Annotated in this window: 46 protein-coding genes; 19 read left to right on the top strand and 27 right to left on the bottom strand. The window is 72.4% G+C overall.

Translation table 11 applies throughout. The features are described from left to right. Both FHP29_RS21480 and FHP29_RS02505 read right to left on the bottom strand, forming a co-directional pair. Window positions 1–301: winged helix-turn-helix domain-containing protein (locus tag FHP29_RS21480; RefSeq protein ID WP_158296448.1), on the bottom strand; the 301-nt coding region annotated here is incomplete at its 3' end. Between the two features lie 17 nt (window positions 302–318). After that, window positions 319–741, bottom strand: a complete 423-nt coding sequence (locus FHP29_RS02505; protein WP_139621291.1) for a DUF3151 domain-containing protein — start codon at window positions 739–741, stop codon at window positions 319–321. 57 nt (window positions 742–798) lie between these two features. On the opposite strand from FHP29_RS02505, the gene FHP29_RS02510 reads away from it, so the two are divergent. Further along, on the top strand, window positions 799–2,280 hold the full coding sequence (locus FHP29_RS02510; protein ID WP_139621292.1) for a DHA2 family efflux MFS transporter permease subunit: 1,482 nt from the start codon (window positions 799–801) through the stop codon (window positions 2,278–2,280). Between the two features lie 9 nt (window positions 2,281–2,289). Here the strand turns inward: FHP29_RS02510 and ilvA are convergent, their stop codons facing one another. Both ilvA and fbaA read right to left on the bottom strand, forming a co-directional pair. Then, window positions 2,290–3,594: a threonine ammonia-lyase IlvA gene (gene ilvA, locus FHP29_RS02515; RefSeq protein ID WP_139621293.1), complete on the bottom strand. Its 1,305-nt coding sequence runs from the start codon at window positions 3,592–3,594 to the stop codon at window positions 2,290–2,292. Window positions 3,595–3,604: 10 nt separating this feature from the next. Then, window positions 3,605–4,636, bottom strand: a complete 1,032-nt coding sequence (gene fbaA / locus FHP29_RS02520) for a class II fructose-bisphosphate aldolase (RefSeq protein WP_139621294.1) — start codon at window positions 4,634–4,636, stop codon at window positions 3,605–3,607. Between the two features lie 240 nt (window positions 4,637–4,876). On the opposite strand from fbaA, the gene FHP29_RS02525 reads away from it, so the two are divergent. Next, on the top strand, window positions 4,877–5,806 hold the full coding sequence (locus FHP29_RS02525) for a hypothetical protein (RefSeq protein WP_139621295.1): 930 nt from the start codon (window positions 4,877–4,879) through the stop codon (window positions 5,804–5,806). Window positions 5,807–5,815: 9 nt separating this feature from the next. Here the strand turns inward: FHP29_RS02525 and FHP29_RS02530 are convergent, their stop codons facing one another. Then, the gene (locus FHP29_RS02530) at window positions 5,816–6,472 is read right to left on the bottom strand and encodes a TrmH family RNA methyltransferase (RefSeq protein WP_139621345.1); all 657 of its coding nucleotides are present in this window, start codon (window positions 6,470–6,472) and stop codon (window positions 5,816–5,818) included. Between the two features lie 91 nt (window positions 6,473–6,563). Between FHP29_RS02530 and FHP29_RS02535 the strand changes: the two genes are divergently transcribed. Together FHP29_RS02535 and FHP29_RS02540 are read left to right on the top strand one after the other, a co-directional pair. Beyond that, window positions 6,564–7,331, top strand: coding sequence for a DedA family protein (locus FHP29_RS02535; protein ID WP_240044257.1), 768 nt, complete (start codon window positions 6,564–6,566; stop codon window positions 7,329–7,331). A gap of 127 nt (window positions 7,332–7,458) precedes the next feature. Beyond that, the gene (locus tag FHP29_RS02540) at window positions 7,459–7,890 is read left to right on the top strand and encodes a VOC family protein (RefSeq protein ID WP_139621296.1); all 432 of its coding nucleotides are present in this window, start codon (window positions 7,459–7,461) and stop codon (window positions 7,888–7,890) included. 10 nt (window positions 7,891–7,900) lie between these two features. On the opposite strand, the gene pyrE is transcribed toward FHP29_RS02540, so the two are convergent. Next, the gene (pyrE, locus tag FHP29_RS02545) at window positions 7,901–8,446 is read right to left on the bottom strand and encodes an orotate phosphoribosyltransferase (RefSeq protein WP_205013818.1); all 546 of its coding nucleotides are present in this window, start codon (window positions 8,444–8,446) and stop codon (window positions 7,901–7,903) included. A gap of 27 nt (window positions 8,447–8,473) precedes the next feature. Here pyrE and FHP29_RS02550 point away from each other — a divergent pair, with 27 nt between their 5' ends. Further along, entirely contained in the window at window positions 8,474–9,646 is a 1,173-nt protein-coding gene (locus FHP29_RS02550; RefSeq protein ID WP_139621297.1) for a pyridoxal phosphate-dependent aminotransferase, read from the top strand. 19 nt (window positions 9,647–9,665) lie between these two features. Here FHP29_RS02550 and FHP29_RS02555 read toward each other — a convergent pair whose 3' ends face one another. Continuing rightward, window positions 9,666–10,712, bottom strand: coding sequence for a hypothetical protein (locus FHP29_RS02555; protein WP_139621298.1), 1,047 nt, complete (start codon window positions 10,710–10,712; stop codon window positions 9,666–9,668). 53 nt (window positions 10,713–10,765) lie between these two features. After that, entirely contained in the window at window positions 10,766–13,366 is a 2,601-nt protein-coding gene (clpB, locus tag FHP29_RS02560; protein ID WP_139621299.1) for an ATP-dependent chaperone ClpB, read from the bottom strand. 472 nt (window positions 13,367–13,838) lie between these two features. Here clpB and FHP29_RS02565 point away from each other — a divergent pair, with 472 nt between their 5' ends. Next, window positions 13,839–15,332, top strand: coding sequence for a helix-turn-helix domain-containing protein (locus FHP29_RS02565; protein ID WP_158296449.1), 1,494 nt, complete (start codon window positions 13,839–13,841; stop codon window positions 15,330–15,332). Between the two features lie 22 nt (window positions 15,333–15,354). Here the strand turns inward: FHP29_RS02565 and FHP29_RS02570 are convergent, their stop codons facing one another. The 9 genes from FHP29_RS02570 to FHP29_RS02610 all read right to left on the bottom strand — a co-directional run bounded on the left by FHP29_RS02570 (window position 15,355) and on the right by FHP29_RS02610 (window position 24,013). Next, complete coding sequence (locus FHP29_RS02570; RefSeq protein ID WP_205013820.1) at window positions 15,355–16,272, bottom strand: Abi-alpha family protein; 918 nt, start codon at window positions 16,270–16,272, stop codon at window positions 15,355–15,357. A 38-nt stretch (window positions 16,273–16,310) separates the two neighbouring features. After that, a complete protein-coding gene (locus FHP29_RS02575) occupies window positions 16,311–17,645 on the bottom strand; it encodes a DUF445 domain-containing protein (protein ID WP_240044258.1) in 1,335 nt (444 codons plus the stop codon). Between the two features lie 162 nt (window positions 17,646–17,807). Further along, window positions 17,808–18,239, bottom strand: coding sequence for a heat shock protein transcriptional repressor HspR (locus tag FHP29_RS02580; RefSeq protein WP_139621302.1), 432 nt, complete (start codon window positions 18,237–18,239; stop codon window positions 17,808–17,810). Beyond that, entirely contained in the window at window positions 18,239–19,429 is a 1,191-nt protein-coding gene (gene dnaJ / locus FHP29_RS02585; protein WP_139621303.1) for a molecular chaperone DnaJ, read from the bottom strand. Before dnaJ ends, FHP29_RS02580 begins: the two co-directional genes overlap by 1 nt. Before the next feature lie 48 nt (window positions 19,430–19,477). Next, complete coding sequence (grpE, locus tag FHP29_RS02590) at window positions 19,478–20,167, bottom strand: nucleotide exchange factor GrpE (protein WP_240044259.1); 690 nt, start codon at window positions 20,165–20,167, stop codon at window positions 19,478–19,480. Beyond that, window positions 20,164–22,023 (bottom strand): molecular chaperone DnaK, encoded by a 1,860-nt coding sequence (dnaK, locus tag FHP29_RS02595; RefSeq protein ID WP_139621304.1) that lies wholly within the window; start codon window positions 22,021–22,023, stop codon window positions 20,164–20,166. Before dnaK ends, grpE begins: the two co-directional genes overlap by 4 nt. Window positions 22,024–22,452: 429 nt before the next feature. Beyond that, the gene (locus tag FHP29_RS02600; RefSeq protein ID WP_139621305.1) at window positions 22,453–23,055 is read right to left on the bottom strand and encodes a hypothetical protein; all 603 of its coding nucleotides are present in this window, start codon (window positions 23,053–23,055) and stop codon (window positions 22,453–22,455) included. A gap of 29 nt (window positions 23,056–23,084) precedes the next feature. Beyond that, window positions 23,085–23,516: a nuclear transport factor 2 family protein gene (locus FHP29_RS02605; RefSeq protein ID WP_139621306.1), complete on the bottom strand. Its 432-nt coding sequence runs from the start codon at window positions 23,514–23,516 to the stop codon at window positions 23,085–23,087. A gap of 11 nt (window positions 23,517–23,527) precedes the next feature. Beyond that, window positions 23,528–24,013: a nitroreductase/quinone reductase family protein gene (locus FHP29_RS02610; RefSeq protein ID WP_139621307.1), complete on the bottom strand. Its 486-nt coding sequence runs from the start codon at window positions 24,011–24,013 to the stop codon at window positions 23,528–23,530. A 46-nt stretch (window positions 24,014–24,059) separates the two neighbouring features. Between FHP29_RS02610 and FHP29_RS02615 the strand changes: the two genes are divergently transcribed. Both FHP29_RS02615 and FHP29_RS02620 read left to right on the top strand, forming a co-directional pair. Beyond that, window positions 24,060–24,953 carry a TIGR03619 family F420-dependent LLM class oxidoreductase gene (locus FHP29_RS02615; RefSeq protein WP_139621308.1) on the top strand — a complete coding sequence of 298 codons (894 nt, stop codon included), beginning with the start codon at window positions 24,060–24,062 and terminating at the stop codon, window positions 24,951–24,953. Further along, on the top strand, window positions 24,953–26,122 hold the full coding sequence (locus FHP29_RS02620; RefSeq protein ID WP_139621309.1) for a hypothetical protein: 1,170 nt from the start codon (window positions 24,953–24,955) through the stop codon (window positions 26,120–26,122). Before FHP29_RS02615 ends, FHP29_RS02620 begins: the two co-directional genes overlap by 1 nt. A 94-nt stretch (window positions 26,123–26,216) precedes the next feature. On the opposite strand, the gene FHP29_RS02625 is transcribed toward FHP29_RS02620, so the two are convergent. Then, the gene (locus FHP29_RS02625; protein WP_139621310.1) at window positions 26,217–27,065 is read right to left on the bottom strand and encodes an aldo/keto reductase; all 849 of its coding nucleotides are present in this window, start codon (window positions 27,063–27,065) and stop codon (window positions 26,217–26,219) included. Between the two features lie 104 nt (window positions 27,066–27,169). Here FHP29_RS02625 and FHP29_RS02630 point away from each other — a divergent pair, with 104 nt between their 5' ends. After that, on the top strand, window positions 27,170–27,964 hold the full coding sequence (locus tag FHP29_RS02630; RefSeq protein ID WP_139621311.1) for an SDR family oxidoreductase: 795 nt from the start codon (window positions 27,170–27,172) through the stop codon (window positions 27,962–27,964). Further along, window positions 27,957–29,126: a sulfotransferase family protein gene (locus FHP29_RS02635; RefSeq protein WP_139621312.1), complete on the top strand. Its 1,170-nt coding sequence runs from the start codon at window positions 27,957–27,959 to the stop codon at window positions 29,124–29,126. The genes FHP29_RS02630 and FHP29_RS02635 overlap by 8 nt, the downstream gene beginning before the upstream one ends. A 144-nt stretch (window positions 29,127–29,270) precedes the next feature. Here the strand turns inward: FHP29_RS02635 and FHP29_RS02640 are convergent, their stop codons facing one another. Then, on the bottom strand, window positions 29,271–29,630 hold the full coding sequence (locus tag FHP29_RS02640; RefSeq protein WP_139621313.1) for a VOC family protein: 360 nt from the start codon (window positions 29,628–29,630) through the stop codon (window positions 29,271–29,273). Between the two features lie 132 nt (window positions 29,631–29,762). Here FHP29_RS02640 and FHP29_RS02645 point away from each other — a divergent pair, with 132 nt between their 5' ends. Next, the gene (locus FHP29_RS02645; RefSeq protein ID WP_139621314.1) at window positions 29,763–30,332 is read left to right on the top strand and encodes a hypothetical protein; all 570 of its coding nucleotides are present in this window, start codon (window positions 29,763–29,765) and stop codon (window positions 30,330–30,332) included. Here the strand turns inward: FHP29_RS02645 and FHP29_RS02650 are convergent. The 3 genes from FHP29_RS02650 to FHP29_RS21485 form a co-directional block, all read right to left on the bottom strand. Beyond that, window positions 30,283–31,686 (bottom strand): cytochrome P450, encoded by a 1,404-nt coding sequence (locus tag FHP29_RS02650; RefSeq protein WP_240044260.1) that lies wholly within the window; start codon window positions 31,684–31,686, stop codon window positions 30,283–30,285. The two genes, FHP29_RS02645 and FHP29_RS02650, sit on opposite strands and share 50 nt — an antisense overlap. A gap of 72 nt (window positions 31,687–31,758) precedes the next feature. After that, complete coding sequence (locus tag FHP29_RS23065; protein WP_158296450.1) at window positions 31,759–34,773, bottom strand: helix-turn-helix transcriptional regulator; 3,015 nt, start codon at window positions 34,771–34,773, stop codon at window positions 31,759–31,761. Between the two features lie 53 nt (window positions 34,774–34,826). Then, entirely contained in the window at window positions 34,827–34,979 is a 153-nt protein-coding gene (locus tag FHP29_RS21485) for a hypothetical protein (RefSeq protein ID WP_158296451.1), read from the bottom strand. A gap of 165 nt (window positions 34,980–35,144) precedes the next feature. On the opposite strand from FHP29_RS21485, the gene FHP29_RS02660 reads away from it, so the two are divergent. Together FHP29_RS02660 and FHP29_RS02665 are read left to right on the top strand one after the other, a co-directional pair. Further along, on the top strand, window positions 35,145–35,813 hold the full coding sequence (locus FHP29_RS02660) for a nitroreductase family protein (RefSeq protein WP_139621316.1): 669 nt from the start codon (window positions 35,145–35,147) through the stop codon (window positions 35,811–35,813). Then, window positions 35,813–37,777, top strand: a complete 1,965-nt coding sequence (locus FHP29_RS02665) for an ABC transporter ATP-binding protein (RefSeq protein WP_205013822.1) — start codon at window positions 35,813–35,815, stop codon at window positions 37,775–37,777. The genes FHP29_RS02660 and FHP29_RS02665 overlap by 1 nt, the downstream gene beginning before the upstream one ends. Window positions 37,778–37,821: 44 nt before the next feature. Here the strand turns inward: FHP29_RS02665 and FHP29_RS02670 are convergent, their stop codons facing one another. Then, window positions 37,822–39,003 carry a PucR family transcriptional regulator gene (locus FHP29_RS02670; RefSeq protein WP_139621318.1) on the bottom strand — a complete coding sequence of 394 codons (1,182 nt, stop codon included), beginning with the start codon at window positions 39,001–39,003 and terminating at the stop codon, window positions 37,822–37,824. A gap of 106 nt (window positions 39,004–39,109) precedes the next feature. On the opposite strand from FHP29_RS02670, the gene FHP29_RS02675 reads away from it, so the two are divergent. Together FHP29_RS02675 and phaZ are read left to right on the top strand one after the other, a co-directional pair. After that, a complete protein-coding gene (locus FHP29_RS02675) occupies window positions 39,110–40,798 on the top strand; it encodes a PHA/PHB synthase family protein (RefSeq protein ID WP_139621319.1) in 1,689 nt (562 codons plus the stop codon). Window positions 40,799–40,809: 11 nt separating this feature from the next. Further along, window positions 40,810–41,613, top strand: a complete 804-nt coding sequence (gene phaZ, locus FHP29_RS02680) for a poly(3-hydroxyalkanoate) depolymerase (RefSeq protein ID WP_205013824.1) — start codon at window positions 40,810–40,812, stop codon at window positions 41,611–41,613. Here phaZ and FHP29_RS02685 read toward each other — a convergent pair. Further along, window positions 41,604–41,801: a DUF1918 domain-containing protein gene (locus FHP29_RS02685; RefSeq protein ID WP_139621320.1), complete on the bottom strand. Its 198-nt coding sequence runs from the start codon at window positions 41,799–41,801 to the stop codon at window positions 41,604–41,606. The two genes, phaZ and FHP29_RS02685, sit on opposite strands and share 10 nt — an antisense overlap. 118 nt (window positions 41,802–41,919) lie before the next feature. On the opposite strand from FHP29_RS02685, the gene FHP29_RS02690 reads away from it, so the two are divergent. Both FHP29_RS02690 and FHP29_RS02695 read left to right on the top strand, forming a co-directional pair. Then, complete coding sequence (locus FHP29_RS02690) at window positions 41,920–42,453, top strand: DnaJ family domain-containing protein (protein WP_139621321.1); 534 nt, start codon at window positions 41,920–41,922, stop codon at window positions 42,451–42,453. A 74-nt stretch (window positions 42,454–42,527) separates the two neighbouring features. Then, complete coding sequence (locus tag FHP29_RS02695; RefSeq protein WP_139621322.1) at window positions 42,528–43,337, top strand: class I SAM-dependent methyltransferase; 810 nt, start codon at window positions 42,528–42,530, stop codon at window positions 43,335–43,337. Window positions 43,338–43,371: 34 nt separating this feature from the next. On the opposite strand, the gene FHP29_RS02700 is transcribed toward FHP29_RS02695, so the two are convergent. Further along, window positions 43,372–43,761: a hypothetical protein gene (locus FHP29_RS02700; RefSeq protein WP_139621323.1), complete on the bottom strand. Its 390-nt coding sequence runs from the start codon at window positions 43,759–43,761 to the stop codon at window positions 43,372–43,374. A gap of 103 nt (window positions 43,762–43,864) precedes the next feature. On the opposite strand from FHP29_RS02700, the gene FHP29_RS02705 reads away from it, so the two are divergent. Next, the gene (locus FHP29_RS02705) at window positions 43,865–44,953 is read left to right on the top strand and encodes an HpcH/HpaI aldolase/citrate lyase family protein (RefSeq protein WP_139621324.1); all 1,089 of its coding nucleotides are present in this window, start codon (window positions 43,865–43,867) and stop codon (window positions 44,951–44,953) included. A 4-nt stretch (window positions 44,954–44,957) separates the two neighbouring features. Beyond that, on the top strand, window positions 44,958–45,824 hold the full coding sequence (locus tag FHP29_RS02710; RefSeq protein WP_139621325.1) for an HpcH/HpaI aldolase/citrate lyase family protein: 867 nt from the start codon (window positions 44,958–44,960) through the stop codon (window positions 45,822–45,824). A 27-nt stretch (window positions 45,825–45,851) separates the two neighbouring features. Here the strand turns inward: FHP29_RS02710 and FHP29_RS02715 are convergent, their stop codons facing one another. Next, a complete protein-coding gene (locus FHP29_RS02715) occupies window positions 45,852–47,135 on the bottom strand; it encodes a cation:proton antiporter (RefSeq protein ID WP_240044261.1) in 1,284 nt (427 codons plus the stop codon). Further along, the coding region (locus FHP29_RS02720) for a circularly permuted type 2 ATP-grasp protein (RefSeq protein ID WP_192903945.1) at window positions 47,123–47,411 on the bottom strand (289 nt) is incomplete at its 5' end. The genes FHP29_RS02715 and FHP29_RS02720, both read right to left, overlap by 13 nt.

Genomic DNA, 47,411 nt, shown 5'->3' on the forward strand with positions numbered 1-47,411 from the left:
GCCGCGGGTGCTCCGGGGCGACGGCGTCCCTCGGCTCGCGGAGCCGGCCGCGCGCGACCCGGCCGACGATCCGGTACCGGGTCGCCGGGTCGAGCTGGCGCGCCTGCACCCACATCGGCTCGGCCCCCGGCTCCACGGTCTCCCGGACCAGGCCGGCCCGCTCCAAGCGGCGCAGGTGCTTGCGGATCGAGTCGGCCACGATCCCGGCGTCCGCGGCCAGCTGGTCGACCGTCTTGGGCGTGTCGACGGCGAGATAGACCCACCACACCCGCGGACCGAGCCGCGGCAGACCGCCGGCCACCGATGCGCTCGGTCCGCTCAGCCGAGCAGCTCGTCGTACGCCGTCGGGCTGGAGTCGCGCAGGAACGCCGAGCAGCGCTCCCACTCCTCGGTCTCCCCGATCGCGCGGGCGGCCAGGGCGAGCAGTGCGAGGGCCCGCAGGAAGCCGCGGTTGGGCTCGTGCTCCCACGGGACCGGCCCGTTGCCCTTCCAGCCGTTGCGGCGCAACAGGTCGAGCGAGCGGTGGTAGCCGACCCGGGAGTAGGCGTAGACCGTGACGTCATCGGCACCCTCGTCGCGGGCCTGCTCCGCGAAGGTCGCCCAGGCCAGCGGCGAGGCCGGCAGCCGGCGTACGACGGCGGCGGGCGGCTGGCCCTCGGCGAGAAGTGCCTCGGCCGGGTCGACGGGCAGGTGCGTGGGGGGCGGGCCGGCCATCAGGTCGGCACCGGGCGTGATGCTCATGGAGTCATTCTTGCCAGAACGGGAAGCGCTGTCGGCGTTCGGGTGTTGACTCGCCCTATGACACAGGGCGCATCCGCCTCGGCCACGGGCCAGGCTGCAGCGCAGGATCAGAGCAGTCCGTGGCCGGTCCTGTGGGCGCTGGTGATCGGCTTCTTCATGATCCTGGTGGATCTCACCATCGTGACCGTGGCGACGCCGACGATCATCGAGGACCTCGACGCGTCGGTGAACGAGGTCGTGTGGGTCACCAGCGCCTACATGCTGGCCTACGCCGTGCCGGTGCTGATCACCGGCCGGCTCGGCGACCGGTACGGCTCGAAGCGGCTCTACCTCGCGGGTCTCACCGTCTTCACCCTCGCCTCGCTGTGGTGCGGTCTGACCACGACCGTGGAGGCGCTGATCGTGGCGCGCATCTTCCAGGGCCTCGGAGCCTCGCTGATGACGCCCCAGACGATGGCGATCATCACCCGGATCTTCCCGCCGGCCCAGCGCGGCAGCGCCATGGCTGTCTGGGGTGCCACCGCCGGCGTCGCGATGGTCGTCGGGCCGATCCTCGGCGGAGTGCTCACCGACGGCCTGGGCTGGGAGTGGATCTTCTTCGTCAACATCCCCGTCGGGCTGGTCGCGTTCGTCATGGCCTGGCGCCGTGTGCCCGCGCTGCCGACCCACGCCCACAGCTTCGACTGGCTCGGTGTCGTGCTCTCGGGCGCGGCGATGTTCCTGCTCTGCTTCGGCATCCAGGAGGGCCACGAGAAGGACTGGGCCGGCTGGATCCTCGCCATGATCGCCGCCGGCATCGCCCTGCTGGTCGCCTTCGTCGTGTGGCAGCGGCTCAACTCTGCCGAGCCGCTGGTCCCGCTCAGCCTCTTCAAGGACCGCAACTTCTCCGTCTCCAACGCCGCCATCGCCTGCATGGGCTCGATCGGCGCCGCCTTCGGCTTCCCGCTGATGCTCTACGCCCAGGCCGTGCGCGGCGACTCCCCCACCGAGGCCGCGCTGCTGTTGGTGCCGATGGCCGTCATGTCGATCTTCCTGGCCCAGCCCGTCGGCAGGCTCACCGACCGGCTGCACCCCCGCCAGGTGATGGGCTTCGGGTTCGCCGCGAGCCTGGTCGGCTTCCTGATCCTGCTGTGGCGCCTCCAGCCGGGCGTCGCGGTGTGGGAGATCGCGGTGCCGATGGGCATCGTCGGCATCGGCAACGCCTTCATCTGGGCGCCCACCGCCGCGACCGCCAACCGCAACCTCCCCCTGCGGCTCGCCGGCGCGGGCTCCGGCGTCTACAACGCCACGCGCCAGGTCGGCTCGGTGCTCGGCGCGGCCGCCATCGCCGTCCTGATGGACAGCCGCCTGGCCCACTACCTGCCCGGCGCGGCCACGCACGGCGAGGCCGGCGCCGCGCAGATCCCCGACCCCCACGTGGCCGAGCTGTTCAGCAAGGCGATGCAGGACTCACTGTGGCTGCCCGCCGCGATGTACGCCGTCGGCCTGGTCGCCGTCATGTTCTACGAGAAGCCGCGGCACGAGGGGTTCGGGCACTGACGGGCGGTCTCAGGACAGCACGAACCCGAACAGCGGGCTGTCCGGCGGGACCTTCTCGACCCGCAGCCGCGACTCCTCCATCCGGGCCAGCAGGCCGATGAGATCGTCGGGTGACTGCATCTCGATGCCGACGAGGGCGGGGCCGGTCTCGCGGTTGTTGCGCTTGGTGTACTCGAAGAGCGTGATGTCGTCGTCCGGCCCGAGCACGTCGTCCAGGAAGCGGCGCAGGGCGCCCGGCTCCTGGGGGAACTCGACGAGGAAGTAGTGCTTGAGGCCCTCGTGGACGAGGGCCCGCTCGACGATGTCGGCGTAGCGGGAGACGTCGTTGTTGCCGCCGGAGACCACGACGACGACGCGGCTGCCGGGTGCGAGGCCGTCGAGTCCGCCGGAGCCGGCGGGCAGGCGCAGCGCCGCCGGGGCGAGGGCGCCGGCGGGCTCGGCGATGATGCCGTCGACCTGGTAGAGGTCGAGCATCTCGACGCAGATCAGTCCTTCCGGCACGGCGGCGAGCGAGAGGTCCACGCTTCCGCGCGCCGCGGCGACGGCACGGTAGGTGAGCTCGCCGACGCGGCGCACGGCCGCTCCGTCGACGAACGGGTCGACGGAGTCGAGCTCGACCGGGCCGCCGGCGTCCAGGGCCGCGGCGAGCGAGGCGGCGCCGGCGGGCTCGGCCGCGAGGATGCGGACGCCGGGGAGCCGCTCGGCGACGACCGTCAGCGCTCCCGCGAGCAGCCCGGCGCCGCCGACCGGGAGGACCAGCGCGTCGGGCTGCCAGCCCAGCTCCGCGCTCTGGGCGAGGATCTCGGCGGTCACGGTGCCCTGGCCGGCGACGATGCCGGGATGGTCGAAGGCCGGGACGGCGGTCGCGCCGGACGCGGCCGCGAACTCGGTGGCGGCGACCGCCGCGTCGTCGTACTGGTCGCCGGCGATCACGACCTCGACCTGGTCCCCGCCGAGGGCGGCGACCCGGTCGCGCTTCTGGCGCGGAGTGGTGCGCGGCAGGAAGATCGTGGCGTGGACGCCCGCGCGGGCGCAGGCGAAGGCGACCCCCTGCGCGTGGTTGCCGGCGCTGGCGCAGGTGACGCCGCGCGAGCGCTCCTCCTCCGAGAGCTCGGCCAGCACGGTGTAGGCGCCGCGCGCCTTGTAGGAGCGGACCGGGGTGAGGTCCTCGCGCTTGAGCCACACCTCGAGGCCGGTCAGGGCCGACAGGCGGGCCGCGCGCTGCAGCGGGGTCGGCGCGATGACCGGTCCGAGCAGGGCCGCCGCCCGGTCGACGTCCGCCGCGGTCGGGGGTCGCGGAGCCTCGGTGCCCACCGGCGACAGGTCAGCCGACGGTCTTGCCGGCCGAGCGCAGGTGCTCGGCGGCCTCGACGACGCGGGCGGCCATGCCGGCCTCGGCGGCCTTGCCCCACGAGCGCGGGTCGTAGGCCTTCTTGTCGCCGACCTCGCCGTCGACCTTGAGGACGCCGTCGTACTTGGTGAACATGTGCGTCGCGACCGGCCGGGTGAAGGCGTACTGGGTGTCGGTGTCGACGTTCATCTTCACCACGCCGAAGTCGACGGCCGCGGCGATCTCCTCCGCGGACGATCCCGAGCCGCCGTGGAAGACCAGGTCGAACGGCTTGGAGCCCTCGTCGAGGCCGAGCTCCTCGACGACCGCCGCCTGGGCGTCGCGCAGGATCTCGGGGCGGAGCTTGACGTTGCCCGGCTTGTAGACGCCGTGGACGTTGCCGAAGGTCAGCGCCGTCAGGTAGCGGCCCTTCTCGCCGATGCCGAGCGCGCGCACCGTCGCCAGGGCGTCCTCCGGCGTGGTGTAGAGCTTCTCGTCGATCGCGCCGACGATGCCGTCCTCCTCGCCGCCGACGACCCCGACCTCGATCTCGAGGACGATGTGCGCCGCCGCGGCCCTGGCGAGCAGCTCCTCCGCGATCTGCAGGTTCTCCTCGAGCGGCACGGCGGAGCCGTCCCACATGTGCGACTGGAACAGCGGCGCCTCGCCGCGCGCGACCCGCTCGGCGGAGATGTCGAGCAGCGGGCGGACGAACCCGTCGAGCTTGTCCTTGGGGCAGTGGTCGGTGTGCAGGGCGATGTTGACCGGGTAGTTCTTGGCGACCTCGGCGGCGTAGGCCGCGAAGGCGACCGAGCCGGTGACCATGTCCTTGACCGAGGGGCCGGAGAGGTACTCCGCGCCTCCCGTCGAGACCTGGATGATGCCGTCGGAGCCGGCGTCGGCGAAGCCCTTCAGCGCCGCGTTGAGCGTCTGCGAGGACGACACGTTGATGGCCGGGAACGCGAACGCGCCGGCCTTCGCGGCGTCGAGCATCTCGGCGTACTTCTCAGGGGTGGCGATGGGCATGCTGCTGACTCCTGCACGAGGTCCGGATACGTCCGCCTCAACCTACCGCGTCCGCGCACCGCACCAGCCGGAGCCGTAGGCGTGAGCCGGCCGTGAGCGGGCAGGTTCCCCCGCGCGACGTACGGGAAGGAACAGCCGATGGCCTTTGATGGCGATGCTGCGGGACAGGTGCCGACCACCGGTCGAGGAGGCCTGACCGGGCCGGCCCCCCGCAGCGCCCTGAGGACTCGCCTCGCGGGGTTGCTCGCCGCCGCGCTCGCGCTCGGCGTCCTGGCCGCGTGCTCCGACCCGGCCGAGCCGGCGGATCCTGATCCCGACAGGCCCAGCACCGCGCCCAGCAGCACGGCGACGGCTCCCGACGTACCCGCCGAGCAGGTGCGCACCGCCCTGGGATCGATCGATCCGTGCTCCCTGCTCGTCCCCGCGAGCCCGGGCGAGGCCGGTCCCGGCTACGCCGAAGGACCGCACACCTGCGCGGCCGACCTCGGCGACGTCCGCATGCGGGTGCGCGTGGGCGTGCCGTACGACACTGCCAGCCGCGCGGCCTCCGAGCAGCGCACGGTCGAGGGCCTCACCGCGTACGCGGACCCCGACCGCTGCCGCCTGGTCTTCGGCGCCGGGCCCGGCCACGGCATCGCCATCGAGGTCGACGAGCGCTGCGACGCCCTGCCGAGGGCCGCGGGCGTGGTCGGACGGGCGCTCGCCGACGTCGACCGGCACCTGCGCTCCCCCGGACCGGACGAGCACAGCGCATGCGCCCTGATGGCCGGAGCGGTGGACGACCCCGCGACCCTCGTCGACACGTCCGGGGGAAGCTCCCAAGGACTCGACCACTGCGAGATCACGACGGGCCCCGCGACGTCGCGGAACGAGTTGAGCCTCCAGTACGCCGAGGTCCGGTTCACCGACCTCGCCCGGCGCCTGGGCGGGAACCGGGTCCGGATCGCAGGTCGCGACGCGGTGCTGGTGCGAGGAGACGGGACCTGCTACCTCCACTCCTACCTCTGGCCGACCCGTGCCGAGGGCCGCGGCCGGGCGCACACGGAGGCGGTCCTCTCCGCCGGCACCTGTGCCGAGGCCCGCTCGGTGGCCCGGGAGGTCGTCGCGGCGTCCGCCACCGAGCCGGATCGCCCCCGACCCGTGGCCGACCTCCTCACCCGCGGCGGCTGACGCAACCGATCAGCCGCGCCACGCCGCGTCCGCACCGAGGTCGGCGTGCTGGCGGACCCAGGAGTGCATCGCGATCGCCGCGGCGGCGGAGGCGTTGATCGACCGCGTCGAGCCGAACTGGGCGATGGAGAAGGTGCCGTCGCAGGCCTCGCGGGCCGCCTCCGAGAGCCCGGGGCCCTCCTGGCCGAACAGGAAGCACACCCGCTCGGGGATCTGCATCGTCTCCAGGTGGGCCGAGCCGGGCAGGTTGTCGATCCCGAGCAGGGGGACCCCGCCCCCGTCGTACGCCGCGAGGTGGTCGTGCAGGTCGGTGACCGTCGGGTGATGGCGCACGTGCTGGTAGCGGTCGGTGACCATCGCGCCGCGGCGGTTCCAGCGGCGGTTGCCGACGATGTGCACCTCGGCGGCCAGGAAGGCGTTGGCCGAGCGGACGATGGTGCCGATGTTGAAGTCGTGCTGCCAGTTCTCGATGGCCACGTGGAATCCGTGGCGCCGCCGGTCGAGGTCGGCGACGATCGCCTCGACGGACCAGTAGCGGTAGCGGTCGACGACGTTGCGCCGGTCGCCGTCGCGCAGCAGGCTCTCGTCGTACACCTCACTGCCCGGGCCTTGCGGCCAGGGGCCCGGCCAGGGCCCGACCCCCACCTCCGGTGGACCGTGCGGCATCGGGTCGTACGGCGCGCGCTCCTCCTCGGGCTGGTCCACGGATCGCACCCTAACCGCCCCCGGCTTGGGTCTCGACAGGTAGCGTGATCGCGTGAACTCGCTGGTGGCGACCCCCGTCGTGGTGCCCATGCTGCTGGGCATCAAATGGCTGGATCCGGAGTGGCTGCAGCACGAGTACGGCAACACCTTCATCTGGATCGCGCTCGCGATCGTCTTCGTCGAGTGCGGACTGTTCTTCCCGTTCCTGCCCGGTGACACCCTGCTCTTCGCGCTCGGCCTGTTCATCGCGGGCAGCAACAAGACCGGGTACTCCGTCGTCGGCATCGAGAACGAGCCGATCGAGCTGATCATCGCGATCACGCTGCTCGTCGTCGCCGGCTTCGCCGGCAACGTCGCGGGCTACGAGATCGGCCGCAAGCTCGGTCCGCCGCTGTACGAGCGGGACGGCCGGATCCTGAAGAAGAAGTACTTCGACAACACCAGCGCGTTCTTCGACAAGCACGGCAACAAGGCCCTCGTCATCGGCCGGTTCGTGCCCTTCGTGCGCACCTACATCACGGTCGTGGCCGGCGTGACCCTCATGGACCGGCGCCGCTTCTTCACCTGGAGCGCGATCGGCGCCGTGCTGTGGGTCGTCTCGATCACCCTGCTCGGCTACTTCCTCGGCGCCGCGATCCCGGCGCTGGGCGAGAACATCGACTACGTCACCCTCGCCATCCTCATCTTCTCGGCCGTGCCGCTCGTCTGGGAGTGGTGGCGCCACAAGCGCCCCGGGGCCAAGGGACGCCGCCACGAGCCGACCCCGCAGCCGCGGGTCGACCACCGGTCGAGCGATCCGGTGGACTCACCGGTCGACTGACCCGACCGACCGACCGATCCGACCGATCCGGCGGTTCGGGGCACGAGTGTCGGTGGCGGGAGCGATGATTCGTGACGTGCTCGTCGGTCTTCTCCGACGTCCGCCCCTTCTCACACCGGGAGTCACCATGATCAACCTCAACCCCTACGTCAACTGGCGCGGCCAGGCCCGCGAGGCGATGGAGTTCTACCAGTCGGTCCTCGGCGGCGACCTGCGCGTGATGACCTTCGCCGACATGGGCGGCACGGCGATGGGCGTCGCCGAGGCCGAGGTCGACTGGGTCATGCACGCCGCCCTGTCCGTCTCCGACTCCGTGCTCCTCATGGGCGCCGACCACCCCTCCCACATCCCCGGCGAGCCGCAGACCCAGCAGGTCAGCATCAGCGGCCCGGCCGAGGACGAGACGACCCTGCGCTCGTGGTGGGACGGCCTGTCCGACGGCGCCACCGTCTTCCAGCCGCTGGAGAAGGCCCCCTGGGGCGACAGCTTCGGCATGCTCAAGGACAAGTACGGCGTCGACTGGCTCGTCAACATCGCCGGGGCTCCGGCCGCGGAGTAGTCCCGGTCGGTCAGGCGCTGGACGCCGCTCGCGCGGCGTCCAGCTCGGCCTTGGTGAGCACCGCCCGGACCTCGAGCGAGACGTCGGCGAGCGGGTTCTCGCCCGCCGGGCTGCGATCGATCGCGCACACGACCGTCTCGACCACCGCGCCACCCTCGCGCAGCGCGTTCGTGGCGTCGCGCACCGCTCCGCCGGTCGTGATGACGTCCTCGATGAGCACGACCCGCTTGCCGTCGTACGACGGGCCCTCGGCCAGCTTGGCGGTGCCGTACTGCTTGGCCGTCTTGCGGACGAACACGATCGGGATTCCGACGAGCTGGCTGACCGCGGTCGCGATCGGGATGCCGCCCATCTCCAGACCGCCGAGCAGGTCGGTCTCGGCCGGCAGCAGCTGGGCGACCTCACGGGCGACGCGCGCGAGGAGCTGCGGGTCGGCCTCGAAGAGGTACTTGTCGAAGTACTCGTTGCTCACCTGACCCGAGCGGAGCGTGAACTCTCCGGTGAGGCGGCAGGCGGCGTCGATGTCGGCGGCGAGGGCGGTGTCCGTGGTCGTCACGCTCGAAGGTTATCTATCGTCGTCCCCATGTCCCCTGCAGCCCGACGCGTCGCCGGCATGGGTGCGACCATCTTCGCCGAGATGTCCGCCCTCGCCGTCCGCACCGGCGCGGTCAACCTCGGCCAGGGATTCCCCGACACCGACGGACCGCCCGAGATCATCGACGCGGCCGTCGCGGCCCTGCGGGGCGGTGCCAACCAGTACGCGCCGGGGCCCGGCGTCCCCGCTCTGCGCCAGGCCATCGCCCGCCATCAGCAGCGGCGCTACGGCATCGACCTCGACCCCGACCGCGAGGTGGTCGTCACCACCGGCTGCACCGAGGCGATCGCCGGGGCCCTCCTCGGGCTGGTCGACCCGGGCGACGAGGTCGTGGTGCTCGAGCCGTACTACGACTCCTACACCGCGATGATCGACTTCGCCGGCGGCGTACGACGCCCGGTCACCCTGCGAGCGCCGGAGTTCCGTCTCGACCCGGCCGAGCTCGAGGCCGCCGTCTCTCCGCGGACGAAGCTGATCCTGCTCAACACCCCGCACAACCCGACCGGCCGGGTGCTCGACGCCGCCGAGCTCGCCGCGGTGGCCCGGGTCGCGATCGAGCACGACCTGATCGTCGTGACCGACGAGGTCTACGAGCACCTCACCTTCGACGGGCGCCGACACGTCCCGATCTCCACGCTGCCCGGGATGGCCGAGCGCACCTTGACCCTGTCCAGCGCCGGCAAGTCGTGGTCGGTGACCGGGTGGAAGGTCGGTTGGGCCACCGGTCCGGCGGAGCTGGTCGCCGCCGTCACAGCGGCCAAGCAGTGGCTGACCTTCACGTCCGGATCGCCGCTGCAGCCGGCCGTCGCCGCCGCGCTCGACACCGGCGACGGGTTCCCCACCGCCGTGGCCCGCGACCTCCAGGCGCAGCGCGACCAGCTCGTCGCGGGGCTGCGGGCCGCCGGGCTGACCACCTATCTGCCGGAGGGGACCTACTTCGCCACCACCGACGTCAGTGGGCTCGGCTGGGCCAGCGGCGGCGACTTCTGTCGCGCCCTGCCCGAGCGGGCCGGAGTCGTGGCGATCCCGTCGGAGGTCTTCTACGACGACCCGGACGCGCCGGGCAGCGGCCGCCATCTCGTCCGCTGGGCGTTCTGCAAGCGACCGGACGTCATCGCCGAGGCGGTCCGCCGGCTCGGCGACGCCGACCTGCGCGCCTGAGCCGCCCCCCGAGGGGCGGTCAGCGGCCGGCGTACCAGCGCCCCACCTCGGGGCGCAGCAGCAGGCTGGTCGTGCCGGCGAGCGCGACCACGATCAGGACCAGCGGCCAGGCGCCGATCGCCAGGAAGAGCGACAGGACCGCGCCGCTCCCGGCGCCGATGGCGAGCACGATCCGGGCCCAGTTCTGGCCGACGAAGGCGAGCGCGGCCAGGACGATGCCGCCGAGCGCGCAGGCCGCGACGCCGGCGACGATGAGGTAGATGCCGGCGACGAGGTCCCGCTCGGTGACCTGGGATGTGTCCAGCCACGCCGGCTGGTCCTTCATGACGTCGGCGAACAGCTGCTCGCTGTGGGCGTTGGCCCAAGCGGCGAACGCGGCCACGAGGAGCACCACCACGACCGCCACCACGCAGGTGATCGCGCAGGCGGCGACCAGCGCCGGCGGCCGGGCCCCGACCGCGGGACGGTCCGGGGCGCGCGGCGCCACGGGGGACGGTACGACGGGACGCGGGCCGGGCGGCATCTGCTGCTGCGACGCCGGCGGCGCGGGGAGGGCCGGCCGCTCGGAGGGTGCCGGGGGCGCCGGCGGCCGCAGCGCGGCGAGGCGCGCCGCGCGACGCTCCTCGTAGCGCTGGACCCAGGGCCGGCCGGCGTACCAATCGCGCGTGGGCTGGAGCCAGAGCAGCACGATCCCGGCGAGCACCATCGGCGCGAGGAGACCTCCGGCCGCGAGCCCCCCGACGAAGAGCAGCGGCGCGAGCAGGGTCAACGCGATCCGCGCGCTCGTCGAGCGCTGGAAGACCTGCACACCGAGGATGGCCGACGCCGTCGCCGCGCCGGCGCCGAGCAGACACAGGACCCGGATCATCGAGGCGAGTCCGTCGACGCTCATCCCGAGGTCCGAGGTCATCGGGTCGGCGAGGACCTGCTGCAGCTCCTCCTGCACCTCGAGGGTGTGCAGCGTCGAGATCCGCTGCCACGCGGCGAGGACGACGAACACCGATCCGCCGATGATCAGCCCCCCGGCCAGGGTCGCCTGTCCCGGTCGGGGCTGCTGCTCGCTCATGGCCCCATTCCACCAGACGCACCATCCGTCACACCGGACGGGCAGTTCTACGCTCAGCCCGCGGCGAGCACCAGCCCGTCCTCACCCCGGTCGACGGTGACCGAGCCGCCGTCGGCGACCTCGCCACCGATCAGCATCCGGGCGAGGGGATCGCCGATGGCGGTCTGGATCAGCCGGCGCAGCGGGCGGGCGCCGTAGGCCGGGTCGTAGCCGATGTCGGCGAGCCAGGCGCGGGCCTCGGAGGTGACCGAGAGCGAGATCCGCCGGGCGGCGAGCCGGGACTCCAGTGAGCGCAGCTGGAGCTCGACGATCTGCGCCAGGTCCTCGCGGGTGAGCGCGTCGAAGGTGACGATCTCGTCGAGCCGGTTGAGGAACTCCGGCTTGAACGACTGCCGCACCATCCCCAGCACCGACTCCTTCTGGACCTCCGGCGACAGCGACGGGTCGACCAGGAACTGCGAGCCGAGGTTGGAGGTGAGGATGAGGATCGTGTTGCGGAAGTCGACCGTGCGGCCCTGGCCGTCGGTCAGCCGGCCGTCGTCGAGCACCTGCAGCAGGATGTCGAACACCTCGGGGTGCGCCTTCTCGACCTCGTCGAGCAGGACGACGGAGTAGGGGCGGCGGCGGACCGCCTCGGTCAGCTGACCGCCCTCGTCGTAGCCGACGTAGCCCGGAGGGGCTCCGACGAGACGCGCGACCGAGTGCTTCTCGGAGTATTCGCTCATGTCGATGCGCACGATCGCCCGGTCGTCGTCGAAGAGGAAGTCGGCCAGCGACTTGGCGAGCTCGGTCTTGCCGACACCGGTCGGCCCGAGGAAGAGGAACGAGCCGGTCGGGCGGTGGGGGTCGGAGATCCCGGCCCGCGCCCGGCGTACGGCGTCGCTGACGGCGCGCACCGCTTCGGACTGCCCGATCAGGCGGGAGCCGATGACCTGCTCCATGTCGAGCAGCTTGGCGGTCTCGCCCTGCAGCAGCCGGCCGGTCGGGATGCCGGTCCACGCCTCGACGACCTCGGCGACCTGGGTCGCACCGACCTCCTCGCCGACCAGCTTCTCGCCGGCCGACTCCTCGGCACCGTCCTCGGCGGCCTCGACGGCCTTGATCTGCTGCTCGAGCGCGGGGATCTGGCCGTAGAGGATCTCGCTGGCGCCGGCCAGGTTGCCCTCGCGGGTCAGCTTGTCGGCCTCGATGCGCAGCTGGTCGAGCTGGCGGCGCAGCTCGCCCTCGCCCTCGAGGGAGGCCTTCTCCTGCTCCCACCGGGCCTCGAGGCCGCGCAGCTCCTCCTCCTTGTCGGCGAGGTCGGCGCGCAGGGCCTCCAGCCGCTCGACGGAGGCGTCGTCGGACTCCTTGGCGAGCGCGAACTCCTCCATCTTCAGCCGGTCGACCTGGCGGCGGAGCTGGTCGATCTCCTCCGGGGAGGACTCGATCTCCATCCGCAGGCGCGACGCGGCCTCGTCGACGAGGTCGATCGCCTTGTCGGGCAGCTGCCGGCCGGTGATGTAGCGGTCGGAGAGGGTCGCGGCGGCGACCAGCGCGGCGTCGGTGATCCGCACGCCGTGGTGCGCCTCGTACTTCTCCTGGATGCCGCGCAGGATCTGGATGGTGTCCTCGACCGAGGGCTCGCCGACGAAGACCTGCTGGAAGCGCCGCTCGAGCGCGGGGTCCTTCTCGATCGACTCGCGGTACTCGTCGAGCGTGGTCGCGCCGATCATGTGCAGCTCGCCGCGGGCCAGCATCGGCTTGAGCATGTTGCCGGCGTCCATCTGGCTGTCGCCGCCGGCGCCCGCCCCGACGACGGTGTGCAGCTCGTCGATGAAGGTGATGATCTGGCCCTCGGACTGCTTGATCTCGTCGAGGACGGCCTTGAGCCGCTCCTCGAACTCGCCGCGGTACTTCGCGCCCGCGACCATGCCCATCAGGTCGAGCGAGAGGACCCGCTTGCCCTTGAGGGAGTCGGGCACGTCGCCGGCGACGACGCGCTGGGCGAGGCCCTCGACGACGGCGGTCTTGCCGACGCCGGGCTCGCCGATGAGGACCGGGTTGTTCTTGGTACGACGGCTCAGCACCTGGATCACGCGTCGGATCTCCTGGTCGCGGCCGATCACCGGGTCGAGCTTGCCCTCCTCGGCGGCGGCGGTGAGGTCGACGGAGTACTTCTCGAGCGCCTCGTACGTCGCCTCCGCGTCCTGCGACGTCACCCGGCGGTTGCCGCGCACGGCGGTGACCGACTCGCGCAGCGCGTCGGCGCCGAGGCCGGCCTCGGCGAGCACCTGCTGGGCCGACGACTCGACGGTGGCGAGGGCGATGAGCAGGTGCTCGGTCGCGACGTAGTCGTCCTTCATGGACTGCGCGAGGTCCAGGGCGGAGGCCAGGACGCGGGTCAGCGCGGCCGACCCCGCGGGCTGCTGGACGGTGGCGCCGCTGGCGCGCGGCAGCGCGTCGCGGGCGGCCGAGGCGGCGTGGACGAGACCGGGCACGCCGACGCCGGCCTTGGCGACCAGCTGGGCGGCCGCGCCGTCCTGCTGCAGCAGCAGGGCGACGAGCAGGTGGATCGGCTCGACGGTGGTGTTGCCCGCCGTGGTCGCGGCGAGCTGGGCGGCCTCGATCGCCTCGCGACTGCGCGTGGTGAACTTGTCGGCCCCGAACTGGCTCATGGAGCGGCTCCTCGAGAGTTGGCTGGGTTCATCTTGGCCGGATCCCCCGGCCCTCACCAGGGCAACAGCACGAAAGTTGAGTCTGTTCCGCTCAACTTCGACAATTTCCACGGGCGAGCATCACTCCGCAGAGGCCCTCAAACCCGCGAGCGAAGCGCGCGGGGTCTGATCGAGGAACCGCGAGCGAAGCGAGCCTGGTTCCTCGAAACGAAGGGGCAGCGCGAGCGAAGCGAGCACGACGCCTCTTCCCGTCGCGCAGCGACGGGGTCGCCGCAGCGACGGAGACGATCGGTCGGCCCGGGCCGCCCTCCTGGTCCCCGGAGCAGGACACGACCCCACATCGTGCTGGCCTCGGGGCCGACCGCGTCAGGGGAACAAGATGGCACGACCGGTGTCCTCGAAAGCGATTGTTTCGGACCCGATCCGTGCTGAAACAGTGTCCGCCGCCCGCTCTCGCGGGCACGATGGGTCCGTGGCTCGGCACACCGATGAGATCGACGACTCCACGCCCCTGGCCGGGTCGCGGATCGACGTCGGCGCGCGGATCGGGTGGCTGCTGCGCACCAGCCGGGTCGCGGCCGGGGTGCCGCTGCGCGAGCTCGCCGCGCGGGCCGGGGACGGCGACCGGCTCTCCGCGGCCACCCTGTCGCGGGTGGAGACCACCGGCCGGCGCAGCGGCACCGTGGTCGCGGCGTACGAGCAGGCGCTCGGCCTGCCCCACGCGCACCTGCGGGCGCCGATCGACGTGCTGTGCCGGACGTTCTCCTATGCGCCCGCCGACACCGACCCCTATGTCCCCGAGCCGACGCTGGCCGGCTTCACGCGCGCGGTGGACGCGGTCCAGGCGGAGAGCCCGAGCGCCCAGGACTGGCTCTGCTTCGCCGAATACCACGTGCTCACGCCGTTCGGCCTGCCGGCGGACACCATCCGCCCCCTCGTCGTACGCCTCGTCGGAGAGGTCGGCCGCGCCGCCGGGCTGGCCTACCAGTTGCGCTACGAGGCGCTGAGCAAGCTGCGCTGCAGCCCGTACGCCGACGTGGTCGCCGAGGTGATCGTGGAGGAGGTCTCCCGACCCGGCATGCAGCGGCCCGCCGACCTGCTCAGCGCGATCACGGAGCTCCCGACGCCCGAGCTCATCGCCTGGTGCGGGGAGCTGCTCGCCCACGAGTCGTGGGTCGTCGCGCGCGCCGGCTGCCTCGGCATCCAGAACATGCGCAGCGTCGGGGGTCTGCGTCGCGCGGACTGGCTGCCCCTCGTGCCCGTCTACGCCGCGGCGTGCGACGCGGCCGCGGGCGACCCGCTGCGCGAGCCGATCCTGAGCGCGACCCTGGCCGGCTGCCCGCCGGAGTTCCGCACGGCGGTGCGCGCACTCCTCCACACCGAGCTGCCCGAGCCGCGGCGTGCGAGTGCGTGGAGCCGCAACCGGCGCAACCGGCACTACACCCACGCCGCCGAGCTCGCGGCGGAGATCACCGGGACCAGCGCCGGGGAGACGATGCTGACGCGGCTGCTCTTCGAGGTCCTCTACGACTTCCGGGCCACCTATGTGGTGACGTCGTCCTTCCTGCTCGTCGCCTCCCCCTTCGCCGACGGCGTGCGCGAGGTCATCTGTCGCTCCGCCCTGCACGGACCCGACAAGATCACCCGGCACGGCGCGGCGTTCGCGTTCGCCAACCTGATGATCCCGTTCGAGACGGCCGATCCGGCGCCCTGGCTGGCCTCCGCCGATCCGGTCCTGCGCGGCGCGGGACTCGACATCTGCGCCTTCGCCGGCGTCCCGCTCGACAGGGACCTGCTGCGCGACCTCGTGGTCCGCGAGGACCAGGTCGGCTACGAGGCGATGTTCGCGGCCGGCATGGCCCAGCAGCCGGAGCTGACCGAGCTCGCCTCGGCGCCGGACCTGCCCGCCGGCGTACGCGAGGCGGCTCGGTGGTGGCTGGCCGCGGGCGGGCGCATCATCACCTGACCCACCTGATGGCCGGGTACACCTAGGGGGTGTCGAGGTCCGGCGGCGTCTCGTGCTCGGGCAGGTCGACGCTCGTCGCCGTCAGCTCGTCGACCAGGGCGAGCTTGCAGAACTCCTCGCCGAACGGGGTGAGGTGGATGCTGCGCCGCACGACCTTGGCGAACTTCACGGAGTGCAGCGCCGCGAGCACGTCGGGCTGGGCCTCGAGCACCTGATACTCCAGGTGCTCGCGCACCGGCTCCCGGGAGAACCAGACGAGGCCGAGGCGGAACAGGTTGTTGAGGTACGACGGCACCTGCTCGAGATAGCGCAGCCCGGCCCGCGGCCCGACCATGTTGAGCCCGGGCGCGATGAGCTGGCTGCTGACCATCCCGATCGGGCCGCCCGTGCGCACGTCGACGGAGGGCTGGGGGCCCTCGCGCAGCAGCATCACGAGGATCCGGGCCTCGTCGGGGGCGAGCTCGTCGAGGATCCGGTCGAAGGCGGGGTGGCGGTCGTCGGTGCTCCACACGTCGCGGGAGCGCTCGAGCAGCTCGTTGCCGCGCTCACGCAGCGACTGGGGCCGCGAGGCGATCACGTGGCCGTCGACCACCGGGGTGGCGGCGACCTCGCGGGGACGCTCCGCGCCGGCGCCGAGGGACTCGCCGGCCCGCATCAGGGCGGTGGCCACGGGCACCCCGCCGGACACCTGCTTGGCGACCTCGCCGAGCGCGCCGACGTACGAGCCGACGTCGCGGATGAGGGAGGCCGCCTCGTCGCGGCTGGTGACGGCGCGGCCGACCCGCATCCAGTTCCGGGTGGTCGCGCGCACGCCCCAGCCGGCGGTGTGCAGCGCGGCGGAGCCCGCCACGCGGGCCAGGCCGGGCAGGGACTCGGCGACCGCCGGGCCGGGCAGCGCGGGCAGCCGGGGCAGGCCGTCCTTGTCGAGGTCCTCAGTCATCGTGCTCCGTCGTCTCCATCACGTCTGCCTTCCGGGGATCACGCCGGGGGGAACCCGGGGATCCAGTGCCAGTTGAAGATGCCGAGGTGGAGGAGACCGCCGGCAGCACCCATGATCGCGCCGTGGGCGTAGAGCATCCACTCGTCCTCCTTGATCGCCGAGCGCATCATCTCCACGAAGTCCTTGGGCGGGAGCTCCTTGGTGCGCCGGGCGATGAGCACACGGATCTTCTCCGACTGCTGGCGACTGAACTCCGCGTCGCGGAACGGGGTGATGGTGCGTCCCACCGCCTCCTGCGCGAACGAGTCCTTGATGCTGTCGTAGCGTCGTCCGCCCATCGCGACGTTGACCGCGCCGCGCAGCGGGCCGGCGGCCTTGTCGATCGCGGGGCGCATGGCGGTGGCGATCATCTGCCGGGTGCGGTCGCCGCGCGGGCCGTCCATGAGGAAGTCGCCGATGCGCTCGAGGGTGATGACGTCGTCGGCGATGATCCGCGCGTAGACCTCGGCGCACTCGTCCTGGCGGCGCAGGAACAGGCCCTGCACCTTGATGCCGAGGATCCGCTTCGCCTCCGGCGGGTCGAAGATCAGCCACATGCCGAGCAGGTTGGTGATCCACCCGACCACGACGCCGAGCAGGGGCAGCAGCCACTCCTGGTGCCAGGTCTGGTCGATGATCGCGACCGGGATGCCGAGGAGGAAGCCGAAGATGAACCCGAAGGCGACCATCAGGTTGAGCTCGCGCTGGCCGACGTCCTTGAAGACCTTGACGACCAGCTCGGGGTTCTTGCGGAAGTGGTCGATGACCATGATCTTCGGGTCGAGCAGCTGGTTGATGTGGACGCCGATCTCGTCGGTGATCGTCTTCACGACCCCCGGGAGCTGGGCCTGGACCCGGTCGATGACGGCCTGGCGCACCGGGCGCGGCAGGTCGCGCCACAGGCGCGGGTGCTCGCGCATCATGACCTCGTCGACCAGGGCCGGCAGGTCCGGGCGGAAGACCGCGACGATGTGCTCGGCGATCTGGTCGGGCTCGAGCTGGGCGTAGAACTCGGCGGGCGTGCCGAGCTTCGCGATCACCTTGTCGACCGCGATGCTGCCCATCTTGGCGGCGCGGGCGGGGACGATGCCCTGCCAGCCGAGGCCGCCCTCCATCCAGCCGGGCACCTCCTGCAGCTTGCGCGGGAGCACGCCGGCCACCTCGCGCAGTCCGGGGATCCGGACGCCGTGGAAGTTGATCGGCTTGAAGAGCATCCACAGGCCCGACCAGTTGATCAGCCAGCCGACGATGCCGGTGAAGAACGGGATCGAGACGAAGGCGAACCAGTGGACCTGGTCGGCCCACTCCGTGAGCCCGTCCAGCACAGCGTCCACGCGCAACCTCTCGTCCTGTGGGTCCCGGCCGTGCCCCCATGCACCGCCGGACCCGACGGGTGGAGGTTAACGCCTGTGAAGCTCCCTGTAGTGGTAACCGGCACCGGGATCTCAGGTCACGGTGTCACAGGAACTCGGGAGCCGTCCCGGTGAGGGTCGAGGTCAGGGGTTGCGCCGCCACACGACGAGGGACTGGCCGACCGGATGGACGGGCAGGGCCGGAAGGTTGCTGCGGGGTACGGCGGGACGGGCCGATGCCGCCTCGCGCAGCGCCTCGCGGGTCGCCTCGAGCTCGGCGACCAGCTCGGCGTTGCGCACGCGCAGGGCGGTGACCGCGTTCTCGAGGTCGAGGATGCGCTTGACGCCCTCGATCCCGATGCCCGCGGCGGTGAGCCGGGCGATCTCGCGCAGCCGCTCGATGTCGCGGTAGGAGTAGCGCCGGCCGCCGCCGCCGGTGCGGCCGGGCGTGATCAGGCCCACCCGCTCGTAGGTCCGCAGCGTCTGCGGGTGCAGGCCGCTCAGCTGCGCTGCCACGCTGATGACATAGACCGCGTCCTCCGCGCCCGGAGGACCCTGCGGCGCGCGGGCAGCCATCAGCCGGCCCCGTCGAACAGGCCCGAGCGGAGCCGTGAGTCGTCGGTCGTGGCGGCGTACGCCTCCAACGCGGCCTTGGCCTCGGGGTCGAGGTGGCCGGGCACCTGCACCTCGACCGTGGCGAGCAGGTCGCCGCGGGTGCCGTCGGGGCGCTCCGCGCCCTTGCCACGCACCCGGAAGGTCCGCCCGTTGGGCGTGCCCGCGGGGACCTTGAGGGTCACCGGAGCGCCACCGAGCGTGGGCACCTTGATCTCGGCGCCGAGCGCGAGCTCGGTGAAGGACACAGGCACGTCGACGGTCAGGTGCTCGCCCTTGCGCCCGAAGACGCGGTGGCCGGTGACCTTCACGGTGACGTAGAGGTCGCCCGAGGGTCCGCCGTTGTCGCCCGGCGCACCCTTGCCGCGCAGCCGGATCCGCTGCCCGTCCTTCACCCCGGCCGGGATCTTGGCCTGGATGGTCCGGGTCGCCCGGCCCCGGCCGCTCCCGTGGCAGGCGGGGCACGGGTCGTCGTAGACCAGCTGGCGGCCGCCACAGGACGGGCAGGTCTCGTTCATGGAGAACGCGCCGCCGACCGAGGCGGTGACGAAGCCGGTGCCCTCGCAGGTCGGGCAGACGTGCGGCTGGGTGCCGGGCTTGCCGCCGGTGCCGTGGCAGGTCGCGCAGGCCCCGTCGGAGCTCACCCGCAGCGACACCGTCGCGCCGTCGAGGGCCTCGGTGAAGCCGATCGTCGCCGTCGTCTCGAGGTCGGCGCCGCGCGCGGCCCGCGGGGGTCGGGCCCGGCCTCGGCCGCCGCCTCCGCCGAACAGGTCGCCGAACAGGTCGCCGAAGCCACCCCCGCCGCCCGCACGGTCGCGGAGCAGGTCCTCGACGTTGACGCCGCCGCCGTACCCGCCGAAGCCACCGCCGCTCCCGAAGCCGGCCCCGGCGGGGAAGCCGCCGCGGCTGAACATCTCGCGCGCCTGGTCGTACTTCTTGCGCCGCTCGGGGTCCCCGATGACGTCGTACGCCTCGGCGACGGCCTTGAACCGGTCGTGCTTGGCGGTGTCGTCGGGGTGCGAGTCGGGGTGGTTGGCACGCGCGAGCCTGCGGTAGGCCTTCTTGATCTCGTCCTGGGTCGCGGACTTCGCGACCCCGAGCTCCTTGTAGAAGTCCTTGGTCGCCCAGTCGGACCGGATCCCGTCGTCACTCATCGCGCACCTCCCTCCGTCTGCATCTGCCCCAGCGGGGCGTGTGGATCATCAAGCGGGGTCGACCACCAGCACCTGCGCGGCGCGCACCACCCGGTCGCCGATCTTGTAGCCGGCCTTGGCGATCACCTTGCAGGTGGTCACCTCGACCTCGCCGTCGGTGCCGATGTGCGAGAGCGCCTCGTGGATGTTGGGGTCGAAGGCGTCGCCGACCTCGCCGAACTTCACCAGGCCCAGACCCGAGACGACCCGCTCGAGCTGCTCGGCGGTCGCCTTGAAGCCACCCTCGAGCGGCTCGTGCTCGCGGGCCCGGTCGATGGTGTCGAGCACCTCGACGATGGGGGCGAGCACGGCGTACGTCGCGTTCTCGCGCAGCAGCTCGCGGTCGCGCTCGACGCGGCGCTTGTAGTTGAGGAACTCCGCCTGCAGCCGCTGCAGGTCCAAGGTCCGCTCCTCGAGCTCCATCCTCGTGACGGCCAGCTCGTCGGCCTCGGCCTGGGGCACCTCGGGGGTCTCGGCCGCCTCAGGGGTCTCGGCCGCCTCGGGGGGCTCGGTCACCTGGGGCTCGGCCGCCTCGGGCGTCTCGGGCGTCTCGGCCACCTGGGGCTCGGCCACCTCGGGCTCGGCCACCTCGGGCTCGGCCACCTCGGGCTGGGCCACCTCGGGCTGGTCGCCCTCCGGCGAGGGAGCTGCAGTCTCCTGCAGCTCCCCCTCCTTCGGGTTGAGGTTGTCCTCGGTCACTTGGCGTCGCCCTCGGTGTCCTCGTCGACGATCTCGGCCTCGACGACATCGTCGTCGGACTCGCCGGTCGCGCCGGTGCTGCCCCCGGCCGCGGCGGACTCGGCCTCGGCGGCGGCGTACATCGCGGCGCCCATCTTCTGGCTGGACTCGCCCAGCTTGGAGATGGCGGCGGTGAGGTCCTCGGCGCTGGCCTCGGCGTTCTCCAGGACGCCCTTGAGCGCCTCGAGGTCGGTCGTCACCTCGGCCTTGACGTCGTCGGGGATCTTGTCGCCGTTGTCGGCCAGGAACTTCTCGGTCGTGTAGACGAGCTGGTCGCCCTGGTTGCGGACCTCGACGGCCTCGCGACGCTTGGCGTCCTCCTCGGCGTACTGCTCGGCCTCCTTGACCATGCGGTCGATGTCGTCCTTGGAGAGCGCGCTGCCGCCGGAGATGGTCATCGACTGCTCGCGGCCGGACGCCTGGTCCTTGGCGGAGACGTGGACGATGCCGTTGGCGTCGATGTCGAAGGTGACCTCGATCTTCGGCACGCCGCGGGGGGCCGGCGGGAGGCCGGTGAGCTCGAAGTTGCCGAGCGGCTGGTTCTGCGACCAGATCGCCCGCTCGCCCTGCGCCACCTTGATCTCCACCGACGGCTGGTTGTCGTCGGCGGTGGTGAAGATCTCCGAGCGCTTGGTCGGGATCGTGGTGTTGCGCTCGATGAGCGTGGTGAACACGCCGCCCTTGGTCTCGATGCCGAGGCTCAGCGGGGTGACGTCGAGGAGCAGCACGTCCTTGACCTCGCCGGCGAGGACGCCGGCCTGGAGGGCGGCACCGACCGCGACGACCTCGTCGGGGTTGACGCCCTTGTTGGGCTCCTTGCCGCCGAGCATCTCCTTGACCAGGTCGGTCACCGCGGGCATGCGGGTCGAGCCGCCCACGAGGACCACGTGGTCGATGCCGGAGAGCGCCACGCCGGCGTCCTTGAGGACGTTCTGGAAGGGCGCCTTGGTGCGCTCGAGCAGGTCGGCGGTGAGCCGCTGGAACTCCGAGCGGGTGAGCCGCTCCTCGAAGTGCAGCGGGCCGTTCTCGCCGTGAGTGATGTAGGGCAGGTGGATGGTGGTGTCACTGGAGGACGACAGCTCGATCTTCGCCTTCTCGGCGGCCTCCTGGAGGCGCTGCGCGGCGATCTTGTCGGCGGCGAGGTCGACGCCGTTGGCGTCCTTGAACTTCTTGACCATCCACTGGACGATCGCGTTGTCCCAGTCGTCGCCACCGAGGTGGTTGTCGCCGCTGGTCGCCTTGACCTCGACGACGCCCTCGCCGATCTCGAGCAGGGACACGTCGAAGGTGCCGCCGCCGAGGTCGTAGACGAGGATCGTCTGGTCGTCGCCCTTGTCGAGCCCGTAGGCCAGGGCGGCCGCGGTGGGCTCGTTGACGATCCGGTCGACCTTGAGCCCCGCGATCTCGCCGGCCTCCTTGGTCGCCTGGCGCTGCGCGTCGGAGAAGTACGCCGGGACCGTGATCACCGCGTTGGTGACCGTCTCGCCGAGGTAGGCCTCCGCGTCGCGCTTGAGCTTCTGGAGGATGAACGCCGAGATCTGCTGCGGCGTGAAGTCCTTGTCGACCGGGTCGCCGATGTGCTGGGTCCAGTCGGTGCCCATGTGGCGCTTGACCGACCGGATGGTGCGGTCGACGTTCGTGACCGCCTGGCGCTTGGCGACCTCCCCGACGAGGACCTCACCGCTCTTCGCGAAGGCGACGACGGACGGGGTGGTCCGAGCGCCCTCCGCGTTCGCGATGACCGTGGGCTCGCCGCCCTCGAGGACCGCGACGACGCTGTTCGTCGTGCCGAGGTCGATGCCGACCGCTCGTGCCATGGGTGATTCTCCTGTCGTACGTAAGACGCTGATTCAAGTTAGTTGAGCCGGATGGACTCAAGTCTGACACAGGGCACAACGGAGGTGGCAGCCGGGTTGTTCCCGCAACCGCGAGCGCAGCGAGCCTGGTTCCGCGGAGCGGTGAGGCGGGGCGGGCGAAGCGAGCTCCACGCCTTTCGCGGGCGAAGCTCGCCGGGCGGGCGCAGGCCGGGCAGGCGGACGGGTGCTGTAACACGTTGTTCGCCGACCTACCCGCCGCGTGCCTGCTGTTCCAGCCGCCTGCAGACGGGTTTTTCGAGGTCTTGCGGCTGCCAGAGCAGCGAACAACGTGTTACAAGCCCGCGCAACCGCGCAACCGCGGGCGCAGCGAGCCTGGCTCCGCGGAACAGAAGGACAGCTCCACGCCTTTCGCGCCGCAGGCGCAGGCTGTCAGCCGACGGTGACGCTGATCTCGTTGCTCACGGTGCCGCTGTCGCGGTCGACCACGCGGAACCGGTTCACGCCGCTCACGCCGGTGAAGATGTAGCTGGAGAAGGTGCCGTTGGTGACGCCGACGCTGGCGGGGAAGTCCGCCCAGTCGCCGTTCTCGAAGCGCTGGACCCACAAGATCGCGCCCTCGCCGCCGGGGTAGACCCCGCTGAAGTAGATCCGCTCGCCGCTGGCGACGGTGGTCGCCTGGGCCTGCAGCGAGATCTGGCCGGCGGCTGCGGTCTCGCTGGTCAGCTCGGTGGTGGGCTCGTCCTCGGGGATGGCGGACTCGTCGCCGCTCGAGCCGCCGTCGGGGTCCTCGGTGTGGAGGGTGACCAGCGGGCCGGTGGCCTCGTCGGTCTCGACGGGCGTCGGCAGGTACATCGACTGCCGGACGGTGGAGTCCGCCGAGGAGTCGCCGTCGTCACCGCCGAGGCCGAGCATCTTGGTGCCGACGAGAGCGACCACGGCCAGGATCAGGCCGACGCCCAGCGCGACCGCGGCCAGCGCCACCACCCCGTTGACAACGGGACGTTCGGCAGGGGGCTGCTGCTGGTCGCTCACTCACCCATTGTCCAGACCACCGGATGAAATCAGAAACCGCGCGTCCAGACGACCTGCTCGTGCAGGCGGCGTGAGCGCCAGCCGGCCGTCGTACGGAGGAAGTCGTGGCGGTAGAGGCCACCCACCTCGACCACGCGCTCCCCGCCCTTGCCGTCGGCGATGCGCATCGGGTTGTGGAAGTACGCCGCCACGGCGGCCTGGTCGCCGCCCTCGGCGAACTCGTAGGAGATCTGGCCGACCAGGTGGATCCGGTGCGCCGAGAACGCGGGCAGGGCCTCGGCGAGCCACGCCTTGACGACCGGGAAGGTGTCGGCGACGCCACCGCTCTCGGTGTAGTCGATGTGCGCGTCGGGCGTGAAGACGGTGTCGAGGCGGTCGAACTCGCCCTCGTCGACGGCGAGGGTGTAGCGGGTGATCGCGTCGGCGATCTCGGCACGGTCGATCAACTGCTGGGCATCCATCCGAGTGCTCCTCAGCGGGGCTCGAGGACGACGACCGGGATCTCCCGGTCGGTCCAGGCCTGGTAGTTGTCGAAGTCGGCGTACAGGTCGACCAGCCGGGGCCAGAGCGCGGCACGCTCCTCTGGAGCGGCGACCCGGGCTCGTACGGCGCGGGCCCGCTCCCCCGGGAGGTCGACCGTGGTGTCGGGGTGGGCGAGCAGGTTGTGGAGCCACTGCGGGTTCTTCGGGAGGCCGCCCTGGGAGGCGACGACCACGAGGTTCGGGCCGTCGGCCAGGTAGAGCAGCGGCGTGGTGAACCGCTGGCCGCTCCTGCGGCCGACGTGGTCGAGCAGAAGCACCGGCACCGGCTTGCGCCAGCCCGCCCCGATCCGCCACGTCGCGCCGATCCGGCCGTTGGTGAGCCGGTAGATGCGCACGTTGGCCCTGGCGCCGTGCTTGATGATCTTCGCGACGATCGGCGTGTCCAGCCCCTCGGGCCTCGGCTTGGTGGCTGCCATGGGACTCATGCTGGCACAGATCTAGAACGCGTTCTACTGTAGGCGGATGCGCTTCTCCTTCGCCGAGGGCATGACCCACGCCGACTACTACGCCCCGCTCGCCCAGGCCTGCGAGGCGGCCGGGTACACGTCGATGACGATCGCCGACAGCCTGATCTACCCGCAGGAGTCGGACTCGAAGTACCCCTACACCGACACCGGGGACCGCGAGTTCCTGCTCGGCAAGGAGTTCATCGAGACGTTCATCCTGTGCGCGCACCTGTTCGCGGTCACCTCGACCCTGCGGCTGACCCCCTTCGTGCTCAAGCTCCCCGTGCGGCCGCCGGTGCTCGTGGCCAAGCAGGCCTCGTCGCTGGCCTTCCTCTCGGGCAACCGGCTCGGCCTGGGCGTCGGACTGTCCCCCTGGCCCGAGGACTTCGCCGCGCTCGGCGTCCCGTGGGAGCGTCGCGGCAAGCGGATGGACGAGTGCATGGACATCCTGCGCGGACTGACCCGGCCGGGCGAGGAGCCGACGTTCTTCGGCTACCACGGCGAGTTCTTCGACTTCGAGCCGCTGCAGCAGTGCCCCGCCCCGACCGAGCGGATCCCGCTGCTCGTCGGCGGCCACTCGGACGCGGCCCTGCGCCGCGCCGTACGCAAGGGCGACGGGTGGATGCACGCCGGCGGCGACGGCGAGGAGCTCGACCGGCTGCTCACCAGGCTCGCCGAGATCCGAGCCGAGGAGGGCGACACGCGCGGGCCGTCGGAGTTCGAGGTGCACGTGATCTCCTACGACGCCTACACGCTCGACGGCGTCAAGCGCCTCGAGGACAAGGGCGTGACCGACTGCATCGTCGGCTTCCGCCTCCCCTACATCAAGGGGCCCGACACCGAGCCGCTGGAGACGAAGATCAAGCACCTCGAGCAGTACGCCGAGAGCATCATCGCCAAGGTCTCCTGATGTCGGGCTCCTCCGCATCCCTCGGGCTCACCCAGCCGCTGCAGGCGGCGATCGCCGAGGCCGAGGAGCTGATCGCGAACGCTCCGTTCATCAGGACCGAGGCCGACCGGCTGGAGGGCTACGACTACCTCGCCGGCCGGATCCGGATGGCGATGCAGACGGCGTTCGACTACGACCTCGAGCAGCCCGTCTTCATCAACCCGACCCACCAGTTCTCGCGCCAGGGCCTCGACAACCCGGACGCCGTCTACTTCCACGCCTACCTGCGCGAGGGAGCGTCGTACGTCGTCCGGGGGCGTCGCGGGACGTCGGCCGACCTCTCCTTCCAGGTGATGGGCGGGACCTACAGCGCCGACTCGGCGGCGACCTCGCTGATGGCCTTCGACGAGCGGGAGCTCACCGTCGAGGCGGACGGGACCTTCGAGTTCCGCTACGTCGCCGAGCCGGGCGCCAAGACGCTGATCGTGCGGGAGGTCTTCAACGACTGGGACACCGAGGAGCGCGGGACGCTGACCATCGAGCGCGTCGACACCGTCGGGCGGCCGCGGCGCGCGCTGTCCGAGGACACGCTGCGCAAGAGGTACGAGGTGGCGGCCCGCTCCCTGACCGGGTCGATCCGGACGTGGTTCGCCTTCCCCCACTTCTTCCAGTACAAGGAGCCGGTCAACACCCTGACCGCTCCCGCGTCCACGCCCGGCGGCCTGTCGTCGCAGTTCTCCTCGATCGGCCACTACGAGCTGGGCGAGGACGAGGCGATGATCGTGACCGTCCCGCGCTGCGACGACTGCACCTACCAGGCCACCCAGATCGGCTCGGACTGGTACGCCTCGACCGACTACGAGACCCACCAGACCTCGCTGACCAAGGCCCAGGCGGTGACCGACGCGGACGGTGCGATGCGGTTCGTGATCTCCGAGCGCCCGCCCGGCCCGGACGGGGCGCCGGTCGCGAACTGGCTGGAGACCACCGGCCACCGCACCGGCCCGGTCATGCTGCGCTGGCAGCAGCTCTCGCGCGCGCTGTCAGCCGCGGACGGTCCGAGTGTCGAGGTGGTGGCCGTCGACGAGGTGCCGAAGCGGGTCCCCGGCCTGGTCGCGTTGAGCGCCGAGGAGTACGCCGAGCGGATCGCCGCGCGTCAGCGGGCCGTCGCCCGGCGGATGATCAGCTGACCGACCCGCTGCCCGGCGCCGACGGCGAGTCGTGTGCCCCAGAACCCGGGATTCCGCGTCCTGAGGCACACGACCCGCCCCGCCGGGGTGCCGATCAGGCGGGGATCCAGTCGAAGGTGTCCGGGTTCGGGCCCTGGCGGCCGGCCTCGCCCTTGTCGAGCGCGGCCAGCGCGGCGACCTCGTCGGCGGTGAGGGCGAAGTCGAAGACCTCGAAGTTCTCGGCCAGGCGGGCCTTGCTCATCGACTTCGGGAAGACGATGTCGCCACGGTCCAGCGCCCAGCGGAGGAGCACCTGCGCCGGCGTCTTGCCGTAGCGCTCGGCGAGCGCGGTCACCGCGGGGTCGTCGAGCTCCCCGCCGCCCTGGCCGAGCGGGGACCACGCCTCCACGTGGGCACCGTGGCGCGCGGTGGCGGCACGGACCGCCTCGTTGGCGAAGTAGGGGTGCGCCTCGACCTGGTTCACGGCGGGCACGACACCCGTCGCCTCGACGATGCGGTCGAGGTGGTCCGGCTGGAAGTTGGAGACGCCGACCGAGGTCGCGAGGCCCTCCTCGCGCAGCTCCAGCAGCGCCTCCCACGTCGAGACGAAGTCGCCGTCGTACTGCGTCGGGAGCGGCCAGTGGATGAGGAGCAGGTCGACCCGGTCGAGGCCGAGCCTCTCCAGCGAGACCCGTGCCGAGTCCTTCGCGTCGGCCGGACGGTGCCGGTTGTTGTTGACCTTGGTGGTGACGTAGAGGTCGGCACGGTCGAGTCCGGCGCGGGCGATGGCCGCGCCGACACCCTCCTCGTTGCCGTACATCTGGGCCGTGTCGACGTGCCGGTAGCCGATCTCGAAGGCGTCGGACACGACCCGCTCCGTCTCGGCCGGCGGCACCTGCCACACGCCGAGGCCGAACTGCGGGATCGAGGTCTGGTCGTTGAGTTCGATGCGGGGAATGGTCACGTGAGGGACAACCGGGTGCTGGCGGGAGTATTCCGGTCGGGGCTCGCGGGAGTTTCACCGGCGGCGACCTTCCCCAAAATTGAAACACGTTCTACCCTGACCCCGTGGTAGATCTCCTGACCGACAAGGTCGTCGTCCTCTCCGGGGTCGGGCCGGGCCTGGGCCGCTCGCTCGGCGAGGAGGCGGCGCGGATGGGCGCCGACCTGGTGCTCGTGAGCCGCACGCCCCAGCGCCTGGAGAGGATGGCCGAGGTGGTGCGGTCGTACGGACGCCGGGCGCTCGTCGTACCCACCGACATCACCGACGAGGACCAGCGCAAGGCGTTGGTCGAGGCGGCCCTTGACGAGTTCGGGCGGGTGGACTGCCTGATCAACAACGCCTTCGGCATCCCGCCGATGGACCCGATCAGCACCCTCGACCTCGACGGCCTGCGCGATGCCAACGAGACCAACGTGTTCGCGCCGCTGCGCCTGTCCGCGCTGTTCGCGGACGCCCTGGCACGCACCGACGAGAGGCCCGGCGGGTCGATCATCATGATCAACTCCTGCGTGATCTACAGCAGCCAGCCGGAGTACTCCGGCTACAAGCTGTCGAAGGGCACCCTCGAGCACCTCGCGCAGTCGCTCGCGACCGAGCTCGGCCCGCGCGGGATCCGCGTCAACAGCGTGGCGCCGTCGTACATCTACGAGGACGTCAACAAGGCCTACTTCGACTGGATCGCGCAGGAGTCGGGGCGCACGCACGAGGAGGTGTACGCCGAGAAGGCGGCCCCCACCGATCTCAAGCGGCTCGCCACCCCCGACGAGGTCGCCCGGGCCGCGCTCTTCCTCGCCTCCGACCTCGCCTCGGCCGTCACCGGCCAGATGCTGAACGTCGACTGCGGCGAGTTCCATGCCTGAGCAGACCGACGGGCCGCGCCGGCGCGCCGACGTCGGCTCCTTCGAGGACATCTGCGCCGCCGCGACCCGCACCACCGGGCTGTCCGACTTCGGCTTCGCAGAGGCCCCCGGGCACGAGGAGGCGTTCCGGACGCTGGTCGCGGACCTCGGCTCCGCGGAGGCCGGACTGACCGGTGTCGGCAACTACTTCATGCGCTCGCAGGTCAAGAGCGCGCTCGTGGCGCGGCTGCTCACGCAGGCGCGGTTCGCGGAGTTCCCTGAGCACGCCGACGTCGCGATCGAGCGTCCGATCTTCGTGCTCGGCCTGCCCCGGACGGGTACGACGGCGCTGAGCCGGCTGCTCTGCGCCGACCCCGCGCACCAGGGCCTGGAGATGTGGCTGACCGAGTTCCCCCAGCCGCGCCCGCCGCGGGAGACCTGGGAGGACGACCCGGTCTTCACCGCGATGCAGGCGGCGTTCCGCGAGCACCACGTCACGAACCCCGAGTTCATGGGCATCCACTACTCCGACGCCACCGAGCCCGAGGAGTGCTGGCGGGTGCTCCGGCAGACGGGGAAGTCGATCGGCTTCGAGTCGCTGGCCCACGTGCCGGCGTACTCGCGCTGGCTGGCCACGCAGTCCTGGACCGATGCTTACGAGCGGCACCGCCGGAACCTCCAGCTGATCGGGCTGGGCGACCAGGGCCGGCGCTGGGTGCTGAAGAACCCGTCGCACCTGATCGCCCTCGACGCCCTGATGGAGGTCTACCCGGACGCCCTGATCGTGATGACCCATCGCGACCCGGTGACCTCCGTCGCGTCGGCCTGCTCGCTGTCCGCGGAGGCGACGGCCGGCCACTCGACGACCTTCGTCGGCGAGACCCTCGGGCGCGACCAGCTCGGCCACCTCGCCCGCCAGTGGGACGCGTTCTGGCAGGCCCGGCCACGGTACGACGAGCGCCAGTTCTTCGACGTCGACTACCGCGACTTCGTGCAGGACCCGGTCGGCACCGTCGGCGCGATCTACGACGCGTTCGGGCTCGCCTGGAGCCAGGAGGCCCAGGACGCGGTCCGCAGGCTCGACGAGGAGTCGCGCAGCGGCCCGCGCCGGCCGGCGCACCGCTACGACCTGGCCGACTACGGGATCGGCGAGGACGAGGTCCGCGCGGCCCTCGCCCGTTGAGGGTCCCGGGCGGCGAGCACGACTGACGACGCGCTCACGCCAGACAGCGTGGCAGCGCGGCGTCCTGCGGCGAAGCCGCGTCGTGCGAAGCCCGTGGGGCCGAGCTTGCGAGGTCCCGGGCGGCGAGCACGACTGACGACGCGCTCACGCCAGGCAGAGACAGAACGGGTGGCCGGCGGGGTCGAGGAAGACGCGGAAGGATGTGCCGGGCTGGTGCGGGTGCTTGGTGGCGCCGAGCGCCAGGGTGGCCGCCTCGGCCTCGTCGAGGTCGTCGACGTCGACGTCGAGGTGGATCTGCTGCGGCACCTCCTGGCCGGGCCATGCGGGGGCGCGGTAGTCGTCGACCCGCTGGAGGTGGATGAAGTGGTCGCCGGAGCCGACGGTCGCCCACGACCCGTCCTCGTCCACCTTCGCCTGCCAGCCGAGCAGAGCGGCGTAGAAGTCGGCGAGGGCCTGCGGGTGGGGGCAGTCGATGACGAACTGGGGATTGCGTGCGATGGCCATGGCCCGACGCTAGGACAGAGCATCGACATCGTGCCGCTGACCGGCGCTGGGGGAAGGGCTGCGCACGCTCCTGTCCACAGGTCCGCGGCACCGACGTTTGTCCACACGGCAGCGGCGCCGAGGCTGCCGCGCATGACCCGAACCTCCGCACCTCTCGCATCCTGCAGCCCGTCGGTCAGCCTCGCTCTCCCGCGACGCTGGTCGGCCGTCGACGCCCCGGCGCCGGGCGTCTCCCTCGTCGCCCGGGCTCCGGCGGCCGCGGCCTCCGGCTTCACGCCGGAGCTCGTGATCCACACCGGCCCGGTCGAGGACGGTCTCCCGCTGGCGCGGTGGCGCGCCGAGGCGATGGCCGCGTTGGCCGTCCAGCTCGACGACCTCGAGGTCGAGGACTCCGAGCTCATCGACCTCGGCGCCGACGGCCTCGACGGGGAGCCCGTGGCCTACCACCGCTTCTCCCATCGTCTCGGCGGCGTCGACGTGGTGTGCGACCAGTGGGCGTGGCTGAGCGACGGCCTCGGCGTCACTCTCACCGGCACGGTCGCCCGCGCGGACTACGCGGACTACTGCGACCTGTTCGAGGACGTCGCCGCCACGCTCGAGATGACCACCGGGGCGGCCACCGGGACCGCCGGGACCACCGGCAGCGCCGGGATCAGCGTCGGCCGACCCGGATCCGCGCTCCCCGACGGGGGACGCTGGTGATGTTGCGGACCTTCGGCACGTCGGTGCCGACGGCCGTGACGTCGTACCGCGCGAACACCGCCCGCAGCACCTCGACGCCCTCCATCAGCGAGAACCCGGCGCCGATGCAGCGGCGGACGCCTCCGCCGAACGGGATCCACACGTGGAGGGCGGGGACGTCGTCGCCGAGGAAGCGGTCGGGGCGGAAGGCCTCGGGATCGGGGAAGTTGGCGTCCTGTTGGTGGCTCATGATGATCGAGGGACCCACCGTCGTGCCGCGCGGAAGGTCCCAGCCGCCGACCGTCGCCGGCTCCATCAGGGTCCGCACGACCATGGGGATGATCGGGTGCAGCCGCATCGACTCCTTCAGCACCGCCTCGAGCCAGGCGTCGTCCCCCTCGTCCGCGGCGCGCTGGGTGCGCGCGAGCAGGTCGGGGCTGCGGCCCACCTCGACCAGCGCCCACGACAGCGCGGCGGCGGTGGTCTCGTGGCCGGCGAGGAGCAGGGTGACCAGCTGGTCACGCAGCTCGGTGTCGTCGAGACCGCTCCCCGCGTGACCCTCGCCCGGGTCGCCCGCGGCGAGGAGTCGGGAGAGCACGTCCGAGCGCTCGGCGAGGTCGGCCGCGCCGCGCCGCTCGCGGATCTCGGCGTACATCAGGCGGTCGAGCTCGACCTGGTTGTCGACGGTACGACGCCACGGGCCGAGTCGTTGCAGGCGCGGGTAGGCCCAGCCGAGCAGGATCGCGGGACTGATCTCGACGGTCCGGTTGACCGCGGGTCGCAGCCGGGCGAGCCGGGTCTCGTCGGTGACGCCGAAGACCACGCGCAGGATCACCTCGAGGGTGAGGGCGTTCATCCGCTCCAGGGCCCGGAGCTCCTCGCCCTCGCGCCAGGTCGCGACCTCGGCGGCCGCGACCTCGGCCACCATCGCCCGGTAGCCGCGCAGGGCATGGCCGAGGAAGGCCGGCATCAGCAGCTTGCGCGCCCGGTGGTGCTCGCCGGCGTCCTGGAGCAGCAGTGAGTGCTCGCCCATGATCGGGCCGAGGATCGCGTTGCCGCGTCCGGCGTGGAAGACGGCGGGGTCGGCGGCGAAGATCCCCTTGGTGACCGCCGGCGAGGTGAACAGGACCAGGGGCCGGTTGCCCGGGGCGAGGTTGAGCGTGAACGCCTCGCCGTAGCGCCGGTGCAGCCAGGGGTGGAACCGGTGGCGGAAGCGCATCAGCGCCACGGTCTGCACGAGCGCGGGCCAGCGCGGTCCCGGCGGGAGCTGGTCCAGCGGGACCGGCGGGAGGTCGGCGCCGCCGACGACGCTCATCCTCCGGAAGCGCCGCATCGTCAGCGCCAGGGTGTCCTCGCGGCTCTCGGTCGTGGTCACGGGCGCGACGCTACGCCGCGCGCCGGCCCGCGGCACCCTCCCACGGTAGGAGATCCGGGCCCTCGGCCCGGCTCACAGCAGGGCGTCGCGGCGCGCGATGGCGGCGGCCTCGGTGCGCCCCGCGGCGCCGAGCTTGCCGAGGATGTTGGAGACATGGACGCTGACCGTCTTGGTGCTGATGAACAGCTGCTTGCCGATCTCGCCGTTGGAGCGGCCCTCGGCGACGAGCGCCAGGATCTCCAGCTCGCGCGCGGTCAGCGCGGCGCCACCCGAGTGGCCGGTCGCGGACGCCGTCCGGGCCGGGGCGTGGTCGAGATCGGCCACGAGGAGCGGCGCGCGCAGGCTCTCGGCGAGGGCACGGGCCTGGTCGGCTTCGTCACGGGCGCGGGCGGGGTCGCCGATGAGCCGCAGGATCTGGGAGTACGCCGCCCGCACCCGCACGAGCTGAGGGATGTCGCCGACCTTGACCGTCGAGTCCAGCGCCGTCTGCCAGGCGGCGAGCAGCTCCTCGCGCCGGTCCGTGCCGTCACCGTCATCGACCACGGCAGCACCCGCACCGGCGCCGGCGCCGGCGCCGGCGAGCCAGCGGACGCGATGGTGCTCGGCGACCAGCCTGGCCGACCACATCCGTCCCTCCGGTCCCCACGAGCCGCCGCGCTCGCGGATCGCGGCGAGCACGGTCTCGCCGTCGCCGAGCAGGCGGTCGGCGTGCGCGACCAGCGCCTGACGCTCGGCGGCGCTGGCACGTCCCATCGCGCGGGCGATGGCCGCGAGGGTGCTGGCGGCGAGCCGGATCCGGCCGCCGAAGAACTCGCCCCAGATCCGGCCGAGCACCTCGACGACGTCGTCGTAGACCGCGATCGCCGGGCTCGCCCGGCCCCGGTCGCCGTGGAACTCGATCTCGACGCCGGCGCTGTAGACCGCGATCCCGCCCTCGTCCTCCCACAGCCCGCGCAGCGCGCGCAGGCGGTCGAGGACGTCCTCGCCCCGGGCGGCGAGGACCGCGAGCCGGGCCGGCTCGATGACGCCGCGCGGGACGGGCGGTCCGCTGAGCCCGTCGACGCCCTCGACGAGGGCGACGACGTCGTCCCAGTCGCCGAGGAGATAGCTGATCCGGGTGAGCTGCCACCGGGCCTCGATGCTGAACGGCGCCCAGACCAGCCCGGCCTGCTCCCCCAGCGCCATCGCCGAGCGGAACCAGCGCGCGGCCTGCTCCCAGTCGCCGGAGTCCTGGTAGGAGCGGCCGAGCAGCCAGCGACCGCGGATCTCGGCCTGGAAGGCGCCGGCGCGCACCGCGCTGTCGACCGCGGACTCGAGCGCTCGGCGCAGCGCATCCTGCTCCGTGCCCGCCGCGGCCTGCACGCGCAGGCCGCTCAGGGTCGTGACGATGTCGGAGGCGAGCTCGGGGAGCGCGAGTCGCTCCGCGAGGGCGAGCGCCTCGGTCAGGAGCGTCTCCGCCTCCTCCTGGCGCTCGCGGCGGTAGCTGCCGAGGATCCGGGCGTGGGCGGCGAGGGCCTTGGCCCGCAACGGGCTGTCCCCCTCGGGAGCGAGCGCCAGGGCCCTCGCGGAGATCTCGACCGGGTCGAGCTCGGTCTCGGTCATCGCCAGCACCTCGGCGTGGCTGACCATCAGCCGGCAGCGGTCGACGTCGGAGGCGTCCGGCGGCAGCTGGGCCAGCCGGGCGGCCACGAGCTGTCCGGCGCGCACGGCGTTGCCGCCGGTGATGAGCGCGTTGGCGGCGCGGACGACGAGCTTGGCGTGGTCGATCCCGAGGCGGGCGACCCGCTCACGGTCCTCCAGCAGCTCCAGGGCCTGCTGGTAGTGGTCGGCGGCCTCGTCCGGTCCGCCGACCGCCATCGCCTCGTCGCCGGCCTCGATGCCGGCCGTCACCGCCCGGTCGAGGTCGTTGGCCCGGCGGGCGTGCCGGGCCAGCTCGGCCGACGTACCGCGTGCCTCTCCGCTGGAGAGCGCCGCGACGTAGCGCGCGTGCAGCCGCACCCGCTCGCCCGGGAGCAGGTCGTCGTAGATCGCCTCGCCGAGCAGCGCGTGGCGGAAGGAGTAGAGGTGGCCGCCGACCTCGAGCACGTTCATCTCGACGGCCTGGCGGATGCCGGCGTCGAGCCGGTCGACGGGGACGTCGGCCGTCGCCGCGAGCAGGTCGTGGGTGACCCGGCGTCCGGCGACGCTCGCCACGCGGACGACGTGGCGCGCCTCCTCGGAGAGGCGGTCGAGCCGGACCAGCAGCAGGTCGGCGAGATCGCCCGGCACGTCGCCGTCGGCGCACGAGCCGGAGGCGACCAGCTCCTCGACGAAGAAGGCGTTGCCCTCGGCCCGCTCGACGATGCGGGCCACGGACCGCTCGTCGAGGCCGGCCGGCGCCAGTTCGCCGACGAGGGCGCGGACGGCCTCCTCACGGAGCGGGCCGAGACCGAGCCGGCCGACCTGCGGCAGCCGGCTCCACTCCGCGACCTGGCGACGCAGGGGGTGGCGCCGGTGCAGGTCGTCGGAGCGGTACGACGCCACGATGGCGACCGGGCGCTCGAACGCGCGGGTGAACAGGAAGCCGAGCATGTCGCGGGTGGACTGGTCGGCCCAGTGGAGGTCCTCGACCACGAGCAGCACGGGCGCCTCGGTGGCGGCGGCCTCGAGCAGTGCGTGCACCGCCACGAGGGTGTCGCCGCGGTCGGCGCCGCGGCTGTGCTCGTCGGAGGAGTCGTCGCCGACGACGCGGGTACGCCGCCCCGGCTGGAGGCGGCGCAGCGCCGGGTGGACGGCGGCCACCGCCTCGACCAGCTCGGGATGGCTGGCGTCGAGGCGGCCGAGCACCTCGCTGAACGGGAGATAGGGCAGGGCGCTGTCGCCGAAGTCGAGACAGTGCCCGGCCAGGACCTGCCACCCCGTCCCGAGCGCGTGGTCGCGCAGGGCGCGCAGCAGCCGGGTCTTGCCCACCCCGGCGTCGCCGGACAGCAGGACCGCGCGCCGTGACGAGCCGGTCTCGGCGGCGCTGACCGCGTCGTCGAGCACCGCGATCGCCTCGGCGAGCTCGGTGTCACGCCCGACCATGGTCAGGCTGCTGTGTGCGGCCACGGGCACCATCATGGCGTCCGCCACCGACAGGGTGGACAAGGACTGGCGACCGTTCAGCGCGACCGGCGCTCCACCCGAGGGTCGGTCGCGGCGATCCGCCGCAGCCACGAGGCGCGGCTGCGCCCCGACCGGCTGGCGGCGATGCCGCGGGCCGCCTGCTGGCGGCGGTAGTCGTTCTCTGCGTCGAGGAAGTAGTTGCTGCTCATGAGGTAGAGACTCGTCCTCTGAGGTAGCCCCGCACATCGGACAAGGTCCCTATGTCTCGCCTCCCGCCTACCTCAGTCCGTCCGGTCCGTCCGGTCCGTCCGCCCGTCCGGCCGGGGGACGCGGCGGCGGCCGTCTCCGGCGGAGCCCCTCACTAGGCTGGCGCCGTGGAGTTCGCCGAGGTGGTACGCCGACGTCGGATGACGCGTGCCTACACCTCCGAGCCCGTGGACCCCGCCCTCGTCGAGCGGGCGCTCGACCACGCCACCCGCGCGCCGAGCGCCGGCTTCTCGCAGGGCTGGGCGTTCGTCGTCCTCGACACTCCCGAGACGGTTCGCGGCTTCTGGGACGCGCAGGTCGACACGTCGGCGCCGGACCGCTGGCTGGCCGGGATGATGAGCGCGCCCGTCGTCGTGGTCCCCTGCAGCCGCCGCGACGCCTACCTCGCCCGCTACGCCGAGCCCGACAAGCGCCGCGCCGGGCTCGACGACCACGACGAGAGCCGCTGGCCGATGCCCTACTGGCACCTCGACACCGCGATGGCCGCGCTGCTGGTGCTGCAGTCGGTGACCGACGCCGGTCTCGGCGCCTGCTTCTTCGGGCTGGTGCCCGGACGCGTCGACGCGGTGAAGGACCTGCTCGGGCTGCGGGACACCGCCGACGAGGAGGCGCCGCACCCCATCGGCGCGATCACGATCGGCCACCCCGCCCCCCGAGCTGCGGGCGCGCCGGGGTCGGCGAGCCGGCGGCGGCGTACGCCATGGCAGGAGGTGGTCCATCGCGGCCGCTGGGGCGCGGGCTGGGAACCGGCCGAGCCGGTGGGGCAGGACGTCTGATGCGGCCGAGCCCCGTGGTGACCCACCTGACCGCCGCCGACCTGAGGCAGCGCGAGCCGGTGCTGCCGCGGATCGCCCGCCTGCTGCGGCCCTATCGCGCCAAGATCGCGCTGGTCCTCGTCGCGGTCCTCGCGGCGGCGGCGCTGCAGGCGATGGTGCCGTTCCTGACCCGCGCCGTCTTCGACGACGCGCTGTTCCCGCTCGACGGCGGCGCACCCGACCTGGGGCTGCTGACCTGGCTGGTCCTCGGGATGTGCGCCATCCCGATCGCCGCGGCGCTGATCGGCATCGTGCAGATGTGGCTGACCTCCACGGTCGGGAACTCCGCGATGGCCGACCTGCGCGGCGACCTGTTCGAGCACCTGCAGAAGATGGAGCTGGCCTTCTTCACCGCCACGAAGACGGGAGCCATCCAGTCCCGGCTCGCCAACGACGTCGCCGGCGTACGGACGGTGCTCACCGACACCGCGACCACCATCGTGCAGAACTCCGTCACCGTCACCGCGGCACTGGTCTCGATGATCGTGCTGTCGTGGCAGCTCACCGTGCTCACGCTCTTCCTCATGCCGCTGTTCATCGGCCTGCAGTTCCGGGTCGGGCGCGCGCGACAGCGCCTCGCACGTCGTACCCAGGAGTCCCTCTCCGAGATGACCGCGATCACCGAGGAGGCGCTGTCGGTGAGCGGGATCCTGCTCGCCAAGGTGTTCAACCGGGCCGAGTCCGAGGTGGAGCGCTACCGCGAGGCCAACCGCCGCCAGACCCGGCTGCAGGTCGAGCAGGCGATGACCGGGCGGACCTTCTTCGCGATGGTGCAGACCTTCTTCGCGATCACCCCGGCGCTGATCTACCTCGTCGCCGGCTGGATCATCACCGGCAACGTCCCGGTCGGGGCGGACACCATCACCGCCGGCACCCTGGTCGCGTTCACGACGCTGCAGAGCCGCCTGCAGATGCCGCTGCTCCAGCTGATGCGGGTCACCCTCGACGTGCAGACGTCGATGGCGCTGTTCCGCCGGATCTTCGAATACCTCGACCTCGAGCCCGCCATCACCGAGCGGCCCGGAGCGATCGCCCTCGACCCGGACCGGCTGCGGGGCCGGGTCGAGCTGCGCGGCGTGCGGTTCCGCTACCCGGAGCCGCGCTCGCTGTCCGGCACCGTCAACCGCGACCGCTTCGGCGAGAGCAGCGTGCGGATCGAGGCCGACGCCGAGGACCCGCGCCCGCCCGGGTCGGGGTGGGCCCTCGACGACGTCTCCCTCGTCGTCGAGCCGGGGCAGCTCGCCGCCATCGTCGGTCCGTCGGGCAGCGGCAAGACCACGGCGACCTACCTCGTCCCCCGCTTCTACGACGTCACCGAGGGCGCCGTGCTCATCGACGGGTACGACGTCCGCGAGCTCACGCTCTCCTCGCTGGCCGACGCGGTCGGCATGGTCACCCAGGAGCCGTACCTCTTCCACGGCACGATCCGCGACAACATCGCCTACGCCCGCCCCGGCGCGACCCCGGAGGAGATCGTGCAGGCGGCGCGCGACGCCAACATCCACGACCGGATCATGGGTTTCCCCGAGGGCTACGAGACGATCACCGGCGAGCGCGGCTATCGGCTCTCGGGTGGGGAGAAGCAGCGGCTCGCGATCGCCCGGGTGCTGCTGAAGGACCCCCGGATCCTGATCCTCGACGAGGCGACGTCCGCCCTGGACAACGAGACCGAGCGGCTGGTCCAGGAGGCCCTCGAGCGCGCCACCCGCTCACGGACGACGATCGCCATCGCGCACCGACTCTCCACGATCCGCTCCGCCGACGTCATCTTCGGTCTCGAGGACGGCCGCCTGGTGGAGCAGGGCACCCACGACGAACTGCTCGCCGAGGGCGGGCTCTACAAGCGCCTGTACGACGAGCAGTTCAGCCGGGTGCCCGCCGGCACCCCGTGGTGCGACCCGCGGCGCGCCGACGTACCGCTGTAGCGCTGTGGGAAGCGCCGGTCGACCGGCGACTGCCGCCACTTCGGCTACCCCAGCCCCAGGATCCGCACGCACTCCAGCGCCACGTAGAGCTCGGCGGCATCGACAGGGCGGGCGAGGTCGCGGCCGGTGATCTCCTCCAGCCGGCGGATCCGGTAGCGCACCGTGTTGCGGTGCACGTGCAGCTCGCGGGCCGCGGTGGAGGTGGAGCCGCCGGCGGCGAGCCACGCCCGGGCGGTCGCGAACACGATGTCCCGATCCTCGGCGGGCAGTGCGAGCACGGGCGCGAGCACCGCGTCGGCGAGCACCCGGGCCTGGTCCGGGCTGGCCGCGAGGAGGATGGCGAGGGGGTCGGCCCCGAACCGGCCGACGGCGTTGGTGCCGGGCGAGACCGCGGCGCAGGCGACCCGGGCCTGCCGGCGCGCCTCCTGCACGTCGTCGAGCCGGGTCACCACGCTGCTGATCCCGACCCGGGACCGCGCCACGCCACCGAGCAGATCGGCGAGGTGGTCGGGCCCGAAGCCCAGCCTCAGCGCGACCACGCCCTCCTGGTGATCGGGCCCCAGCCGCCACGCCGAGCGGACGTTGACCCGGGTCAGGGCTCGCTCGACGTCGGGCAGCCCCTCGCTCCCCGGCGCCGGCGACTCGGCCGAGACGACGACGTACTCGCTCGCGCGGCCCAGGTCGAGCATGCCGGCGGTCTCGCCGACGTATGCCGTCGCGTCGGAGTCGCCGTCGAGCAGCGAGCCGACCAGGACCGCCCGCATCTGCCCGTCGCGCCGGGCCCGGTCGGCCATGGCGCGCCGGTAGGCGTCGGTGACGTCGGCCGCGAGCTGGTCGCTGACCGCCCAGATGTCGGCGGCGGCGAGCAGGAGCGGCTCCCTGTCCTCGGGGTCGGCCCGGTCGACGAGCACCTCCCAGATGAAACGGGAGCCGACGCGGAAGGCCTGCAGCACGACGGCGTACGGGACGCCCTGCTCGGCCCGGGTCGTGCCGGTCTCGGTCGGGGTCTCGCCCGCGGAGACCTCGCCGGCGAGGTTGCCGAGGATGTAGCGGGTGTTGACGACACAGGACGCGACGAGCTCGTCGTGGGAGACCGACTCGCCGGCGTCGTACGCCGGGATCTCGGCCCGGATCCGGGCGGCCATGGCCGCCCCCAGCGTGTCGCTCTCCGGGAGGAGGCGCGCGCTCAGCTTGCGCAGCTCGGGGTTCACGTCCGGTCCGTCCACAGGGTCGAGGGTAGGACCCGGATTGTGCCTGCGCACACACCACCGCGAGGGATGTCGGTGCCCACGGCTGATGCGCTCGAGCCCGCCTCGGGACCATCCTTGTGTCATGACCTCCTCCAGCACCGACCTGGCCGACGCCGCCGCCCCACTCGACGTCCTTCTCGTCGACGCCGCCCTCGGCCCGATCCGCCGCTTCGTGCCCGACCTGTCGACCGCTCGCTGGGCCGTGTCCCTCGCGCGCCGGCCGCGGACGACCGCCCGCCGACTCGGGGCCCTGGCCGGCGAGGCCGCGAAGGTCGCGGTCGGCTCGTCCGACGTGACGCCGAAGCGCGGCGACCGCCGGTTCACCGACACCGCGTGGACGGAGAACCCGCTGCTGCGCCGGCTGGTGCAGGTCTACCTCGCCGGCGGGCGCACCGTCGACCAGCTCATCGACGACGCCGAGCTCGAGCCGCGCGACCGCAAGCGGGTGCGCTTCATGATGGAGAACCTGGTCGAGGCGATGTCCCCGAGCAACGTTCCCCTGGTGAACCCGGCCTCGGCGAAGGCGGTCATCGACACGGCCGGGCTGAGCCTGGTGCGCGGCGGCACGCAGCTGGTCAAGGACCTCGCGTCCGCGCCCCGCATCCCCGAGATGGTCGACACCTCGGGCTTCACGGTCGGCGACAACATCGCCGCGACCGAGGGGTCGGTGGTGTTCCGCAACGAGGTCCTCGAGCTCATCCAGTACGTGCCGCAGTGCGACGAGGTGCACGAGGTGCCGGTGATGATCGTGCCGCCGACGATCAACAAGTTCTACGCGATCGACCTGGCCCCTGGCCGCAGCCTGGTCGAGTTCAGCACCCAGAACAACCGCCAGATGTTCGTGATCTCCTGGCGCAACCCGGACGCCCGGCATGCGGGGTGGAACTTCGACACCTATGTCGGCTCGATCCTCGAGGCGCTCGACGCCGTCGAGGAGATCACCGGCAGCGCGCGGACGATGCTCGCGGGGATCTGCTCCGGCGGGATCCTGGCCAGCATCACCGCGGCCTATCTGGCCGGCATCGGCCGCGAGGACCGTCTCGCCGGCATCGTGCTCGCGGTGACGGTGATCGACAACCAGGACGCCGGCACGGTGTCGGCGCTGAGCGACCCCCGGATGGCCAATCTCGCCAAGGCGCGGTCCGCGCAGAAGGGCTACCTGGACGGGCGGGCGCTCGCCGAGGTGTTCGCCTGGCTGCGTCCGAGCGACCTGATCTGGAACTACTGGGTCAACAACTACCTGCTCGGCAAGCGGCCGCCGGCCTTCGACATCCTGTTCTGGAACGCCGACACCACCCGCATGCCCGCCGGGCTGCACGCGGACTTCGTCGACATGGCCGTGGAGAACCGGCTCACCCGCGCCGGCGCCGTGACAGTGCTCGGCGTACCGATCGACCTCGGCAAGGTCACCGTCGACAGCTACATCGTCGCCGGCATCGCCGACCACATCACGCCCTGGGAGAACTGCTACCGCACCACCCAGCTGTTCGGCGGGAGGACCCGGTTCATCCTCTCGACGAGCGGCCACATCGCGGCCCTGGTGAACCCGCCCGGCAACCCGAAGGCGACCTTCCACACCAACGACGAGCACGGCCCGGACGCGAAGACCTGGCTGAGTGGCGCCGAGACCCACCAGGGCTCGTGGTGGACCGATGTCGCGCTCTGGCTCAACGAGCGCTGCGGCGACCTCAAGCCCGCTCCCAAGGAGATGGGCTCGACCCGGCTGCAGCCGCTCGCCCCCGCCCCCGGCACGTACGTCTTCGACAAGTGAGGTCCCCGGTGGTGGAGCTGCGCCAGGTCACCGTCCTCGGGCACTCGGTCCGCGTCGCCGTACGCCCCGGCACCGAGCCCGGGCCGCCCCTGCTGCTGTGCAACGGGATCGGCGCGAGCCTGGACCTGCTCCAGCCGTTCGTGGACGCCGTCGATCCGCGGATCACCGTGGTGCGCTTCGACGTCCCCGGCGTCGGCGGGTCGCCGGATCCCGTGCTGCCCTACAACTTCGCGCTGCTGGCCCACGGCGTCGGACGGATGATGAGCGCCCTCGGGTTCGAGGAGTACGACGTCCTCGGCATCTCCTGGGGCGGCGGGCTCGCCCAGCAGATCGCCTTCCAGCAGCCGCGCCGCTGCCGCCGGCTGGTCCTGGTCAGTACGGCGACCGGATCCGTCATGGTCCCGGCGCGGTTCTCGGTGCTGCGCAAGATGGTGACCCCGCAGCGCTACCGCGACGCCGAGTACGCCGTCCGGGTCGCTGCCGAGCTCTACGGTGGCCGGATGCGCGACCGGCCCGACGACGTACGCCGGCTCATGCATGCCGACTCCCGGGTCGGCTCCCGCCGCGGCTACCTCCTGCAGCTGCTCGCGGGCGCCGGCTGGTCGAGCCTGCCGGGACTCCCCTTCATCCGGCAGCCCACGCTGATCCTGGCCGGCGACGACGACCCGCTCATCCCGCTCGTCAACGCCCGGATCATGACCCGGTTGATCCCGCACGCCCGGCTGCACGTCTACGCCGACGGCCACCTCGGCCTGGTCACCAGCGCGGACACGCTGGCGCCGCTGGTCGCCGACTTCCTGCGCCCTCAGCGCTGATCGGCGTCGGCAGGCAGCACGTGCGCGTCGGCCCCGGGGAAGGCCAGCGACTCGTGGCCGTCGTCCCAGCGGACCAGATAGGGCGGCCCGCCGTCCTCACCACGCACCTCGAGCACCTCGGCCTCGCGGCGGTGCGCCGACTCCGTGTGTCCTTCGACGACCAGTCGGTCGCCCACTCTCGCCTGCATCCCCGCACCTCCCGAGGCCCGGGGAAGGGGGCACCGGGCCTCGGTTCCCACGATGCGCCGTCGGGGAGCGGCACACAAGGGCGTCGCCGTCACCGACCGCGCGTACCCTGGCACCGAGATGAGCGAGCAGCCTGATCCCCGGGACTCGGCCGTCGAGGCGGCCGAGCGCCGCGCAGCGGAGCAGAAGGCGGCCCGCGCCCGGATCGAGCAGCAGCACACCTGGGTCGACCTGCAGGTGCGGCGGGCGATGGAGCGCGGCGAGTTCGACAACCTGCGCGGCGCGGGCAAGCCGATCGAGGGTCTCGGGGAGGCCCATGACCCGGACTGGTGGGTCAAGCGGCTCGTCGAGCGGGAGCAGATCACCGTCCTGCCGCCGGCGCTCCAGCTCCGCAAGGACGACGCCGCGCTCGACGCCCACCTCGACACCCTCGTCTCCGAGCGCGAGGCGCGCGCGTTCGTCGAGGACTTCAACGCCCGCGTGATCCGGGCGCGCTACACCCCCGTCGACGGGCCACCGCTCATCACGATGCCGCGCGACGTCGACACCACCATCGAGGCCTGGCGCGAGCGGCGGGCCGCGCGCCGCCGTACGACGCCCGCACCGCCGGAGCCGGAGCGCCGGCACCGCTGGTGGCGGCGGCGTCGTACCTGACGGCACCGGACGCCCCACCGGTTGCCCATGTGGGGAGCCCTCCCCCAGGCCCGGGGCGGCGGTAGCGTCCGACCATGATCGACGACGCAGGCGCCGAGGCGTGGCGCGACGAGCAGCGCGCGACGTACAGCTCGGGAGACCCGGAGATCCTGGCCCGGCGGCAGCAGCCGCTCGCCGCCCGGCTCGTCGAGGCGGCCGGGATCCAGCCGGGCGAGCGGGTGGTCGACATCGGCGCCGGGACGGGCAATGTCGCCATCGAGGCCGCCCGCCGGGGCGCCGTCGTCACCGCCGTCGACCTCACCCCGCGCCAGGTGGAGACCGGGCGCGCCCGCTGCGCGCGCGAGGGCGTGGCCGTGGACTGGCAGGTCGCGGACGCCGAGGACCTGCCGCTCCCCGACGGCTCCGTCGACGTCGTGCTGTCCGGCTTCGGCATCGTGTACGCCGCCCGCCCCGATCGGGCGGCCGCCGAGGTGAGCCGCGTGCTGCGTCCCGCCGGACGGCTGCTGTTCACCGCCTACCCGCGCGACTCGTTCAACGGTCGGGCGCTGGAGGTCGTGAACCGCTATCTCGCGGAGGCTCCCACGCCGGTGGCGGTGGACGAGTACCTCTGGTCCGAGCCCGGCGCCCTGGCCGACTGGCTCCCGGGCCGACCGGTGGAGCTCGACCCGCAGGTGCTCGAGACCGCTGCCTACCGCGACGCCGACGCCTGGTTCGACGACGTGCTCGAGGTGCCCATCGTCGCCCGGCTCCACCAGACCCTCACCCCGCAGCGGTTCGCGGACCTGCGCTCCGAGATCGTCGCCCTACGCACCCACTACGCGCGGGTCGAGGCCGACGGGACCCTGCATCCCCAGGAGGGCTACGTCGTGGTCCGGGTCGGCTGAGGCCGACCCTCCTGCCTCCACGAGTCCCCGGACCTCAGCGCGCCTCGCGGTTCGTCTCACACCCCTCGGCGCCGTACGCCGCCCATTGCGCCTTCGAGCAGGTGTCCTCCAGGCGCAGCGACGTCTCGGCGATACCGACCGGGACGAGCGCCGCGAGGAGGACGGCGACGACCGCCCACGCGGTGCGCCGGACCAGCCACAGCGCCAGCGCCACCAGCATCAGGGCTGCGACGGCGCCCACCACCAGGAGCCAGTAGACCTCGGAGACTCCGGAGTCGCCACAGACCAGGCGGCCCTGCAACGAGCGGGGCGCGGCCATGGTGCCCTCGTCGTCGTACCACGGGCAGCGCTCGTCGAGGCGGTCGAAGTAGCGCGCTATCCAGGCGGCGAGGATCCCGAGGCCAGCAGCGTGCAGCAGCACCACCGTCAGCACCGTGCTCCACCACGCCCGGCCACGTCCGGCACCAGCGTCTCGCGAGACATCCGTCATACCCGGACAGCGTGGCTCGCGGGTAGGTTCAGCAAACGTGAGCCACAAGAGTGCCAAGGACTTCTTCCGACCGCTGGCCGTGGGGGCGCCGCAGCCGCTGCGCGAGATCCCCGCCCGACCGAGCCGCGCGATCCACTTCTTCGACCCGAGCAACGAGAAGATGGCCGCCAAGATCCCCGCCATGGTCGGCACCGTCGACGTGCTGCTGGGCAACCTCGAGGACGCCGTCAAGGCCGACAACAAGGTCGCCGCGCGCGAGGGCCTGGTCAAGATCGCCCAGTCGACCGACTTCGGCCCGACCCAGCTCTGGACCCGGATCAACGCGCTCGACAGCCCGTGGGTGCTCGACGACCTCACCACGCTGGTGCCGGCGATCGGCGACAAGCTCGACGTGATCATGGTGCCGAAGGTCCAGGGCGCCGAGGACATCCACTACGTCGACCGGATCCTGGCCCAGCTCGAGGCCAAGGCCGGCATCACCCGGCCGATCCTGATCCACGCGATCCTCGAGACCGCCCGAGGCGTCGCGAACGTCGAGGAGATCTGCGGAGCCTCCCCGCGCATGCAGGGCCTCTCCCTCGGCCCCGCGGACCTCGCCGCCGACCGCAAGATGAAGACCACCCGGGTCGGCGGCGGCCACCCCGGCTACCTCGTGCGCGAGGACGCGCCGCGCGGCCAGGACGGGCTGCCCGACCTCGACGCGAAGCGCGCGATCTTCCAGCAGGACCTGTGGCACTACACGATCGCCAAGATGGTCGACGCCTGCGCGACCCACGGCATCTACCCGTACTACGGGCCCTTCGGCGACATCAAGGACACCGTCGCCTGCGAGGACCAGTTCCGCAACGCCTTCCTCCTCGGCTGCGTCGGCACCTGGTCGCTGCACCCGGTCCAGATCAAGATCGCCAACCGCGTCTTCTCCCCGAGCGTCGAGGACATCGCGCACGCCCGCCGGGTGGTCGCCGCCATGGGCGACGGCACCGGCGCGGTCATGATCGACGGGAAGATGGAGGACGACGCCTCCCTCAAGCAGTGCCTGGTCCTCGTCGAGCTCGCCGAGAAGCTGGCCGAGATCGATCCCGACCTCAAGGCCACCTACGACGCCATCGAGACCCCGGAGGCCTGAGAGCATGACCGACTTCAAGCCGCTTCGCTCCGTCCTCTACATGCCCAGCTCCAACGAGCGGGCGCTCGAGAAGGCCAAGACGATCCCCGCCGACGCGATCATCTTCGACCTCGAGGACGCCGTCGCCCCCGACGCCAAGCCCGCAGCCCGCGCGGCCGCGGCCGCGGCGGTGCAGTCCGGTGAGTACGGCAGCCGGCACCTGATCATCCGGGTCAACGGCATCGGCACCGAGTGGCACGCCGACGACATCCGCGCCGCCGCGCAGGCCGGCCCGGACGTCGTCCTCGTCCCGAAGGTGAACTCCGCCGAGGAGGTCCGCGAGCTCGTCGACGCCCTCGCTGCGGCCGGAGCGCCGGAGAAGACCAAGCTGTGGGCGATGGTGGAGACCCCCATCGGCATGCTCAACGCGCTCCCGATCGCCACCGCGTCCGAGCGCCTGACCGGTTTCGTGATGGGCACCAACGACCTCGTCAAGGAGCTGTACGCCGAGCACGTGCCCGGCCGCCAGCCCGTGATCACCGGTCTCGGCCTCGCCCTGCTCGCGGCCCGTGCCGCCGGGATCGTCATCATCGACGGCGTCTACAACGACGTGAAGGACATCGACGGCTTCCTGGCCGAGGTCGAGCAGGGCCGCCAGATGGGCTTCGACGGCAAGACGCTGATCCACCCCGGCCAGGTCGAGGGGGCCAACGCCGGCTTCGCACCGAGCGAGCAGGCCGTCGAGGACGCCCGCGGCCTGATCCGGGCCTGGGAGGACGGGAAGGGCGCCGGCGTGGTCACCTACAACGGCAAGATGGTCGAGAGCCTCCACGTCGAGTCGGCCGAGCGCACGCTCGCCATTCACGAGGCGATCCAGGCCCTCCAGGCCTGAGCCCGGCCGAGGGCCGAGCCGGCCGGGTCAGGTCCCGGCCGGCTCTCGGGGCGGGCTGCCGACCCAGCGCATCAGCGGCGTCGCGAGCGCGCCGTGGATCACCACCGACGCGGTCACCGTGAACGCCACGGTCGACCACAGCCAGCCCGAGCCCAGGTCCGGCTCGCGACCCAGCGCATAGGCGACGTAGTAGAGCGAGCCGACGCCGCGCACGCCGAAGAACGCGACGGCCGCGCGCTGCGAGCCGCCCATGCCGGGCGATCCGGCCAGGGCCACCATCCCGGCCGCCGGCCGGATCACGAGGACGAGACCGAGACCGACGGCGACACCGCGCCAGTCCAGCTCGTCCAGCAGGCCACGGCTCAGCGCGACGCCCATCGCGAGCAGCAGGAGCAGGGTCAGCAGTCGCTCGAGCCGCTCGGTCACCTCGTGCATCGCCGCGTGATAGTCGTGCGAGCGCTCCGCGGAGCGGAAGGTCATGGCGCAGGCGAAGACGGCGAGGAAGCCGTAGCCCTGCGCCACCTCGGCGAGGCCGTACGCCGTCAGCAGGGCTGCCAGGGAGGTGAGCGCCTCCCCGCGCTCGGCCACGCGGAGCGAGCGGCTCGTGGCCCGGAACGCGATGTGCGCCAGGACCCGGCCGACCGCGATCCCGACGCCGACACCGATCGCCACCTTGGCGACGGCGTACCAGCCGAGCCATTCCAGCCCGTCCGACCAGCCGATCCCGGATCCGCCGGCGACCAGGAGTGCGGCAAACACGAACGGGAAGGCGAGCCCGTCGTTGAGCCCGGCCTCGCTGGTCAGCGTGAACCTGATCTCGTCGGGCTCGTCCACCTCGTGCTCGCCGGTCCGCGGGCCGGCGACCTGGACGTCCGAGGCCAGGACCGGATCCGTCGGAGCGAGCGCCGCGCCGAGCAGGAGCGCCGTCGCGAGGCCGAGGCCGACCCAGAGCCCGACGAGCGTCACACCGGCGATGCACAGCGGCATCGCGATCGCCAGCATCCGCCAGGTGGAGCCCCAGGTGCGCCACGACGACCAGCTGGTCAGGCGCAGCGGACGGTCGAGCGCGAGGCCGACGCCCATCAGCGCGATGATCACGGTGAGCCCGGTGACGTGCTCGACGAGCGCCCGGTGGTGCACCGGGTCGACGGCCAGGCCGTCCACGAGCGGCGTCAGCCCGATCCCGATGCCGACCCCCACCAGCACCATCGGCGCCGAGACGGCCCACCGGTCGAGCAGGGTCGGCAGCACGATCGCCAGCAGGAGGCTGCCGCCCGCGATCAGGTAGACGAGGCCACTCAGATGACCCACGTCGCCTTGGCACCCCCGTCGTTGGAGGAGTTCACGACCCGCTCCCCCTCCTCGAACGCGACCCGCGTCAGGCCGCCGGCGGGCACGATCACGCGGGTGCCGTCGTGGAAGGCGAACGGGCGCAGGTCGACGTGTCGCGGCCCGAGGTCCCCGTCCACGACGACCGGCTGGGTGGACAGGTCGACGACGTCCTGGACGATCCACCGCGACGGGTCCTCGCGGATCGCGGCACGCGTGCGGTCGATCTCCTCCGGGGACGCGTCGGGCCCGACGAGG

The organism is Nocardioides albidus (assembly GCF_006335005.1).
GTDB lineage: Bacteria > Actinomycetota > Actinomycetes > Propionibacteriales > Nocardioidaceae > Nocardioides > Nocardioides albidus.

Coding starts and splice junctions, on each gene's coding strand:
- FHP29_RS02505 (WP_139621291.1), bottom strand. CDS start 741: ATGAGCATCACGCCCGGTGCCGACCTGATGGCCGGCCCGCCCCCCACG.
- FHP29_RS02510 (WP_139621292.1), top strand. CDS start 799: ATGACACAGGGCGCATCCGCCTCGGCCACGGGCCAGGCTGCAGCGCAG.
- fbaA (WP_139621294.1), bottom strand. CDS start 4,636: ATGCCCATCGCCACCCCTGAGAAGTACGCCGAGATGCTCGACGCCGCG.
- FHP29_RS02530 (WP_139621345.1), bottom strand. CDS start 6,472: ATGCCGCACGGTCCACCGGAGGTGGGGGTCGGGCCCTGGCCGGGCCCC.
- FHP29_RS02540 (WP_139621296.1), top strand. CDS start 7,459: ATGATCAACCTCAACCCCTACGTCAACTGGCGCGGCCAGGCCCGCGAG.
- FHP29_RS02550 (WP_139621297.1), top strand. CDS start 8,474: ATGTCCCCTGCAGCCCGACGCGTCGCCGGCATGGGTGCGACCATCTTC.
- FHP29_RS02555 (WP_139621298.1), bottom strand. CDS start 10,712: ATGAGCGAGCAGCAGCCCCGACCGGGACAGGCGACCCTGGCCGGGGGG.
- clpB (WP_139621299.1), bottom strand. CDS start 13,366: ATGAGCCAGTTCGGGGCCGACAAGTTCACCACGCGCAGTCGCGAGGCG.
- FHP29_RS02570 (WP_205013820.1), bottom strand. CDS start 16,272: ATGACTGAGGACCTCGACAAGGACGGCCTGCCCCGGCTGCCCGCGCTG.
- FHP29_RS02580 (WP_139621302.1), bottom strand. CDS start 18,239: ATGGCTGCCCGCGCGCCGCAGGGTCCTCCGGGCGCGGAGGACGCGGTC.
- dnaJ (WP_139621303.1), bottom strand. CDS start 19,429: ATGAGTGACGACGGGATCCGGTCCGACTGGGCGACCAAGGACTTCTAC.
- dnaK (WP_139621304.1), bottom strand. CDS start 22,023: ATGGCACGAGCGGTCGGCATCGACCTCGGCACGACGAACAGCGTCGTC.
- FHP29_RS02605 (WP_139621306.1), bottom strand. CDS start 23,516: ATGGATGCCCAGCAGTTGATCGACCGTGCCGAGATCGCCGACGCGATC.
- FHP29_RS02610 (WP_139621307.1), bottom strand. CDS start 24,013: ATGGCAGCCACCAAGCCGAGGCCCGAGGGGCTGGACACGCCGATCGTC.
- FHP29_RS02615 (WP_139621308.1), top strand. CDS start 24,060: ATGCGCTTCTCCTTCGCCGAGGGCATGACCCACGCCGACTACTACGCC.
- FHP29_RS02620 (WP_139621309.1), top strand. CDS start 24,953: ATGTCGGGCTCCTCCGCATCCCTCGGGCTCACCCAGCCGCTGCAGGCG.
- FHP29_RS02635 (WP_139621312.1), top strand. CDS start 27,957: ATGCCTGAGCAGACCGACGGGCCGCGCCGGCGCGCCGACGTCGGCTCC.
- FHP29_RS02640 (WP_139621313.1), bottom strand. CDS start 29,630: ATGGCCATCGCACGCAATCCCCAGTTCGTCATCGACTGCCCCCACCCG.
- FHP29_RS02645 (WP_139621314.1), top strand. CDS start 29,763: ATGACCCGAACCTCCGCACCTCTCGCATCCTGCAGCCCGTCGGTCAGC.
- FHP29_RS21485 (WP_158296451.1), bottom strand. CDS start 34,979: ATGAGCAGCAACTACTTCCTCGACGCAGAGAACGACTACCGCCGCCAG.
- FHP29_RS02665 (WP_205013822.1), top strand. CDS start 35,813: ATGCGGCCGAGCCCCGTGGTGACCCACCTGACCGCCGCCGACCTGAGG.
- FHP29_RS02675 (WP_139621319.1), top strand. CDS start 39,110: ATGACCTCCTCCAGCACCGACCTGGCCGACGCCGCCGCCCCACTCGAC.
- FHP29_RS02685 (WP_139621320.1), bottom strand. CDS start 41,801: ATGCAGGCGAGAGTGGGCGACCGACTGGTCGTCGAAGGACACACGGAG.
- FHP29_RS02690 (WP_139621321.1), top strand. CDS start 41,920: ATGAGCGAGCAGCCTGATCCCCGGGACTCGGCCGTCGAGGCGGCCGAG.
- FHP29_RS02695 (WP_139621322.1), top strand. CDS start 42,528: ATGATCGACGACGCAGGCGCCGAGGCGTGGCGCGACGAGCAGCGCGCG.
- FHP29_RS02710 (WP_139621325.1), top strand. CDS start 44,958: ATGACCGACTTCAAGCCGCTTCGCTCCGTCCTCTACATGCCCAGCTCC.